Genomic DNA, 55,365 nt, shown 5'->3' with positions numbered 1-55,365 from the left:
TTTTCGGAGTTTCAGGAAGGCAGCTATGACTTCGGTTACCGCAGCGGGAGGAAACAGGCATGAGCCGTAAAAGTTCTAATGTGGGGGCTGCCATGCTGCAGCCCGGACGCCAGTCGCAGGCGGCCGGCAATATCAGCGTCATGCCGGCGGCTGAAATGCCCATGGTCCTGACGCTCGACCAGTTAAGCCCGAATCCTGATAATCCGCGAACATCACGCAATCCGCGTTATGACGATATCAAGGCTTCCATCCGTTCGCGCGGGCTGGACACCGTACCCAAAGTCACCCGTGACCCGGATGGTGAGCCCGATATGTACATCTTCAGCGACGGTGGTAATACACGTTATCAGATCCTGTCAGAACTGTGGCAGGAGACCGGAGAAGACCGTTTTTTCCGTGTCCATGTGTTGTTCAAGCCGTGGCCGGGACGGCTGCAGTGTGTTATCGGCCATCTGGCAGAGAATGAAGTGCGCGGGGAACTGAGTTTTATTGAAAAAGCGCAGGGGATCCACAAAGCCCGCTCTATATATGAAGAGCAGTTAGGAAAGCCAGTCTCTTTACGACAGTTGTCAGAGCTTCTGACCCGTGAAGGTCTGCCGGTACATAATTCAACTATCAGCCGTATGGAAGATGCACTGAAATATCTTTTTCCGTGGATCCCAGACCTGCTTGAGTCCGGGCTCGGCAGGCCTCAGATAACGGCGCTGCTGGCGCTCCGGCATGATGCTGAACGCGTGTGGGATGAGTTTTGCCTGATTTCAGACACAGGCGACAAATCCTTCAGCGACGTTTTTGGCCAGTGTTGTGGCCGTTTCAACTCACCGGAACTGTGGTCTCTTGAGATGTTTCGCGATGAATTAATTGGTGATTTACTGCATGCGCTGCCCCATCCGGAGCTGGATTATGACCGCTGGATGATGGAACTGGATCCTAAAGAACGTAACCGCAGACATCACTTCGGCGATCCAGAACCGGTGTCCATCCCTCCCGTAAACAGCCTCGTCACCGCTGACTCTGCAGGTCAGGCCACACCGGCGCAGAAGTCTGTTGAGGTCGCGCAGCCTTTCTCCAGTCCACGTCGTGAAATCTCAGGAGAGCCGGTAACGCCCGCCCCGGATAATACCCCACCTGAAAAACTGGATAAACAGCCCCCCCGGCATGAGGTTCAGCCAGATATGTACGGTGCCGCGCCGGTCATTTCAGGTGAGAGCGGGGATGTTAGCGGGCTGGTTACCCTCTCCGATGGGTACGGAGAAGAGAATGGTGGAGAAGAGGACAATGGGGAGGATGGCCTGCTTTCTCTTTTAACACCAGAACCTGAAGTTGTCCTGCAGGATGACGCGCCAGTGACTAATGACAGCATCTGGCATGTGCCGGCCCATCAGGACGATATCGAACACCTGCAGAATACCGCTTTTCGTCTGGCCTGGGAGCTGGGTGAGGTCCTTGGCTGCGAAGATGAAATTCTTCCGCAACGCGACAATGACATGTCTGCCGGTTACGTCGGGGCAGGTGAGGTGTGTTCTGAAGCCGCCGCATTTCTGCTGGGCCTGACCGGCGAAGCGCCTGCGCTGCATCCTGCGGCAGGAGTGTGTGGTCTGCCGGAGCTTTTCACCGGCGGCCCGGGTGAGGGGGAAGCACCTGCACTGACAGATGAAGATGCTCTGAAACTGCTGCGCCTGATGCGCGTTATGCGCCGTCTTCGGGAGCTGCAACGCGGTCTGACGTACGGGGAGGATAACAGTGATGAATAACTCACAGCGACAGTTGCGACTGCTGAATCTTGTCAGGAAACTGCTGAAGCTGGGCCGCAGCAACAGTAATGCCCATGAGGCAGGACTGGCCCTGCAGCGTGCCCAGAAGCTGATGGCCAGATACGGTATCAGCGAGCTTGACGCCAGTCTTACATCTGTGCGCGAGGCGTCTTCCCGCACGGCCCCTTCGGATGCTGAAAAAGTTCCGGAATGGATGGTGACCCTTGTCCGGGGCGTCTGTCATGCCTTTGGCTGCCGCGCTTATTACTCATGGCGTCAGACCTCTGCCGGGTATCGCCGTTCGGTAACCTTTTACGGATTCAGTGAAAAACCTGAGATAGCAGCCTATGCCTTTGATGTGCTGACGCGCCAGCTGAAAGATGCCACAAATTCTTATCTCAAAACCCAGAGTAAGCGGCTGAAACTGGCCACACGCCGGGCGAGAGCGGAGCAGTTCCGTGACGGCTGGGTATGTGGGGTGCGTGAGGTGATATCGGCAACTGACATCAGCAGCGAGGAGGAGCAGGTGATGAGCCACTGGCTGGAAAGCCGCAGTATGAAAACAGTCACAACCCGTGAACTGAAAGCCTGCCGCGGGGCGGATACAGCACGTTATCAGGGGTATGAAGCCGGACAAAATGCCCGTATTCATCATGGTGTCAGCGGCCGGGGTCCGGCAGCCATTGGTTACCGTCAGGATTAAGGGGGAATGATGAACAGTTTATCTCAGGCTGCCAACGGATTGCTGATGCAGCTGGTTATGGATCTCAGAAGTGGCTATCTGCGCCGCTGCGAATCGCTGGGACTGAACCGCGAGGAAATGCAGATGCTGCAGGGGCTCTCGCTCGAAGAGCTTCACTACCTTTCCGGCAGTGAGGTGTCGATCATCAGTGTGGGCATCAATCACGGCAATCTGGTGCGCATGCTGCAGCAGGCCCGGACGGAACAGAAACGACTCCAGCGTATCGATCGGGCGCTGGCGCTGGGCGGCTCCATTGAACTGATGGCCAATTACTTCGGGCTCTCCAGTACGGACGTGGCGGCCCGCCGTCGTATTGCCGGTATCGATGTCCGGCCGGGGCGCGGTAACGCACTGGGTGATGAGGAAAACGCCGCCCTGTGGCGTCAGTGGCAAAAGTCCGGCGTTGAAGATGCGGAAAGTGCTGACGGGCTGGACGTAATGATGCTGGCTGCAGAACAGATGAACGTCTCGCTGACGTCCGTCTGGCATGCCGTCCGCGGCTGGCACAAAACCCGGCAGCCTTCTCCGGCACGAACGCCGGTAAGGAAGACGGCATGAAATACAGGATGGTTGCGCCGGGCCTGCGGGCTCCCCATGGTACGCCGCCGCAATGCTGTCAGAAGGCGTTACGTCAGGTTCGCCGTTTCCGGCAGGGGGCGCGTAATTACACCCGGCTCGATGAGAAAGGCTGCGGTTACTACAAAATCGATCTCGGCCCGTTCTGGCGTTTGCTGAGTCGCAACGAAGGCCGGACATGGCTTCTTCTCAGCCACGAACGCTATAACAGCGCCATACGGAAATAGCAGCATGACAGCCTGTTTACCCTGCACCCGTACGCGGGTGCATTACTAAGCATACTGACAGTTCAGAACGGCCGTGATGGCGGCCGAAAAGGAAAAATAATGAGTCTGCCTGCAGAAAGCCTGATTGCTTATACGCTGGATAAAATGAATGCCCGCCTTGCGGCCAGACCCCGGCGGGATGATGGCAGGATACGTAACGGCCTGCTGTTTACCGGAAATGTGCATGATTCCATTCCCCGCCGGCTGTTGCTCGACACGCGGTTGTCACCACTGGACAAGATGGGCTGGATGATGATCCGGCTGTATGCACAAAATAATGAGGGGGCAGTTTTCCCCAGCTATGACGAACTGCAACTGCAGCTTGCCTCACCCGGAAAGGGGAAAGCCTCAAGGGAAACGGTAAGCCGCGTCCTGCTTATGCTACGAATAACCGGCTGGCTCAGCCTCTGTAAACGCGTGCGGGATGATAAAGGGCGGGTGCGGGGGAATATCTATGCTCAGCACGATGAGCCCCTGACGTTCAGCGATGCGGAAACGCTCGACCCCCGCTTCCTTGATACGGTGGCGGATGCCTGCCTGAGTAAAAACCGGACTATCAGCCAGACCGCCCGCGAAGTGCTCGACGATATAAAAAACGACCCCACCATGCGCCATTATCGCAGCCATCTTGCGCTGATCGAATCGCGTCTGGACCGCCCACAGACGCCCAGCCAGATGGCGAAACATCATCACCGAATACCCCGTCCCGCACCGGGTTCGGAAACCGAACTCAGTCATAAACGGCCAGGAATCATCGCTAAAAAACAGGGTTCGGATACCGAACTCAGCCCAGAAAGATACAACAATTCACTGAGTTCGGAATCCGTACTGCCAGTAAAAACAGGCAGTTATGACCGGGTTCGGAAACCGAACCATTACGTACGTAGTATCACACACAGTGTGAATAAAAATACGTACGTACCGGGTAAACCTGTGCTTCCCGACAGTTTGCATGAACTTGTGCCGGCAGAAGATATTGCCATGCTGACCGCCCAGCTGCAGGCGCTGCCTGAAGAACAGGCACAACTTGTGCTGCTCAGCCTGCAAAAGGTGATGGCACGCCAGCAGCTCAGCAACCCGGTTGGCTGGTTGCTGGCCGTAATGAAAAAGGCCCGTGAGGGCAGGTTATACGCGCCCCGTCAGGCTGATGATTCGCCTGAGAGTGCCGTGCAAAAAAATGCTCAGCGTCCTGAACAACAGCTGTGGAAGCCAGAACCACGTTCTTCTGTCCATCCTGTATCGGAAGAGAACATACGAAATTTGGTTAGAGATATTCGTAGAAAGCTAAACGATAGATAGCTACTTCTAGAACCGGAGGTTAAAAAACAACCACCGCTGCGAGTGGCAGCAGTGGTTAAAAAGCAATCGGTGCTGCGAGTGGTAGCAGTGGTTAAAAAGTAATCGGTGCTGCGAGTGGCAGCAGTGGTTAAAAAGCAAACAGTGCTGCGAGTGGCAGCGGCGGATAAAAAATGTACAGCACTGTATGGGTCTGGTTTGAGTAAAACATGAAAGGATTTTATCTTTTGATTTTTAAGCAGTTTGAGGTGTCATTCTATATAACTGACTACTTCAACGCCCTGAGCCAGCCCGCTATGAAGCCATATAAGTGAATTTCCGAGATTAGGGATCTGGTTTCTAGTTGTCCCCAAGCTCCTGCCTGAAGAGTATCACTGACTCAGGTCGAACCTGACCGGGATCTTACAGGAGATGATTTCATGACCACTGAAAATGAAACGCGAAGCGATAAACCGGGCGGACTCACATCCTCCCTGAAAATCGAGATCCACTCAAACTATGCTATCCGTCTCTGGGAAGGCCGCCCGCAGGCTCAGGCGAAGGAGGGTGTAAAGAAAGTTAAGCATGCCATCATGAGTATGCCCCAGGCTATTAAGCGCTCAGGAATTATTTATCAGGATTCCCTGGCAGATAACCCATGGGCAGATGAGGCGATGTTCAGGGTTGAAACGCTTTTGAATGAAGCTGGAGAACATATCAAAAGCCGGGTAGAAGAACTTGAGGTCATATTGAAATCAGTTCCCCCTGCTGTTTCATTTTCTGACATTGCCTCCTCGTCTCCACTTAATATAGGCGTATACAGTCGTTCTCCGCTGGGTTACAGATGTGTATGGGTACTCGTCGGATATGACCAGATGGCCCTTAAAGCATTCCAGGCGGCTCATTACGGTCTCATATCCCGCAACCGTCGCGATGAACTACTGAGCCATTGCGCTCACTTAATCAGAAAAGTATATGGTGTGCTACGCCTTTATCGAACCGTCAAGGTTAACCGTGCTGACATAGCAATCCAGACTAAAGAAGCACAACAGGCAATAGAAAAACTGGGCATGCCCGATACTGACATTCTTACTGGTAAGAAACGCTCTTCCTTTTCTCCACCTCTGAGAAAAGCCGTTCAGGAGGAGAAATAATATGATTCGCCCTGTGTTCCTCCTCACCTCCTTCTTTTTACTGAGCGGATGCGCAACAACGGACTGGGCTGCGATTAATAAACAGGTCAGCGATACCGCTGCGAACCTGACAAAAACGTTAGGCGGCAACGACAGCGGAGAAAGTGGCGGGATGCCGCTGATGAGCCCGGCGGGGCAACAGGCCATGCAGTCCGTCGATAAAACGTTCTCCGTGCCGGTCGATGTGGATACCGCGGCGGCCCGCCTGAAGCGCCATTACAAATTTATCTCCACACAGGAGCTTGAGGCACTGCGGCAGGCCGCAAATGACGGGGACTGGAAAGCGGCGGCAGAAGATGATGCGCATCCCGTCTGGGACGCCATGCCGGGCAGCTACTACAAAATGGGCTCCGACTGGAACGGACGTGATCACCTGGATATCGAAATCGAGAAAAACGGGTCCGGCAGCAGGCTCTATGTTGTCTATCGCTCATCATCATCACAGCGTCTGGCCGGGTCCGGCGTCACGAAGCTGATGAATGATGTCCGCGCTGTTGCGGCGGGTGAAAAACGCTGATGCGGGAGGCAACACATGCAACTCTTTCTGTGTGAAAAACCCTCCCAGGCAAAGGATATTGCCCGCGTGCTGGGTATCAGCAAGCGTGAGCAGGGATTTATCAGCGGCGGTAACATCGTTGTGACCTGGGCGGTCGGCCATTTACTCGAAACTGCCAGCCCTGAAGCCTATGGCGAGCAGTATGGCAGGCCATGGCGTGCCGATGTTCTGCCTGTGCTGCCTGAGGCCTGGAAAATGGTCGTTAAAGAGCAGACAAAATCGCAGTTCACCGTTATCAGTAAGCTGCTCAAAAAGGCGTCTGAAGTGGTCATCGCAACCGATGCCGACCGCGAGGGCGAGGTGATCGCTCGTGAGCTGATGGAATACTGCCGCTACAGTGGCGCGGTACGCCGGCTCTGGTTGTCAGCCCTGGATGAGGCCAGTGTGAAGGAAGCACTTAGCAGTATTCTTCCGGGGGAAAAAACAGCCCTGCTGTATGATGCCGGCAAGGGCAGGAGCCAGGCGGACTGGCTCATTGGCATGAACCTGACGCGTCTTTATACCCTTAAGGCCCGTGACTCAGGGGTGTCAGAAGTGCTGTCCGTCGGGCGGGTACAGACGCCGACGCTTGCTATGGTGGTTAACAGGGATAATGAAATCACATCCTTCGTGCCAAAGCCCTGGTGGCAGGTACATGCGCTTATTGAAAAAGAGGGCGTCCGGTTCCGGGCAGTCTGGGTGCCCGTTGAGCAGTACTGTGATGAGGAAAAGCGTTGCATCAATCCCCAGGCCGCCCGGGCGGTGGGGCAGTTGTGTCAGCAGCAGGGCAGGGCTGTGGTACTGGAGGTAACACAGAAGCGGGAAAAAACGGCGGCCCCCCTCTGTTTTGACCTGGGCACCCTTCAGCAGGTCTGCTCCCGAAAGTTCGGCATGGGCGCAAATGATGTGCTCGCCATTGCCCAATCCCTCTACGAAACCCACAAAGCGACCACCTACCCCCGGACAGATTGCGGTTTCCTTCCAACTTCGATGCAGCAGGAAATACCCGACGTTCTGGCGGCAGTGGCAAAATCCGATCCCGCTGTGGCCCCGGTACTGAATCAGCTGGACAGGAAGTTTGTCTCGCGTGTCTGGAATGACAAGAAAATCACCGCGCACCATGCCATCATTCCCACCCGACAGGCATTTGATTTGTCGCGCCTCAGCGCCGATGAGCTGAAGGTCTACCATCTGATTCGCCAGCATTATTTCGCCCAGTTCCTTCCGCTGCAGGAATCTGACGTGACGGAGGCGTCTTTCAATATCGGTGGTCAGCTGTTCCGTACACGCGGGAAAGTCGGTGTGGTGACGGGCTGGAAGTCATTGTTCCAGGCTGAAAAAGATGACGATGAAGAGGACGTCGACGGTGACAGTATGGCGCTGCCGGCGCTGGCAAAAGGGGATATTTGCGCTGTCACCGGTTCTGAGGTTAAAGATATGAAAACCAGTCCGCCTAAACCGTTCACGGAGGGGACGTTGATTGCTGCCATGAAGAACGCGGCCAGTTTCGTCAGTGACCCGAAGCTCAAGAAAGTGCTGCGTGATAACGCAGGTCTGGGCACAGAGGCGACGCGTGCGGCAGTACTCGAAACCCTCTTCAAACGACACTATCTGGAGAAAAAAGGGAAGCACATCCACTCAACGCAGATGGCCCGGGAGCTGATTGCGGCCCTGCCGGAAACGCTGACGAGCCCGGGCATGACCGCATTATGGGAGCAGGCACTGGATGATATTTCGCAGGGGAAAATGTCGCTTGCGGTCTTTATGCAAAAGCAGCTGCAGTGGACCCGTCACCTTGTCGAAAAAGGCCGCCAGGACAGTGTGAAAATCACCGCTCCCGTCACGCCCCCTTGTCCGTTATGCAAAGGGCCCACACGTAAACGCAAAGGTAAGAAAGGAGATTTTTGGGGTTGCGTGCGTTACCCAGACTGCAAAGGTATTATTAACACCAACGGGAAAAAGACCACAAAGCGCAAAAAAGCAGCATCAGGGACAAAAACAGAATCATCCGCACAGTGATGAGTTATTTCACTGTACAACCCCGGGCCGGGTTCTGCTAATGTGACTACGCTTCGATATGTACCCCTTTGCCGGAGGCAGCCAGCTTAACTTTAACGGGATTAATCTGGCAACCGGCACGACGGTCTGCCATCGCACATCTGGCAGGAACTGTAAGACGCATGCGCTCCGTGAAAATCGCGTCGGGAACGGATCCCCGGAGTAGTGAGATACATTAAGGTCTGGTACAGCCCCCACGGCGTTGCATATGCAGCGCCGTTTTCATTTCTGGTTTTATGGGTTGACACCAGGCTTGTTTGGTTTAAAAATCAACAGTGCTTACCGCTGTTTTTCACAGCCAGCTAAAGTTTCAGCAGTCTGAGAGAAACGCCTTAGGGTGACTGCCAGCTAACGTTTCACCGGTCTGAGAGAAACACCTTCGGGTGACCGGAAAATCCTCGCAGCCTGAGAGAGGATACCTTCGGGTGGTAAATCCGTTTAACCTCTGGAAACGGATATCACTGCACAGTGATTGAGGTCCTTTCAACATACCAGACTCTCAGGATTCAACCGATCCTGACCCCCGACGGGAAACCACTCCCGTCAGGGCAGATGGTTTCTCCGCCGTACCTTTTTTTACCTCCATGGAGAAAACATCATGTCTGCAAACAATACTTCTGCATCTGCAAAATCTGAGTACTTCAACCTGACTATCAAAGGCATCGGGTATCTCAGCAACATCCGCCAGGTTAACCATCAGAATGGCTCGTTCCTCAGCTGCGTAATAAATGCACTGAGTGGTCCGACTGATAATCCGGCCTACGTCCGTTTTGACATTTCTGTCGCAGGTAAAGAGGCAACCAGCCTTATCGCCCGCTGCCAGAAAGCCGTCGATGAAGACAAGAAAGTCCTGTTGGGCTTTAACCTGAGTAACCCGTCCACGGACATATTTACGCTGAACAAAGGCGACCATGCCGGCGAACAGCGCGTCAGTCTGAAAGCCCGCCTGATAAAGGTGGACTGGATCAAAATAGGCCAGGAAATGGTTTACAAGACTGAAAAATCTGACTCCGTGCCGCCGCAGAATGGCTCTGCCGCACAACAAAACTACGCAGAAAACTCATTCTGATGCGCACCTGACACACCCCGTTCGCGGGGTGTTTCTTTATTCCTTACAGGAGAAATGATTATGTCCTCACGCGGCGTTAACAAGGTTATCCTTGTCGGAAACCTCGGCCAGGATCCTGAAGTTCGTTATATTCCCAACGGCAGTGCAGTTGCCACCCTTTCTCTGGCCACGTCTGAGAGCTGGCGCGATAAGCAGTCCGGCGAACAGAAAGAAGTGACCGAATGGCACAGGGTGGTTATTTTCGGCAAGCTGGCAGAAATTGCGGGTGAATATCTGCGCAAAGGCTCCCAGGTTTACATCGAGGGTCAGCTGCGCACACGCAAATGGACCGATCAGGCCGGCCAGGAGAAATACACCACAGAGGTGGTGGTCAATATTGGTGGCACCATGCAGATGCTTGGCGGCCGCCAGTCCGGCAGCGGACAGAATACGTCTTCCCGGAATGACTGGGGGCAGCCTCAGCAACCTTCAGGACCGACTCACAGTGGCCAGGCCTCCGGCAGCAGTGCCGGTGCGCCACCGATGGACTTCGATGACGATATACCGTTCATTGGATTCGGGTATGACTGTTCCAGAGTGGCAATTCACGCCCTCTGAATTAATGGAGCTTTGACTGTTATGACTGTCTCTGACAAACTTCAGGAAGCAACTTTTTATGTTGCATCTTATGTTATCCCCGGAGCATATCTGTTCTGGCGGTTTCTTCACTTTTTGACTAACGGAGGCTTGTATGGGAGCACGTTACGATTCAGACGTTGTTGCCTGGGCCAGTGAACAGGCAGCTTTACTGCGTGCCGGAAAGCTCAGTCAGATTGATATTGAGAACATCGCCGAGGAGATTGAAGACGTGGGCAAAAGTGAAAAGCGTGAGCTGGCCAGCCGTATGGCTGTCTTACTGGCCCACCTTCTTAAATGGAAGTTTCAGCCAACCCATCGAGGTAAAAGCTGGGAGTTAACCATTAAAGGTCAGCGTGATTTGATTGTACGACGTCTGAACAAGACGCCGAGCCTGAAAAGCGCGTTTTCTGATCCTGAATGGCTTGCGGATGTGTGGTTTGACGCCCGCGCCGATGCTTCCAAAGAAACCGGCATAGGTCTGGATATCTTTCCTGAAGACAGCATCTGGACAACAGATACTATTCTCAGTAACGAGTTTTACCCGGACTGATTACTGTCTGTTTCACCGCAACGCCATCCTTTCGGGTGGCGTTTTTTTTCATCAACGGAAAATCAGTTGTTAATTGAGTGAAACCGGACCGATTCCGCACAGTGAGGGCTGTTTTATCACTGTACAGGAAAATTCCGGATGAAACGTAACACCTCTCACAACGTATTTTCACCAGGCAGGCTTGCCACTGTTCTTCCCCTGCTGCTCCTTGCGGGCTGTGTTTCCCAGCCGCAAAAGTTGCAACAGCGTGCGCCTGCCGACCCGACACCCGGCACCACCGTCACCCGCAACGTTCAGCCGGTCTCTCCGGACGAGTATGCGCGGACGCCGGAAGTGGTGCGCTACGATCGTTATCTGCTGGTCAGCACCGATCCGCAGGCGGCCCAGCGTGACCCTCTCTCCCAGATTATTGATATCCGTATCCCGTCATCCCTGCATCCTACCGTGGCGGATGCGCTGCGTTACGCCCTGCGCCAGTCCGGTTATTCCCTGTGCGCGACAGGCTCCGCCAACGGCGTGCTTTACCGCCAGGCATTGCCGGCGGTTCAGTACCAGCTGGGCCCGATGCGCCTGCGTACTGCCCTGCAGGTCCTGGCCGGTCCGGCCTGGCAGCTTGAGGTGGATGATGTACAGCGTGTGGTCTGCCACAGCCTGCGCGACGGCTACCAGCTGCCGGTCTCCCAGCTTCCGCCGCCGGTCAGCAGCTGGTCCACGCCTGCGCCGTCCGCCGTGTCACAACCGGCCATCAGCGCCCCTCAGTCAGTACCCGTTAAACCTGTCAGCGGAGGGTTTCTGAGAAAATGAGCGAACAGCAACCATTCCATACTGACCCCGCTCCGGCTCGTAAAAGATTCAGCTGGCGTCCCCGCTGCCGCCTCATCTGGGGCGCTGCCAGCGGTGTGGCGCTGGCCGGCATTCTGGCGCTGGGCTACACCGCCTTCAGTCTGGGCATATCGAACCTTGATGAACGCCTTGCACGCCTTGAATCTCAGGGCAGTACAGCGGCCACTGTTGAGACAGTCGCGGCCCTGCAGTCAGATGTGACCACGCTCAAAACCGGCCTGCAGGATACCCGGAAAAAACTTGGTGAGATGCAGCAGGAGCTGAGCGCTGCTGCGAAACAGGCCGGCAGCGACGACGCCGTGCGTCAGTCATTGCGAACCCTTCAGGACGCCCAGCAGGGGCTGGAAACCCGCCTGAGTGCGCTGACTGAGCAGCTGACAGCGCTGAAATCACAGCCGGCACCCGCACCCGCCGCACCTGTCGCCGCACCGGTCAAAAAAAACGCGCCTGCTGCAAAAAAGCCCCGTCCCGCTGACACACGTCGTGCTGCTCCGTCCCTTCGCGTGGCCCGCAATGCGCCTTTTGTGCTGACGGGCGTGGAGAAGCGGGGGGCAGAGTCCTGGGCTGCCATCGCGCCCCGGGGCTACAGCAGCCTGTCGCAGGTGGCCCTGGTCGGAGAGGGCGAAACCGTTGCCGGCTGGACGCTGGTCAGTGCCGGTTATGGTGAGGCGACGTTTCGGGTTAACGGCCGCCTGACCGTGCTCAGAGCAGAATAACGGAGCGAATGATGAAACTGAAACACACCTTTTTAGCCGCCATGCTGCTGAGTCCCCTGACCCTGGCCGCGACCACATCAGGACAGACGGATGTCAGCCGACAGGAATCAACACAACGGGCGGACTCCGCACAGCAAAACCTGCAGCAGCAGGCCGGTCAGTGGGGACTCAGTGCCGACGATTATCAGCGTTATCAGCAGCTGATGAAGGGACCCCGGGGTACCCAGTCGCCGGGTCTCGATCCGCTTTCCACCCTCGGTATCGAGGCGCAGACGCCGGCAGAGCGCCGTAAGTTTGCTGAAAAGTGGGTGAAGGAAGAGTTTGCCCGCACCCAGAAAGAGCTTGATTTCCAGCGTGAGGTGAACGCGGCCTGGCAGCGCCTGTATCCGGGCACACTGCCGGTCAATATGGGGAACGCCTCCGGCGTGGCGCACGACAGTGGCGGCCGGCTGGCACTGTTCGTCAGGTCAAAAGACTGCGCAACCTGCGACGCGAAACTGTCTGCCGTGCTGGCTGACAACCGGCCGGTGGACATCTATCTGGTCGACAGCCAGGGCAGTGATGATGCGCTTCGCAGCTGGGCGCGGGACCATCACATTCCCGTGGAAAAGGTCCGCAAGCGCCAGATCACGCTTAACCACGACGGCGGCCGGTGGATGCGCTTTGGTAACGGCCTGATGCCGGTTTTACTGCAGCAGGCGGGAGACGGTAAATGGGCAATCGCAGCATTCTGACCGGCGCGCTGGCGCTGGGCTTACTGATGGCGGCCGTCCCTGACGGCCATGCTGACCAGACGGTGCCGGAGGGTTACGTCCGCGTGGCCATGGCGCACGGCGTGCCCCCCGAAGCGCTTTACTCGGTATCACTGAGCGAGTCTTCGCGCAAACTTCCCCGCGGAATACGGCCATGGCCCTGGACCATCAATGTGGCAGGCAAAGGGTATCGCTATGAGACGCGCCTGCAGGCCTGGCAGGCGCTGCAGGTCTTTATGAAGCGTCACCCGCTTAAGCGCATCGATGTCGGTATTGCCCAGGTCAATCTGGGCTGGAACGGTCATCATTTTGCCTCGACGTGGGATGCGTTTGACCCTTACACCAACCTGAACGCCGCCGCCACCATTCTGCGTGAGTGCTGGGCGCGTAAGCCAGGCAGCTGGCTGGATGCGGCCGGCTGCTACCACCATCCCGCAGGTGGTCAGCCTGCTGCACGTTACCGCGCCATTGTGAGAGGGCATCTGGCAAAAATCAGCCCTGCACCCCGCATTTCTGCGCCGGCAGCTGAAGCGCCCCGCTCGGTTGCTGCGCTCACCCCCGATCCAGGCTTCGTCTGGACTGAACCCGGGAGATAACCCTGATGAAAACGCTGTCCTTACTGCTGTTTACCCTCCTTCCCCTGACCGGCCATGCTGAACTGAATGTGATTGCTGATCTGGGCGGTGAAGATGCTGCGCCGTATTTTGAGGCCGTTAATAAACAGCCCGGCATGCCCGGCGTCAGTGACGTACAGCCTTCACGCCAGCCGGACCACGGTGTTCCGCTGGCTGACGGGATGGCGGGTATGTTACCCGTTAACACACCTGAACTGAGCCCGGGGAATACAGCAGACCGGCCGCTGCAGTTGCCCGGCATTGGGGCGTTGTTTCTGATCGGGGATGATGCTCTGTCCCGTGAATGGCTGAAAGCCAATGCCGGCGCGCTGGCTGAACAGCATGCGGCCGGGATGATAGTCAACGTCACAGACATGGATACCGTGCGCGAGCTGCGCGAGCTGGCACCCGGTGTCAGCCTGGCCCCGGCTTCCGGCAGCGAACTGGCCCGTCGCCTGCAGATTGCGCATTATCCGGTACTCATCACCGATACCGGCCTGACGCAGCAGGTTAAGCCGTGATGAGCGCGCCAGATATCAACGGTCTGCTGATGGCGCACCCTTACGGGGCGGTCATACTGGTTGTCCTTTTCCTGGTGGTGATGGCCTTTCTGAACCTGCGTCGGCGGGAGAAAGCCAGCACCCGCCGTCACCGGCGATACCGGGCAACGGCGGGGCGGGTACTGGATAAACTGACCCGCCTGCCGGGAGACGGGCAGCGTCTGAGCTATCTGCGCAAAGTCAGTCCCTATGTCTTTGAAGAGCTGTTGCTCTCTGCCTTTGAACGCCAGGGGCTGACCGTGGTGCGCAATGCCTCCTACAGCGGTGACGGCGGCCTTGATGGTCAGGTCATCATTGACGGTGAGCACTGGCTTATCCAGGCCAAACGGTACAGTCGTGCTGTTTCCCCCGCACATGTTGAGGACTTCGACCGGCTTCTCCTGCAGTCCGGCCGCCGGGGGCTGTTTATCCACACGGGCCGTACCGGAAAAATGAGCCGCACCATTCGCACGGCGTCACCGCGTCTGCGCATCATCAGCGGGCAACGCCTGCTGGCCATTCTCGCCGGTCAGGACGTCCGGCAGTATCTCTGAGGAATCTTTTATGCACATCTTCCTGAACAGCCTGCGTTACGCGTTGTGGCTTGTGTTCTGTTTATTCCGTCATGCCGTTTTCGTGCCTGCCGCTTTCGGCGGTGTCTACCTGCTCGCCTGGCTTGTTTTCGGCCATCCGGTCAGTGACCTGAACGACCAGTTGCAGAAGGAGGCAACGGCATGGCGCACCGCGCCGCCCGGACATTACATGTGGGAGGAATGCCCGGCGCCTGATAATGCGGCTCCGCCTGATGCAAAGCCGGCAGCCTGTACCGTCACTGCCGTCTCCACAGAAACCGCGGCGAACAATTACCTGCTGTCATTGCGGGCTGTATGGATCATTTTTTTCATCCTGTCGAATGTTCTGTATGTGCTCTGGCGCTTACTGGCGGATGCCCTGCGTTACCACTCCCTTTCCTGCAGGGAAGCCGGTGCCGGGAGGGGAACGTATATCCGTATAGCCGACGGTAAAATTATAAAGGAGGCAGACGATGAGTAACCGTTACGTCATTGAGGCCCTGCTGCGTCCGGCCGTTGAGCTGAATACCGCCGTGGTATCGGGCATGGCGGCGTATGTCTGTGTGCAGGCACCCTGGGCTGTCGCTCTGGCTCCGTCTGTCAGCTATGTCACCGCAGCCGGGTTTGCGGCGCTGGCCGTCACCCGCACGCATCAGGGGATGAAGATTATTCGCTACCGCCGGAATCTCCGCCGCCTGCCGCGCTATGTCATGAGTACTAAACAGATCCCCGTCAGTCATCGTCGCCTGTTTCTAGGCCGGGGGTTCCGCTGGACGCAGAAACACACCCAGCGGCTGCAGGATACGTTGCGCCCTGAAGTGGCCCGTTACCTGCAGCCAAACCGCTTTTACCTGGGGGCGCGTCAGCTCGAAATGATGACAGAGCACCGTCTGCCCTGGCTGGGTAAGCTGCTGAGTGCCGATACGCCGCTGAACCCGGTGCGGCCATTACCACCGGTGGGCGGCAATCCGGCGCTGCACGGCATCGAGCCCGACGAAAAAGACGTCACCCTGGCTCTGGGGGAGCGCGTTGGCCATACGGTGGTGTACGGCACCACGCGCGTCGGGAAGACCCGGCTGGCAGAGCTGCTGGTCACCCAGGATATCCGGCGGGGTGAAGTCACCATCGTGTTTGATCCGAAAGGCGACGCAGACCTGATGAAACGCGTCTGGGCAGAGGCCCACCGGGCCGGACGCGGGGACAAGCTGTATATTTTTCATCTTGGCTGGCCTGAAATTTCAGCCCGTTATAATGCCGTCGGGCGTTTTGGTCGCGTGTCAGAGGTGGCGTCCCGCGTGGCCGGTCAGCTGTCGGGTGAGGGGAACAGCGCGGCATTTCGCGAATTTGCCTGGCGGTTCGTCAACATCATCGCCCGTGCGCTGGTCGCCCTGGGTGAGCGCCCTGACTACACGCTGATCATGCGCTACGTGAACAATATCGCCGATCTCTATATCCGCTATGCGGAAAAAATCATCCAGGCGCAGCTGCCGGCTCTGCAGACGCAGATTGAGAATAATCAGCAGGTGCTGGGAGAGGACGACGTGCCCCGTAACATGCAGGGTCAGCCGGATGCCTTACGTATCTGGGCCATTGAGGTTGCCCTGAGTTCAGAAGAGGGTAAAAAACTCTATGATCCCATCCTTGACGGGCTGCGGTCAGCGGTACGTTATGACCGTACTTACTTTGACAAAATCGTGGCGTCGCTGCTGCCGCTGCTGGAAAAACTGACCACCGGCAAGACCGCCGAGCTGCTGTCGCCGGATTATCAGGACATTGACGACACGCGGCCGATTTTTGACTGGGAACAGATCATCCGTAAAAAAGCCGTGGTGTATGTGGGGCTCGATGCGCTCAGTGACAGTGAAGTGGCGAGCGCGGTCGGTAACTCCATGTTCGCCGATCTGGTGAGTGTGGCCGGGCACATTTATAAACACGGTATCAATGCGGGCCTGCCGGGCGGGAAAGAAGGGAAGTCCCTGATTAACCTGCACTGCGATGAGTTTAACGAGCTGATGGGGTATGAGTTTATTCCTCTCATCAACAAAGGGGGCGGTGCCGGCATGCAGGTGACGGCCTATACCCAGACGTCTTCTGATATTGAGGCACGCATCGGGAATGCGGCCAAGACGGCCCAGGTACAGGGTAACTTTAACAACCTGATTATGCTGCGCGTCAGGGAGAACCGCACCGCCGAGTTGCTGACCACGCAGCTGCCGCAGGTGGAGATTTACACCAAAACGCTGGTCTCCGGGCACCAGGACACGGCGGATGTCAATGCAGACCAGGACTTCACCTCAAGCACCCAGGACCGCGTCGGGACGGTAAAAGTCCCACTACTGGAGCCGGCCGATATCGTGACGCTACCAAAAGGGCAGGCGTTTGCCCTGCTGGAAGGAGGGCAACTGTGGAAAATCCGCATGCCGCTGCCTGCCGGGGATGCTGATGATGTGCTGATGCCGGAAAGTATTGAGAAAATAGCGGAGGAGATGCGGCGCAGCTATCACAGCGGCGAATCCTGGTGGCGGGACGGCCCGGCCCTGAACGTGCCGGTCACAGGAGGGGCGAATGGCTGAGGTAAAACGTCCCCCACAGCAGCAGACGCTGCCGGAACGCAAGCACGGCATTCTGTATAATCTGCTCTGGGGCTGGCCATGGGCCCTGGTGGGCGTGGTGCTGTCCTCGCTGCTGCTGAGCCTGCTGATTGAATATATCGGCATCGCCTTCTTCTGGCCGGAAGCCGGGGCGGCGCACAGTGAAGCGGTCATGAACACCGAGCTGGGGTGGCTGTCCACAGAGTTCACCCGCAGCCTGCTGCTGTCTGAGCCATCGGTGACGGTTGTGCGCTGGGTTAGCACCGCGTATCAGTGGGCCTTTGTGGACAGTGGCTTCCTTGACTGGGTCCGGCAGCAGTATGCGCACCAGATGCACAGTGACAATGCAGTCACGCGGGAAATCAACAGCTGGAGCGGCTGGCTTGCCGGCTACCTGCGTGAATACCTGCTGGCCACGGTATGGATAAGCATTATCACACTGGTACGCGTCACCATCCTGGTGCTGTCCGTCCCGCTGTTTGTGCTGGTCGTGGTGGTGGCCCTGGTTGAGGGGCTGGGGCGGCGTGATCTGCGGCGTTACGGGGCGGGGTATGAAAGTTCTTTTGTCTATCACCATGCCAAGAAACTGGTCAAACCGGCAGCCGTGGTGCCCGCCATGCTGTACCTTTCCTGGCCCACTGCAGTCTACCCCAATCTGCTGTTGTTGCCGGCGGCTGTCCTGTTGGGTATCGCCGTGACCGTGACCACTGCCTCATTCAAGAAGTATCTTTAAATCAGGGCTGGACGGAGGCGTGCAAAACTTGTTTTGCGCGCCTGCCGTCAGCAGACAAGCCATGAAACCACTGTTACTGGCGCGTCAGTGTCAGTTATTAAATACCGTCAGTTCTGTCACTTTGAAGCTGTCTGGCTTGTTGGTTATGCTGTCGTAGGGTGCCTGTAGCTTCCATTGCTGACCCGGCTCCAGATTTTCAGCCATCGCTGCCGTATTTCCTATTACTGCCCCATTCTGAAGCAAGTTGAATTTGACAATTACAGTCTTCACAGGCCCACCTGACACGTTTGTTCCCGTGCCTTCAATTTGCTGCAAACCATTTGCTGCTGTGGCGAAATGCAGGTCTGAAAGTTGGACTTTGCCAGTACCGTCGGCCGCAAGAACAGGGCCGGTAATCAGTGCAGTGATTAACGTGGCCTTCAGAACAGTCTTCATCATTTTCATTTTCCCTCTGTTTACCGTTGAGTTTTCTTAATATCACAATGAACCTTTATTTACAGCTAAACCTGCCACCGGCACTGACCTGCAATTAATTTTGAAATTCCTGTTTAGGGTTTATCGCTGACCCGACGCTCCCTCTTCCGCATCCTGTCCGCACCCCTTAATCCTTCTGGAGGTGCGTATGAACTCAAATCGTCCGGCCATGCGGCGCAACCGTCGTGTCCCGGGCATCACTGGCCTGGTATTGCTGACCTTTCTGGCATCAGCTGCTGCACAGGCATCCGAGAAAGACGAGCTTGCGTCTGTTCAGCGTCAGCTGGACCAGGTTCAGGCGTCGCTTGAACGGGCCCGCGTGGCGGCTGCACAGGCCGACCCGGCTGACCGTGGCCGCTTTTTCTTTGATTACCGTCAGGCCACATCCGATCTCAACACCATCCGCAGCGGCATTGACCGCTATCTGGAGCCCTCCCGCGCGCAACCGCGTGACCCGTCTTATGTGGCCGGTAATTACCGGCGGGAGCGGCCCTGATGCCCATGACATCCGAACAAACGAACGCGTTTAAAGCCGGCTCCGGCAGTCTTGATGTGAACATCCTTCATCTGCTCTGCATCGGGGCACTGCTGGCATTTCTTTTTTTATGGGCCGCGTGGGCGCTGTCGGATGTCTGGACCGGCTGGAGTAACACCAAAGTGCGGGACGCGGCCCTGGGGCGTTTTGCCGTCCGCACCGTGCTGCTGTTGCTTGTGTGTATCTGGATGTTTGCCAGTTAACCCGATTATGAACGTTAAGTCAGGAGATGAATTCCATGCACCATTCTGAGTCTGTTGTTGCCCGCCTGCGCCGTCTCGCCAGTCGTACGCTGACCCGCGCCGGTACGCTTGCCCTCCTGGGCTGGCTCACCTGCAAACCGGCCTTTGCGGACTTGCCAAGCGTTGAAGCGCCTGAATCCGGAGGCGGAAGCGGGCTGTCCGGACAAATCAAGGGATACCTGCAGGACGGCATTGTTATCGGGGGGCTGGTCGTGGCGGCCGTTGCCTTTATCAACGTTGCCATTGCCGCCCTGCACACCTTCACCGAAGTCCGCAATGAGAAAGCCACCTGGACCAAATTCGGGGCCATTGTGGTGGTGGGTGTGGTGCTGCTGGTTGCCGTTATCTGGCTGCTCGGCAAGTCTGCCGACATTCTGTTGTAGGAGCCTGCGACGATGCAGACCATTCGTTTTTTACCTGACCGTCTCAACAGTGAGCCCGTGGTATTTCGCGGGTTTACCACCCATGAGATGGGGCTGGCAGCCCTTGCCGGCGCGGGTGCGGGTCTGCTCCTGTCACTGCCGTTTATCCCGCTTGCCGGCTGGGTTGTCGTTCCCACCGGCCTGCTGGTCATGCCGCTGCTGCTCGTCTGGTTCGGCGGCCGCTGGATGGCCAGGCTCAAGCGCGGTAAGCCCGAGAACTGGCTCTGGCAGCGACTGGAGACGAAAAAACGCCGGCTGGGGATGGGCAATCCGAAACTGATTGTGGATGCCCGGGGCTGGTCAGTGAAACGTAACAGGAGAGCCTCATGAGCCGTTTTCGCCATGCGGTAAAAGACCGCGACCAGCATATTCAGACGCTGCGCATCGCCTGCGCCGTGCTTGCCTTTTTCCTTTTATTCACCTGTGCAGGCTGGATGCTGGCACCCAGCAAGCTGACCGTGCATAACCCGCCGGATTTACGTACCGGCAGCACGCGGCCCTGGTGGGAAGTGCCGCCCCCGACGGTCTACTCCTTTGCGTTCTACATTTTTCAGCAGCTCAATGCCTGGCCGAAAAACGGCGAGGTGGATTATTCCGCCAAAATCAATGCGCTGTCGCCGTATCTGACGCCGTCCTGTCAGGATTTCCTGAAAGCGGATGCAAAGAAACGCGGTGACGCCGGGGAGCTCACCGACCGCGTGCGCGTGGTGTATGAAGTGCCTGGTCGCGGTTACCAGTCACAGAGCGTGACCGTACAGGATCGCGATCACTGGATTGCCCGCCTGGACATGGTGGCCGACGAATATTTCCATGCCGAGCCGGTCAAACGCGCCCTGGTACGTTACCCGCTTAAAGTGGTGCGCTGGGAAGGTGATGCGGAGCGCAACCCGTTCGGGCTGGCGCTGGACTGTTATGCCGGTGTGCCCCAGCGTCTGGAGGCGGCACCGCCTGCACCTAAACCGGAGAAGTCAGGAGTGTTTCAGTGATGAGTAAAAACCCCCACTACCGCGCCGGGCTGATGGCGCTGTCCTTCGCCCTGCTGCCCCTGGCAATGCTGGTATCACGTCCTGCCGGCGCAGATGAGCTGATGAAATGGGAGCGTATTCCGCTGCAGATCCCCCTGAAGGTGGGGCAGGAGCGGGTGGTCTTTGTGGACAAAAACGTCCGCGTCGGTTTTCCGCCGGCGCTTAACGGTAAACTCCGGGTGCAGAGCACCGGGGGAGCCGTCTACCTGAAAGCCGACAGCGCCTTTCCGCAGACGCGGGTGCAGCTGCAGGATGTGGAAAGCGGCGAGGTTCTGCTGTTTGATATCGCCGCCGGTGAAAAAGGGCCGACTGAGCCGGTGCGGCTGGTCTACAGCGGTGATGTCAGCACGCTGAGTCACGCCGGCGATGCGGCCGGTCAGCCAGGTGGTGCAGACCGGGCTGCTTCCGGATCAGGCTCATCTGCTCCCACCGGCAGCGATGATGGTACTCAGGCAAAGCGTAAAAAAATCCGCTACAGCGCCCCCATCCCGGTGCTGCTGACCCGATATGCCGCTCAGAGCCTTTATGCTCCGGCACGTACGGTCGAGGCGGTCCCGGGTATTCATCCGGTCAATCCTCATCTGCCCCGACGTGTCAGCACGCTGTATCCCTCTGAACCATTAACGGTCACGCCGCTGGCTGGCTGGGGTGTGGCAAACCGCAGCGTGGTGGCACTCAGGCTCACGAACACCGGCAGCCGTAAGGTCGTTCTGGATCCACGCTCGCTGCAGGGACAGTTTGTGTCCGCCACCTTCCAGCACCGCTGGGTCGGTCCGGCCGGCACGCCTGAAGACACCACCACGGTGTATGTGGTGACCGCCGGTCGTCCGGAGAGCGCATTCATTGCTGAGCCGTCTGCACTGCGTAAAGCGACCCGCACGGTAAAACAGGAGGCCCGCCATGCAGATTAAATCTAATGCCCTGGTGAAGTTTATCGTGCCGGCCGTGGTGATTGCCGGGCTGGCCGTGGGGCTCAAAAGCTGCAAAAACGAACCGGCAGAACAACCTCAGGCAAAACAAAGCGGCTCCCTGAAAAACCTCTCGCCGGATGAACTGAAGGCGCTGGGGGTGGAAGGCGACACGCCGGAGGACACCCTGCGCACGCTCATCGGCCGGCTGAACGATGTGCGTGACCGCCAGAAAACGCTGGATAAGCAGAACGCGGATTTGGTGAAAGAAAACGAACGGTTGCGCCGGCGCAATCAGGACGTTTCAGGACAGGTGAATGAGGCCGTTAATGGCCTGCGCGAGCAGTACGACAAGCGGCAGGCTCAGCTTCAGAACGAACAACTGAGCCTGACGGCGAAAATCCAGGAGCTGACTGACAAACTCAAAAAGCCTGACAGCGAGAAAAAAACGGCGGACAGCGATATCCCGCTGGGGCTGGGACTGGACGGCATGGGCAGCAGCACCGGGGGGAGCGCTTCTCAGGGCAGTGACGGCATGATGTGGGTCGCGCCGACGGACCAGAAAGAGACGGATCCGCGGGATGCGGCCAGCGGCAAAGCCTCACCTCAGTTCCCGACCTCTTTTCTGGGGGAAAATGAGCTGACCCGCCAGAAAGCCGCCTATGAGCAGAAAGTGAAGGGACGGACGAATGAAAAAGGGGCGGAAGAGAGCGCCGAGCCGGTTTACACGCTGCCGGAAAATTCCACGCTGGTCGGCAGCCGCGCCATGACGGCACTGCTTGGCCGGGTGCCCATCAACGGCACCGTGACCGATCCTTATCCGTTCAAGGTGCTTATCGGTAAGGATAACCTGACGGCGAACGGCATCGAGTTACCGGACGTCGAAGGGGCGATTGTTTCGGGGACGGCCAGCGGCGACTGGACGCTGTCCTGCGTGCGCGGGCAGGTTAACAGCGTCACCTTTGTTTTTTCCGACGGTACGGTGCGCACCCTCCCCAGACCCGACACCAGTAACAACGCCGGCGGGCAAAATAATAACGCTCAGGCTAAACAGGATACCGGCACCAGTGGCGGTATCGGTTGGATTTCGGATGAAAACGGGATCCCGTGCATTGGCGGCGAACGTAAGTCCAACGCCTCCACCTACCTGCCCACCATCTTTGGCCTGTCGGCTGCCGGTGCGGCGGGTGAAGCGATGAGCCAGGGGCAGTACACGACGCAGAACAACGTGAATGGCATTTCCGCCACCATGACCGGCGACGCCGGACAGGCGGCGCTGGGGAAAGCCATTTCCGGCGGCATGTCTGAAACCACCGACTGGATCAAACAGCGTTACGGGATGACGTTTGATGCCATTTATGTGCCGCCCGGTGCCCGTCTCGCCGTGCATATCACCCGTCAGCTGGCCATTGATTATGAAGATAAGGGCCGTAAGGTGCGCTACGACTTCACCCTGCCGGGTGGCGTCAGTGACAATGGCGGACTGGACTGAGTACACGGCCATGGCGGGACAGATAACGTTTTTCCCTCTTTCATCCGTGTGCTGGATGTTCAGCGACGGGGCAGGCTGGCATATTGACGTGATCCCTGCGTCTTCTGCGGTTCTGTTGCTGCGACCCGTCGCGCTGTTGCCTGCCGGCGCACCTTTACTGCGCTGGCGCAATGGCCAGCTTTTACTGGATATCGGCAGGTTCTCCCTGCCGCTCAGTGCCCGGGAGTGTGCCGTTTCGTGGCGCAGCCCGAAAATCCCGCGCCGGCTTTACTGCCCGCGTATGACATTACGGGAGCTGGGGCACCTGCTGAATGTCAGTGCGTTCGTTTTTATCTGCGGCGGTTACGATCCGGCCGCCTCACAAAGGAGATACCGGTAATGTACAGAACGGTTTTCATTCTGGCCCTGAGCTGTGTAATGCTCAGCGGCTGCTCAACCTCCAAAGAGGAAATGCTGCCGGCGGGCGATAACACCATGCTTGAACTGTGGAACGGGGCGGACGGTGGCGGCAGTACTTCCCGCCAGTCTGCGGCGGCCCGCGACACGCTGCGACGCCCGCTGACGGGCAGCGAAACGCAGGCGGACGCGCAGGCCGACCGCAGCTACAGCCGTACTCAGGAAAGCGAAATCACCCAGCAGTTTCCCCGGCTGCCCAACCCCGACATGGTGATGTACCTGTATCCCCATCTGGCAGACGGTAACACGCCGGTGCCGGGTTACAGCACTGTGTTCCCGTTCTACAGCCAGACGCAGTATGCCATGCCTGGCGAGCGCACGGAGGCCCTGTAATGCTTTCACTGTTTACGCGTAATAAATCCACCGACCGGCAGACGCCGGTTGATGACGGCCAGTCCGTTCAGGCAGATGAAACCCTGACCGCGGCCGTGAAGGGCCGGCAACCTCTGAAGCGCCCCGGGAAAATGACGCGCCAGGATGAGGAGAAGGTTTATCACGCCAATCCGTCCATCATTGACTTTTTGCCCTGGGCAGAATTTCTCGATGAAGAGCAGTGTCTCCTGCTTGATGACGGCGTGTCGGTGGGGGCCGTTTATGATGTGACACCGGTGGCGACCGAAGGGCGAACCGAAGAGCGCCTGGAGCAGATCCGGGACTCGGTTGAGGATGCACTTCAGGACAGCTTTGATGAACATGACGTGAATCCCTGGGTCGTGCAGTTCTTCTGCCAGGACGAGGACGACACTGACGCGTACCTGGACAGGCTGCGCGGGTATGTCAAACCACATGCACAGCGCACGGCGTTTACCGACGCCTGGCTGGGTGAAATGGAGCGCCATATCCGCAGTATCTCCCGGCCTGAGGGACTTTTTACTGACTCGCTGATTACCGGCCAGCCGTGGCGCGGGCAGCAGCGCCGCACCCGGATGGTTGTTTATCGCTGGCTTGGTAAAAGCCGGGATCCGATGCCGCCGGTGGCGATGCTCAATCAGGTGTGTGACCGGGTCGTTAATGCCCTGGGCGGGGCGGGGATCCGCTGCACCCGGCAGAACGGCCTGCAGGTGCATGGCTGGCTGCTGCGGCTGTTCAATCCGTCACCGGACTGGGTGGAGAAAACCACGCTCTATCGGCAGGCTGCTTACGCAGACCCGCGCGAGACACCTGAAGGCACCGTGCCGGTCAGCAATGATTTTGCCGAAACCCTGTGGTTCACGCCGCCGGTTTCAGACCCGGAAAACGGCGTGTGGTGGATTGACAACAAGCCGCACTGCGCGGTGGCGGTGGAAAAACTGCGTACACCGCCGGAGCCGGGCACCCTGACCGGCGAGAAAAGCCGGGGTGAAAAGAAAATTAATGCCCTGATGGATATGTTTCCGGAAGGGACCATGGTGTGCATGACCGTGGTGGTACAGCCCCAGGACCGGCTTGAAGAGCAGTTTAACCGGCTGTCGAAAAATGCGGTCGGTGAGAATACCGAGTCGGGCCGCGTCCGCCAGGATGTGAAGACGGTCAAAGAGTATCTGGGCAACCGGCACAAGCTGTACCGGGCGGGGATCACCTTCCTGCTGCGCGGCGACGACATGACCAGCCTGAAGCGCAAGCGGCTGGAGCTGTCCACCGTATTGCTAGGGGCCGGTCTGCAGCCGGTACGGCCGGAGTTTGAAGAAGGTCCGCTGAACAGCTGGCTGCGGGCGCTGCCGATGTGCTTTAACCCGGACAGCGACAAAAAACACTGGTATACCCGTCTGACATGGGTTCAGCACCTGGCAGGACTTTTGCCGGTAACCGGGCGGGAAACCGGCACGGGGCATCCCGGCTTCAGCTTTTTCAACCGCGGCGGGGATACCCTTACATTCGATCCGCTCAACAAGCTCGACCGCACCCAGAACGCGCATCTGCTGTTGTTCGGCCCGACCGGGGCGGGCAAGTCGGCCACGCTGTGTGCCGCGCTCTCCCAGCTGATGGCCGTCCATCGTCCGCGGCTGTTTATTGCGGAGGCCGGCAACTCGTTCGGCCTGCTGGCCGACTTCTTTGACAGCCTCGGGCTGACGGTGAATAAAATCAGCGTCAAACCCGGAAGCGGCGTCAGTCTGCCGCCGTTTGCTGATGCTCACAAACTGGTGGAAGAAGGCCTGGCCGCCCAGGCCGTGGATGAGAGCGACCTGCCTGATATCGACACGGACGACGATGGCGAGGATGACAAGCGTGACGTTCTCGGTGAAATGGAAATCTCCGCGCGCATGATGATCACCGGCGGCGACCCGAAAGAAGAGGCTGACCTTAAGCGTGCCGACAGGGCGATGATACGTGAGGCGCTGCTGATGGCGGCACATGCCACGTATAAGGAAGGGCGGCAGATGCTGCCGTCTGACCTGCAGAAGGCGCTGTACGACATTGCCTCTGACAACGATGAGGGCGTCATCAATGTCCGCAATGCTCAGCGCAAGGCGAAAGCGGCGGAAATGGCGGAATCCCTGGGCATGTTCACTCAGGCCGGGAGCTTTGAAGCGGAGCTGTTCAACCGCGAAGGGGAGCTGTGGCCGGAAGCGGACGTGACGCTGGTCGACCTGGGGCATCTGGCGCGTGAGGGTTACGAGGCGCAGATGGCCCTGACCATGGTCTCGATGACCAACATGATCAACAACATCGCGGAGCGTGACCAGTTCCTGGGCCGGGATATTGTCTTCACGGTGGATGAGGCGCATATCGTGACGGTCAACCCGCTGCTGTCGCCCTACATGACGAAGGTGGTCAAGATGTGGCGTAAGCTCGGTGCCTGGCTGTGGCTGGCCACCCAGAACCTTAAAGACTACCCGGATATTGCCGAAAAAATGCTGAACATGGCGGAATGGTGGATTTGTCTGACCATGCCCCCGGAGGAGGTCAAAGATATCAGCCGTTTCCGCGCGCTCACGCCGGAGCAGGAATCGGTGCTGCTTTCCGCCAGTAAACTGTCGGGGTGTTATACGGAAGGCGTGGTGCTGGCGAAACGGATCGAAGCGCTGTTTCGTGCCGTGCCGCCCAGTCTCTTCCTGGCACTGGGCATGACGGAAAAAGAAGAGAAAGCCGAACGCCGGGCGCTGATGAATGAATTTCACTGCAGCGAACTCGAGGCGGCAAAACGCGTCGCGCAGAATCTGGACCGTCTGCGCGGTCTGACGGATAAACAACAGGAGCCTGCCACGGTATGATGACACTGAAGTACCCTGAACCCGCCATTCATGAGCACAGTGGCGGTGCGCTTTTCACCCTGTCGCCTCAGGGGGAGCCCGGCGTGCTCCCGGCGACACATCAGCATCTGGTGAGGCTGCGGGCGATGCTCAGGCAGCGCCTGACCGGGCCGGTCAAAATGACGTGTCACCCGCACCGGGTGGGACTCAGCAGCAGCGTGGCCATCTATCTTGAGGGAAAGCTGAAGCAGGCGGTGAATATTCTTATCACCGTGACGGGACAGACGAGCTGGCCGCAGGAAGAGGAGTATGCGCATCCGCGCTGGTATATCACGGTGCCGGATTCGGCTGACCTGGTGTATCTGATGCTGTGGATTAACGGGCTTGACGTATAACTACAGACTTGCCTTCACCAGGGGCATGATTACAAAAAGAAAATAACAATATTGCATACCGGCCCTCAGGGCCGGTTTTTTGCTAAGTAACGTCATAAAATTGACTACGAGGTCAAGAAGATTTCCTTCGCATAACCTTCTTAACGCATTCACTTATAAATCCTTTTTGCTGATGGGAAATATCCATGAACATTGATTCACCTTCCATTTTGAAAGGTAAAACTCCTCCCTCGTATGCAAACCCTGTTTTGTTTAGAGGATAAAATAGCGCAATCCTATACTCTGCTTCATGAGAAAATATATTTGGTTTAAAAAAAACAAGTTCTTCAGGAGTGAAGCTGTCTGGTGCCGTTCCTGGATGATAATAGATCACATCTTTCCCTTTAATTTCAGTACCCGGGAATCTGTGGTCTAAAAGAGAAAGTCTTTCTTGGAGGAGATCAACGTCGAATGCGATGCAGATATCAGCTTTAAAAGCAGCATAGAGTTCTGGCTCATCTTGCCGATTACTCAAACATATACAATAACAATGACGAGGCGATAGCGTAAACATGGGATCTGCAGTCATATCGTCAGGGTTAAGGGTGCGCCCATTAATTTTTATAGCAACTTGATAACGATCCGGAGTGAAAATTTTTTCCATTTCATTATCGCGCATTTTTTCGTTTTCCATGCGTGAATAATGCGTCAGGTCACACAGTCGTATCGGAGCTTCGTCGCGGATAACGGGGCCAAGAATCTTCTCCTTTCCATACAGATACCTGATATTCATCATCACCTCTGGCAATTTAGTTGAATGATTACAGATTAGTACTTTATGCCGGGTTTAACCGTCTGTAGTTATATCATTAGCTAAATGGTTGTGATCATTTCCTACTGCAAAAGCTACAGATTCGCTGATTAATTTTTTTGTTCGGGTATAGAATTTAATGCGGCTTTTTTGAACGGCCACGGGCACGCTGTCAGGCGATTCAGTCTGACGGAGCCCCGATTCATGAAACTGACCTCACTTGTTTTCCTGCCGGCTCTGCTGCCGGCATCCGTACTGGCCGGCACGGTCGTCTTCACCGACAGTCAGCATCTGCCGGCAAATCTGCCGCCGGACGTGCCGGTGGTACTTCTTGATGGTCCTGACCAACTGCAGGCCGAGATGTTCGGGGAACTGCCTGCAGACCCGCAGCAGGCCGAAGCACAGGTCAGGCAGGTTATGGCATCATCTGCCTGGCAACAAAAACAGCTGCAGCTGAATGATTCCTATCGCCAGGTGGTCCGGGCCTGGGAACTGGGCATTAAAAAAGTGCCGGCCGTGGTGTTTGATGACCGCGATGTGGTGTACGGCACCACGGATGTTGACGTGGCCACTTCCCTGCGTAACCGGGGGGGTGGTCAGTGAATACAAAACCTTCCCGCATCAGAACCACAGTGTGCTCGCTGGCGGTTGCCACGGTACTGGGTACGGCAACCGCGCCGGCAGCTGTTGCAGCACTTAACACGGCGCAGATTATTGCCAGCGCCGTATCGCAAAACTGTATCAGCTGGCGTGTCAGTGGCATCTGTTACTGGCTGTTCTGCACCCCCTTTGGCTGCAAGGTGCGCACGTCGGTCAAAGTCACCCACTTCATTCCTCAGGCAGTCGTTTCGACCTATGTCGCGCCGGGCGGCAACCCGTGGCAGGAAATGGCGTTTGTCAGCCAGACCGCCGGCGGGCTGGAAAGTGCCGTGACCAGCGGGCTTTCCGGTGTTTCTGCCGGAGGAGCCAATCCGGCAGACATGAAAAATCCCGGCCAGCGCAAGTCCGCCGTGCGTTTCAAGTATGCCGATGCGATTGGCCACCCGGCCACCTCCCTGATTGGCGGCAGTATTCCGGGCTATTCCTGTGATACCGCAGCCACCCCGTTAATGCCTTACTTCCTGAGTACGCTGGATTCGGCGGCCTGGCGCACGGGCGTACCGGAGTCCCTGTATCCGGAAGCGCTTGTGCCCGGCCAGCGGGAAATCGGCAGTCAGGCAGCAGCCAATATGTGGGGCAACATCTATCCCCGTTCGGGGTTTATCAGCCAGACCGATGATGACAAAGCCTCTGCCGTGGTGGCGCAGCGTGTGGCAGACATTATCACCCGCGCCGGGCAGCCCCATGTTTATCAGGTGCTCCAGGGCAGCCATCATGACGGGTACTGGCCACCGGGCGAAGTCACGGAAAACACCGGCACGCGCAATCACAAATGGCAGCGGCTGGCTCCCCACATGACTCAGTCATGTGCCGTCTTCCCGGACGGGAGCTATACCGCCGCGAGCGATAACAATGAAGCCTTTGCGTTCTGGCAGCCCTACAGCTGCTGCAAAAAGCGCGGGCAGAAATTTTTGGGCAGCACTGATATCTGATGAGGAAAACCGTGAAAAAAACACCTTCATTTTCAGCCGTTCGCTTAAGCCTGCTGCTGACCGGCTCACTGCTGACTGTCCTCCCGGGCGCGCACGCGGCCGATGATGACAATACCATCCTGGGCATGTCCCTGCCGCAGGTGAACAACAGCGCCATCGGTTACGGCAAGTCCGTCGATGGTGCGGTGTCGGACAAACTGTTCTACACCCTCGGCGGCGGCTCGGTCATTTCCCAGCCGGCCACGCGCGGCAATATGCAGAAGCTGGGGCTGAATACCGGCTGGAGCAGTGACCTGATGTGCGGCAATTTTGATCTGAAAACCACAGTCGGCAACCAGCTCAACGGCGTCACATCAGGCTTTAAAAACCTGATGGGCGACGTGATTCAGGGGGCCACCGGCGCGGTGGCCAGTCTGCCGGCGATGGTCATTCAGCGGGCTAACCCCGGTCTGTATGACATGCTCACCAACGGCGTGCTTCAGGCCAATGTGTCATTCGACAAGGCGCAACTCAACTGCCAGAACATGGCGAAAAAAATGATGGACTTCAGCGACAGCAGTAACTGGACGCAGCAGGCCATGATGGATGAGTACAAATCCATCGTAAACAGCGGTGATGCTGACGCAGTTCGTGTTGATGACGCAGGTCGCAAGGCCAGCGGCGCGTCAGGTAGTAACTGGGTTGGCGGCCAAAAACGTGGGGGGGCGGGGCAGCCCGCGATACGTGTCACCCATGACCTTGTCGCTGCCGGCTACAACATGATGAACGGTCTGCCCGTCACGTCTGATTCGACCGTGGGCGAAAGCAGCTGTAACGGTGGCGCATGCTCTAAATTCGGCAGCGCGGAAGAGGCGGCGGCCATGACCGTGAAGGTGCTGGGCGATCGCTCGATGCGCACCTGTGCCAACGCGAGTGAATGTACCAGCGGTGATGCGGATGACCAGCCCGGTACGACCGTTGCCGGCACCGGTTTTGCCCCACTGCTGGAAGAGGCAACCAAAGCCAACGCTGAGCAGCTGGTCAGGCTCGTCAACGGTACGGAAAAGCCCACGGCCGCGAATCTGGCGAAGCTGAAAACTGGCGGACTGCCGGTGACGGCCGGCGTGATTAAAGCCCTGCAGCGTGATCCGGATAACGCGGCCCTAACCGCCCGCCTTGCAGGCGAACTGGCCATGTCTGACACGGTGGAAACGGCGCTGCTGATGCGTCGCATGATGGTTACCGGTATGTCGGAGCCGAATGCCGCTGCCCAGCCAAAGGCCATTGATACCGCCGGCCAGCGCATTGAGGCGCTGGATCGGGAAATCGCGGCGCTGAAAAACGAGATGGAGATGAAGCGCGAACTGTCACGTAATTCTGTGCTGACCATTATCGACAGGGAGAATCAGCGCGTCGAAACCAACCCGCAGACCCAGTCCGATGACAATACCGACAGTCGCTTCAACCAGATGGCAGCGCCGCAGTCGGCTGAATGAGGGAATAAGGATGCGTAATAAAACGACTGTCAGGAAAGTCTTGACCCGTGCCGGCTTCTTCCTCGCCTGTATGGCGCTGTTCATGGTGGTCTCACTGATGATGGCTGACACCGCCATGAAACATCCGACTGAAGCTGCTGCATTCCGGAGCTGGATGCAGTCGACGCGTTACGGCTGGCTGATGTGGCGACTGGCGCTGTATGCGCTTGTTGCCTGGGGCCTCTGGAAAATCCGGCATGCGCCGGGTTTTCGGGAGGCATACCGGCGGCCGCTGCTGCGCATCAGTGTGGTCAGTGTGCTTTTTATCGCGTTGTGTGAGTACGCGATGTTTACCGGTCCGGGAGCCTGACGATGACAACAAACAGCTATCTTGAGTATTTTCTCACGCTGCTCGGCTGGGTGATCAATAACGGCCTGTGGAATGTCCTGCTGAGCACCGGGCTTTTTGTCCTGCCGCTGGCGTTTAAGGTGGTGGGGATCTGGCTCAAAGTCCGTGAAGAGGGGGAGGATGAAGGCAACAAGGGGATGCTGTCGCTGCCTCGTATCGAGAACGCGCTGTATGCCGGATTCCTGGTGATGATTGCCTGCTGCGTACCGCTGATTAATGTCAGCCTCAGTACGATGCAGTACGACACAACCCGGGCAAAGAGCTGTGGTGTGTGGACGCCAAAAGCGCCGGATGAAAGCGGGTATGCCGGCGTGGTCACCAGTCTCAACGACCAGACGGCCGCAGCACCGGTGTGGTGGGTGCTGATTCATAAACTCTCGAAAGGGGTAACCCAGGCGGCCGTGGCGACCATTCCCTGCCGCCCTGACATGCGGCAGATCCGCTTTGAAGTGCAGCATACGCGTATCGACAACAAAGCGCTGGCGCAGGAACTGCAGGACTTCACCAACGACTGCTATTCGGTTGCGCTGTATCTGTGGAAGCAACAGGATCAGGGCCAGACAAAGGACAAAACTACGCTGCGTGATATCGAATGGATTGGCAGCAGTACATTCCTGAGCCGGTACTATCCTTCGTTGCAGTCCAAACTGCCCCGGGCTGCGTTCCCATGGTCTGACAGCCGGGACAGTGGCCGGCCCAATACCGGAAGAGGAGGCTATCCCACCTGCAGCGAGTGGTGGAGCAGTACGGACACAGGACTGAAAGCGCGGGTGAAAGATCAGGCCGACCCCGATATGTGGCTGCGTATCTCGGCCGCAATGAAAATGTCAGGCTTTAACGACAGTGACTATCAGGAAGCCGTCATCCGTCGTCTGGTAAGCCCGGAAAGCCTGACTGTCTCACAGAATGGTCACGTGTATGCCGGCTATGGCGGCAATGCCGATTTTACCCTGGATAATGCCGCGGCGCGCGTGGCCTCCATTGGCGGTACGGCCCTCGGCAGTCTGGCCGCGTTCCCGGCGTTCGATGCGATGCGACAGGCGCTGCCAATGGTGCAGGCCATCCTGCTGATGGCAATATATGTCATGCTGCCGCTGATCCTGGCATTTGCGGCCTACGAATTCAAAACCGTTATTACGCTGACCTTTGTGATGTTTGCTCTTAACTTCCTGACATTCTGGTGGGAACTGGCGCGCTGGCTCGACAGCTGGCTGTTAACCGCGTTGTACAGTTCGGATACACACAGTCGGTTCAATATGGCGGGACTGCAGAACAGCTCAGATGACCTTATTATGAATCTGGTTATGGGCACTATGTTTCTGGTACTTCCTGCTGTTTGGTTAGGGGCATTATCATGGGCAGGAGTTACCATCGGGAATGCTTTAAGCTCAGCATATCAGCAAGGAACAGCAAAAGCTGAAAGCTCTGGAGGTAAGTTGGGAGAGGCTGGAGCTAATGCTGTTGCAAATAAAGCTATGAAGTAAGCGTAAATTGTCACAAATGAGTAAGGGGGAGCCCTTACTCATCCTCGTTAACCATACGCCCTGCAGCGTCGTACCATCCCCATCCATGCTGGCCATCACGATATTTTCCATAACCTGGCTGCTCTTCCATAAAGTTCTCACATGGTGCATTTTCACTTTCGGAGAGATGTTTTCTATGAGGTGAGAGCACGGCACTAATGAGAAACAATGATCCAAAAGTGAGGATTACAAAACATGCAATGGGTATCATTGGGATATGCCCACACCAAGACGGTAGACGATGAGTAGCCGCCCACGACACACACCGTTTATCCCAGTTTAATAGAGTAGTTCTGGCTCGTTTCCATATACCCGCAAAACGGACGCCACGATTCCAGGCGCGTTTCTCTTGAGACTGATACATCACCCCCTCCGAATTACGTGAATTCTAAAGGGACTATAGCGGAATTTTTGTGCAATTACGAACATCCATGATACCTGACTGAGAACACTAATTAATTCTTTAAAACTCATCAGGTTACTTTTTTCCAAATAGTTACAGCTTGTCATCGTTGAAAATGCATTATTATACTGTATTTATAAACAGTATAATTTGAGGGGGGCGAGTTATGCCAATTCCTTTAGAACAGACGATGTGTTGGGATAAAAGTTCGCAGAAAAATTCAGCAAACACACCGGTTTTGATGATGGCGGCGATAGCCAGACTTACAGGTAGCAATCCATCACTGGCATGTGTTCCTTTGTTTGGCGATGGGGTTTCATGTGGTTTCCCTTCTCCCGCTCAGGATTATGTTGAAAAGCGTCTTTCCCTGGATGACCTTTGTATCCGCTATCCAGAAAGTACTTACCTGGTGCGAGCAGAAGGGGATTCGATGCGTAACGCCGGTATCAGAGATGGAGATTTATTAATAGTTGAATGTATTCGTGAGGCCAAGCACGGTGATATTGTCATTGCAGCTGTAAATGGAGAGTTTACCTGTAAACGACTGCAGTTGTTGCCTTCTCCAGCCCTGTTGCCAGCTAATCCCGCATATTCAGCTATACCCCTGACTGACGACATCGAAACCGTTGTCTTCGGTGTGGTACGCCATCTTGTGCATTCATTCAAGTTTAGGGGCGCTTAGCAGTGTTCGCCCTAGTCGATGTTAACTCATTTTACGCTTCCTGCGAGACAGTTTTCAGACCAGATCTCCGTGGCAAACCTGTGGTGGTGCTGTCTAATAACGATGGCTGCATAATAGCCCGTTCCTCAGCAGCAAAATCACTTGGGTTAAAAATGGGCGATCCCTGGTTCAAGGTTGGTCGTGAGGCTGAGAAAAAGGGTGTTGTAGCATTTTCAAGTAATTACAGCTTATAGTAAGTTAAATGGAATGCAACATCTTCGGTATAAACTTTAATCAGTTGTTATGAACTGAAAGGGGAAGGCCGTGAACACTTCCATGCATTCCGCATCTGCTCTTCTGCTGACTGAGCAGTGGCTTACAATTCTTTCGAATTTAGGAAGAGCCAGCGCAACTATTAAAGCCTATCGAAGTGCCCTGACGCATTTTTTTGCCTTCTGTGAAATACACGACATTGCTCCTGAAAGAGCTTCCTTTGAAGACATTGCAGGATATATCCGACCTCAGCTCCCTGATATGCCGTCGTCCGTTGCAAGCGCCACGCTCCAGTTGCGCCTTTCAGCTCTTCGTCTCTGGTATGACTTTCTGGTTTATCAGGATATTTGCAGTCTCAACCCGTTACCCCGTTCGGGTTTGCCTGGTGCCATTTATACCGGACGCGGCCTGACCCCACGTATCAACCGACTCCCCGTTATTCCCGATGACGGGGAGTGGCTCAGGTTCCTGAAACACGTTTCTGCAGCGCCTCTGCGTGACCGACTGATGCTTGCTCTGGCTTATTATGGGGCGCTCCGACGTACTGAAGTGACGGCTCTGAGGCTTGAGGACATTAACCTGGCTCATCGCCTGATACGCATCCGGGCAGAAACGACGAAAAACAGACGGGAAAGAATGGTCTGCTATAGCGCCGACGTTGCGCCGGTACTGGCAAACCATTTTCAAAAGCTACGGCTGGAAGGCTGGTCAGGCGGTGCTTTGTTCCGTTCCGTCTCTGACCGTAATTACGGCGCTCCTCTCTCTTTCTGGAGCTGGAGTAAAACCGTACGGAAATGGGCGGCAAAGACTGATCAGCCAGACATCACCACGCATACTTTTCGTCACCTCCGGCTGACGCATCTGGCACGGGCCGGATGGAAACTGCATGAACTGGCTACTTATGCAGGGCACAGGGACCCACGTACAACACAAATTTATATTCATCTGTCGGGAACGGATATGGCTGCCCGCATGGCTGCTGCCGTCGCTGAAACCGACCGTAAGATTGCAGGGCTTATCTTTCAGGCGGGAGCCGTGTGATGAAAGCAGAAACAGGAATTCATAAAATTTATGTCCCCTTCAGGCGTTCAGATTATCAGCTGAATAATGTGTTAAGCATTGAAGAGCTTGAGGCATTAAGCACAGGGCACAAACGTATCTCTGCTTTGAGCAAGCAAGGTCCGCTGTCATCTTTACTGCGGCCACTTCAGGATATTGCCGCCCGCAGCGGTACGAGTGACAGACTCGTCAGGATTATCATTCCTGTCGTGCTGGCGGAAATACACCGGACAAGGAAACCCTGCTGGCTGTGGGATTCGGAAAAGTGGCTGACGTTGTGCCTGCAGCACCGTTCCGGCAGGCCCCTTATTGCGGCATTTGCCTTCCATCTTGGCCCGTTTCCCTCACCGTTCGACCTGCCGCATCATGGTGCTCCGTCGTTGTACGCCTGTGCCATCTATGGCCGGGACATTTTCATTCAGGAACTCAACCGGCTGACTGATACGCTTGTCTCGCTGGGATACAAACGACAGAACCAGAAAAACGCCCTGTCAGCCCTGCTGGGCATACTGATGATGATGAACAATAATCCTGAGCTTGAAAGCTTCACAACTGAACTCCTGTGGCGCGCGCAGAATTATCACGATCGGGGAATCGCACGAACAGTAGGCAGAGTTTCACATGCGCTGGCCGCAATGGGCATCCTCAAAAGTGCCGTACGTATGCGCAATTACCGTGAGTGGCACGAAAAACCCACAGAAAATATTGCCACAGAGTGGGTAACGTGGTGCCGGCGCTGGAGAGAAACGTCGGTGCTTCGGCCCCGGTCCAGAGAGAGCCAGTACAGCTTTATCCTCCGCTGCGGTCTGTGGCTCGCCCGCGAGCATCCGGAAATTCGCTCGCCGTCCGACTGGACAATGGAGATCTGCGCCAGCTTCATTGCTGCAATCGGAAGAATGAAGGTTGATGAACTTTCACTGGGTACAGAACGTGGGGTGCGCCGCTCTCCACGTTCCGGAGAGCCCATGCTGCCAAATTCCCGTGCCGGTTTCGTGTATGCCGTTCGTCGTTTTATGTTTGACTACGAACTCTGGGAATGGGGACGTCTGAAATTCAGTCCGGCCCGCCATCTCTCCACACCTGATACACCGCTCTTTCGTCAGGGCGTCAATCCGCGTGTTATTGATGATCCTGTATGGCTGAAACTGGTCTGGGCAAGCCTGAATCTGCGTCAGGAAGATTTGCTCAGTGAAATTCACTACCCCCTCTCTATGCTGCAGGCTATGGCAGTCATCTGGACGCATGCAGGGCTGCGTCAGAATGAGCTGATGCGCCTGACCGCTGGCTGCATCATTCCACAATCGGAAGATATTAACCGGGACGACGGCAGTACCATTCCTGCCGGGACTCTTTGCTATCTGAACGTGCCGGCCGGCAAGACATCTAAAGCCTTTGTTAAGCCGGTTTCTGCAGTGGTGAAAAAGTATGTCGATATCTGGCTGGCAGAACGACCAGAAGAACAGGCAGCTCTGACGGATGAACGCACCGGTGAAAAAGTCCGTTTTCTGTTTCAGTACCGGGGCAAACCGGTGGGAAGAGACATAATAAACCGCACCGTTATTCCGGTTCTCTGTGCCCGGGCAGGAGTGCCTGAGGAAGACAGCCGGGGCCCCATTACCAGCCACAGGGGACGCGCATCGGCCGTAACTGCCCTGGCCAGTGTTCCTCAGGGCATGTCTTTATACGAGCTGATGCAGTGGTCAGGACACTCTTCGCCGCAATCCACCATGCATTATATTCGAATACGCCCGACGCAGCTTGCTGCCTCTTTTGTTAAAGCTGACCGGGTAGCGCACATGATAAGCGTGCTGATTGATCATGACCCCGCAGCAACCAGCCTCACGGGACCTGCGACATATTATGATCTGGGCGACTCTTTCTGTACTAATCCCTTCTGGAGCAGTTGCCCGCACCGTATGGCATGCATCGGATGTGATTTTAATCTGCCAAAGAGAAGTGCAAGAGGACTGTTACTGGAAAGTAAGGCATCGGTAAAACATTATCTTGAAGAAGTGCCACTGACGCCCGATGAGAAAGAAGTAATAGAAGGTGATGTGGAAAAACTGAACGCCGCTCTTATGAAAACAGATATCCCACGTATTCTGTAGCAGGCCCTGACCGGAATTCACTTTATGTGTGTGAAGGACGGCGTAGTAAGGAGCTGCTACGCCGTAACGAAAGTAATAAAAAAGAGCTTATTTACTGAGCCATACTTCCATCTGCCGTATTTCTTCTTTCTAGGCGCTGATAATGCTTTCAGCCATCTTCCGCATTGCCGGTGATTTACCATAACGGAGTTCCGTTTCGGCCATGGCAATGGCTCCTTTGTGATGTTCAATCATGCTCCTGGCAAATGCCCTGTCTGCATCCGGGTCCTGTACGGCCTTTATCATTCCTTCGTGCATATTATTCATGCCGTCCATATAGGCCTCAGAAGACGGTGACATTCCGGCATGGTTTCCGTGTACTGCCTGCGCAGCCGTTGCCGGAAACACGACTGCGAGCATCAGCAATAAAATCATGTTACGCGGTTTCATACTCTCTTCCTTTATCGGAGTGCAGATTAGCGGCTATTTTCAGGTGCCTGTCTTTACCGGAAGAGCAGCCAGACAGGTTACTTACGCAACAGGCGCAGACCGTTTGCCACGACAAGCAGGCTTGCCCCCACATCCGCGAATACGGCCATCCACATGGTCCCCATACCTGCAATGGTCAGGGCCAGGAACACTGCCTTGATCCCAATAGCCATAACGATATTCTGAACCAGAATGTTATACGTCTGCCGGGAGAGTCGGACAAAAGCCGGAATTTTACGCAAATCATCATCCATGAGGGCCACATCGGCAGTCTCGATGGCGGTATCCGTGCCCATTGCACCCATGGCAAAGCCGATATCGGCGCGGGCCAGCGCCGGTGCATCATTGATGCCGTCGCCCACCATGCCGGTCGTGCCCTGCGCCGTAAATGTTTCTACAGCACGCAGTTTATCTTCCGGCAGTTGATCCCCCCGCGCCTCATCGATACCAACCTGACCGGCAATGGCCTGCGCAGTGTGCGCATTGTCTCCGGTCAGCATGAGCGTTTTAACACCCAGACTATGCAACTGACTTATCGCCTCGCGGCTGCTTTCCTTCACCGTATCAGCCACCGCAAACAGCCCTAGCACCTGATGAGTGTCACAGAGCATGATGACCGTTTTACCCCCGGTCTCCAGTTCCGTTAGTGCAGCCCTGACCGCTTCCGGACAGCGCACCGTTTCTTCAGCCAGCCTCAGATTGCCCAGACTGTAGGTTTGACCGTTGATGACGCCGCGCACGCCGCGGCCTGGCAGAGCCTCAAAGTTTTCCACTTCATAACGCTGAATGCCATCTGATGCCGCCGATACAGCCTGCGAAACCGGATGATCGGAGTAACCTGCCAGGCTCACAGCCAGACTGCGCCCCTCATCTTCTGCCACCCCGGTATAGATAATCGCATCCGTCTGTACCGGCTTACCGTGCGTCAGGGTGCCGGTCTTGTCGAGCGCCAGCCACTTCAGCTTTCGGCCTTCTTCAAGATAAACGCCGCCCTTGATCAATATCCCCCGGCGGGCTGCTGCCGTCAGGCCACTGACAATGGTCACTGGCGTGGAAATGACCAGCGCACAGGGGCAGGCGATAACCAGCATCACCAGCGCCTTGTAAATCCACTCCTGCCAGCTTTCACCTGCAATCAGCGGTGGGAGAACGGCAACTGCGACGGCAATAGCAAACACCACAGGGGTATAAATTTGTGCAAAGCGATCAACAAAGCGCTGCGTAGGGGCTTTTGCCCCCTGCGCTTCCTCCACGGCATGAATGATACGCGCCAGCGTGGTATTTCCGGCAGCGGCCGTTACACGGTACTCAAAGCCACCGGAGCCGTTGACCGTCCCGGCGAAGACCGGGTCACCTTCCCCTTTATCCACCGGCAGACTTTCGCCGGTAATAGGTGCCTGATTAATGGCGGTCCTGCCCCGGACCACCGTGCCGTCGAGAGCGATACGCTCGCCCGGTTTTACCCTGACCACGCTGTTAAGGGATACAGACCTGGCCTCAGTTTCTTTCCAGGAGCCGTCCGGTTGCTGAACCGTGGCCGTTTCAGGCGTCAGCTTCATCAGAGAGCCGATGGCATTGCGGGCGCGATCAAGAGATTTCGCTTCAATCAGTTCCGCAATCGTGAACAGCACCATTACCATGGCGGCTTCAGGCCACTGTCCGAGCGCCAGCGCCCCGGTGACGGCAATACTCATCAGGGCGTTGATATTCAGGTTGCCGTTGCGAAGAGCAATCCAGCCTTTTTTGTACGTGGACAGGCCACAGGCCGCAACGGCAGCCAGAGCAAGAGCCGCTTCCAGCCATTCCGGCATGCCCGCCCAGTGCATGGCTTCGGCGGCGATTGCCGCCACACCGGCAAGCGCGAGCGGCCACCAGTGTTTTTTCTTTTCCTCAGTGACCGCGTGCCGGCCATTACTGTCAGGAAGTTCAGGTTCAAAGCCCAGAGAACGAATGGCGGCCAGAACCGGCTCCAGCGTATCCGGTGCGTGAACCACCGTCAGTACACGCTGCATAAGATTGAAATCCAGTTCCTTGACGGCTGACATGCCGTCCAGCTTTTTACGGATCATGCCCTCTTCAACCGGGCAGTCCATCTGCATGATCCTGATACTGGTACGCACCCCGTCAGCGGTCACCTGCTGCGTCTGCAGCTCACCGAATGTGACAGGGGCAGGCGAGCAGCAGGAACCGCCGGTATTTTCCGCCTCACGGCCTGAGCAGCAGCTGCCTTCAGGCTGCATTGCTTTATCAATCGGTTCCGGGTCAAAACCCAGCGAGCGCACCGCCTGCAGAACCGGTTCCAGCGCCTGCGGTGTATGGGTCACGGTAAGCACCCTCTGTATCAGATTGAATTCAAGATTGCTGACGGCAGGTAATTTTGCCAGTTTTTTTCGGAGGAGCGTCTCCTCCGTCGGGCAGTCCATCTGCATGATGCGCAGACGCGTCTGAACGTCATCGTTGCGGGGAAGCTCTGCAACCGGTTCGGACATCTGGCTCAGGCCGTCCGTTGAGCAGCAGCTCCCGGTGCTGCAACAGGCCGGTGTGGTCTGAGTCGTTTTTGGTGGCATTTTCCCTGAAGCCTCAGTCGGGGCAGTGGCGGTATTTTTAACAGACGCCTCCTCTCCGGTTGCGGCTGATCCACATTTTTTATTACTGCAGCAGTCACTCATTTTTTTATCCCGTTCATAACGTATACTGGCATTAAAGACCCTGATGTAACTACAGGGTCAAGCTCAGAAGAGGTGTGATATGAAAATTGGTGAACTGGCCCGCCAGGCGGGATGTCCTGTAGAGACGGTACGTTATTATGAGCGAGAGGGGCTTCTGCAGGCCGCATTGCGGGACCAGACTAATAACTACCGCCATTACGATAGCGCACATCTCGAAAGGCTTATGTTTATCCGGCGCTGCCGGGCGCTCGATATGACCCATGAAGAAATCCGGGTGTTGCTGCAGGCGCGCAGCCAGCCAGACGCAGACTGCGGTACGGTTAATGCCCTGATAAATGAACATCTGAACCACGTTCAGGCCCGTATTCGTGAACTAAATATGCTGGAAAAACAACTATTTGAGCTCCACAGCCACTGCAATGCCAACCGGGCAACACGGGACTGCGGTATTCTGCGCGAACTGGAGCAGGCAGAAGAGCCTGAGGATATCGTGCCGGTTATCACTGCAGGTCATCTGGCCGGAAGCCACTCTTACTGATGCTGCTTTCTGCCATAAGTAGAACGGTTCACTAAAGAAACAGGCTTTTTTTGTGATGTTACTTCGTCATGCCCGACCATTAAGGCAGCTGAAAGTGTGCTGCCGTTAAAATCTGTGTGATATCGTTTAACCGCTATTCCCTCATTAAGCTGTACTGAAAAGCCTGTAAGCACGTCAAAACATATATGAATTTATAAATATAAAGTTGACCTTTCGTCTGCAGCAGACGAGACTTGTTGCTGTCCGCCACGAAGGAGAAATTATGCCGTCACTGCTGCCCCTGCAACTTTTTAAGAATCTTTCTGACGAAACCCGGCTCAGCCTGGTGCTGTTGTTGCGCGAAAAAGGGGAGCTTTGCGTCTGCGAGCTTGTATCTATCCTGAAAGAAACACAGCCAAAAATATCGCGGCACCTGGCCCTGCTCAGAGAGAGTGGACTGCTTATCGACAGGCGCGACGGCAAGTGGATCCATTACCGGTTATCGCCACACATGCCTGCGTGGGCAGCAGCGGTCATTGAGCAGGCATATCTGTGTCAGCGGGATGAAATTCTTCATCTCAGTCAGCAGGCTGAGCGTGATAACGCAACCACCAACGGCAAAGCTGTCTGCATGTAAAAATTTTATCTAAACACATTCGATTAAACGCATATATTTACAGGGTACAGTTAGCAGCCCGCTTCAACGGGCAGTTATAATTAAGAAGGAGAGGGTATGTTTCTGGCGGGTGCGATTTTTATTCTGACGCTGGTACTGGTTATCTGGCAGCCGAAAGGACTCAGTATTGGCTGGAGTGCCGTTATCGGCGCCGCGCTGGCGCTGCTGACCGGCGTAGTACAAATCGGGGATATTCCGGTGGTCTGGCAGATTGTCTGGAACGCCACGGCCACGTTTATTGCGGTCATCATTATCAGCCTGCTGCTCGATGAGTCCGGCTTTTTTGAATGGGCCGCGCTGCACGTTTCCCGCTGGGGAGGCGGCAGGGGCCGGCTGCTGTTCACGTATATCGTTCTGCTGGGTGCGGCAGTGGCGGCGCTGTTTGCCAATGACGGAGCCGCGCTAATTCTGACGCCGATCGTTATCGCCATGCTGCTGGCGCTGGGCTTCAGCCCCGGGGCCACGCTGGCGTTTGTGATGGCGGCCGGGTTTATCGCCGATACCTCCAGCCTGCCGCTCATCGTGTCAAACCTGGTCAACATCGTCACGGCAGACTTCTTTAAACTGGGTTTCAGCGAGTATGCCTCGGTGATGGTGCCGGTGAATATCGCGTCCGTGGCCGCCACGCTGGTGATGCTGCACCTGTTTTTCCGCAGGGACATCCCGGACACTTACGACCTGGCGAAGCTGAAGGCGCCGCGTGAGGCCATTCGCGATGCGCGTACCTTTAAAACCGGCTGGATTGTTCTCATCCTGCTGCTGATCGGCTTCTTTGCCCTCGAACCACTCGGCGTGCCGGTCAGCCTTGTGGCCGCGGTGGCGGCGTTTATTCTCTGGCTGGTAGCCCGGAAAGGCAATGTGATTGATACCGGAAAGGTACTGAAAGGTGCGCCCTGGCAGATCGTTATCTTCTCGCTGGGCATGTACCTGGTGGTATACGGACTACGCAATGCCGGGCTAACTGATTACCTTTCTGCCGCCCTGAACCGGTTTGCCGAGCATGGCGTCTGGGGCGCAACGCTCGGCACCGGCTTTCTGACGGCGGCGCTTTCATCAGTCATGAACAACATGCCTACCGTGCTGGTTGGCGCGCTCTCCATTGACGGCAGCACCGCTCAGGGCGTGGTGAAGGAGGCGATGATTTACGCCAACATCATCGGCTGCGACCTCGGTCCGAAAATCACCCCTATCGGTAGCCTCGCTACCCTGCTGTGGCTGCACGTCCTGGCACAGAAAAACATAACCGTCAGCTGGGGCTACTACTTCCGCGTGGGCATCGTGATGACCCTGCCGGTACTGTTTGTGACGCTGGCTGCGCTGGCCCTGCGCCTGTCTGTTTAACCTTAACCCCGGAGCTGTGCCTGTGCAGCGCCTTTATGGAGTAACGCTCATGACTGACATTACCATTTATCACAATCCGGCCTGCGGGACGTCCCGCAATACCCTGGCGCTTATCCGCAACAGCGGCACCGAGCCCACGGTGATTCTGTATCTGGAAACACCGCCGTCGCGCGACGAGCTGAAAAAGCTGATTACGGACATGGACATTAGCGTGCGTGCCCTGCTGCGTAAAAATACCGATCCCTACGAGCAGCTCGGCCTGGCTGAAGACCGGTTCAGCGATGAAGAACTGCTCGATGCGATGCTGGCTCATCCGATCCTCATTAATCGTCCGGTGGTGGTGACGCCGCTGGGAACGAAGCTCTGCCGCCCCTCCGAAGTGGTTCTGGGCATACTGCCGGACCCGCAGAAGGGAGCGTTTACCAAAGAGGACGGCGAAGCAGTCATTGATGAGCAAGGGAATCGCGTCAGCCACTGATGTTTCCCTTGGCTGTGACAGGGAAAATGTGAAAAAGCCGGCAGATGCCGGCTTTTTTATATGCTGCGCTGGTTTACCCGCTCAGAGAGCTGCGCAGCACTCTCCTTCCTTTCGCTGTAGCGGTCGGTGAGATAACCACTACGACCGCGCGTCAGCAGGGTGAACTTCATCAGTTCCTCCATGACGTCCACTATGCGGTCATAATACGGAGAAGGCTTCATGCGGCCGTCCTCATCAAACTCGGCCCAGGCTTTTGCAACGGATGACTGGTTCGGGATAGTGATCATCCGCATCCAGCGCCCAAGAATACGCATCTGGTTTACGGCGTTGAAAGACTGTGAGCCTCCGCTGACCTGCATGACAGCAAGGGTTTTCCCCTGCGAGGGCCGGACCGCCCCGGACGTCAGCGGTATCCAGTCAATCTGCGTCTTCATGATGCCGGTCATGGCACCGTGACGCTCAGGAGAGCACCAGACCATCCCTTCAGACCAGAGCACTAGCTGGCGCAGCTCTGCGACCTTCGGATGCGTCTCAGGTACATCATCCGGCAGCGGCAGGCCGGACGGATTGAATAACTTCACCTCCGCGCCCATGGCCGTCAGCAGCCGTGCGGCCTCTTCCGTGGTGAGTCGGCTGTAAGAGCGCTCCCGAAGCGAACCGTAGAGCATCAGTATGCGGGGCGGATGCGCCACCTCTTCGGCCTTTAATTTCTCTTCCGAAAGGGGCGTATCCAGGAGTGTCAGATCGATATTGTTCAGGGCATCATTCACGTTATTCACAATGGAGTCTCTTTATGGGAAATCTCGGTAGACAGGCTGCAGCTACTGCCACCGGCGCAGCACTCTTCAGTGAGAAAAGCCATCAGCTGCTCAAGCTGCGCATAGCAAGGTCTGCAGAACAAGGTACGACTCTGCCGTTCCTGGCTTATGAGTCCAGCGGACATCAGCGCTGAAAGATGATGGCTGAGCGTGGAGGCAGGAATCTCAAGGTGCTTCTGCAGTTCGCCAACCGGCAGGCCTTCATGACCAGCCCTGACCAGCTCCCGGTATATGCGGAGACGTGTCGGGTGGCCCAGTTCTCGAAGTGCGTTTGCTGCGGTGTGTAAATCCATGCGGCCTCCTTTAACTATATTTCCAGAATAATAGAAATATGGAAGCCGTCAAACATTTTTTTCGTGAAGGGTAGATGCTCCATGGTCCCGGTTCTGCACAACAGAGCCAGAATGACGCTGCCAGAGGACCACAGAAATCGCCGTAATGATCAGGGTCAGGATGAAGGAAAAAAGCAGCGTGCCGGGTATACCGTAGCGCTCCAGCAGTATGGCATACGCAGACGGAGCCAGTGCCGCGAGAAAAAATGCCGGCGACAACAGTATTCCTGTTTTGCGGGCGTACTGCTGCGGATCAAACAGCACAAGAGGAAGTACGGCCTTCACGATCGTATTCAGTCCGTTTACGGCCCCATAGCCCAGAACGAAAAAGGCTGTAGCCACAGGAGTAATGCTGCCTGCAAGGCCGGTCAGAAAACAGAGGGGAAGCAGGATACCGGTTATAAGGTTCAGGCGTATCGCGGAGATTCGTGCACCTGAAACTACACCCAGCAGACGGGCACCTAACTGCCCCACTCCCCACAGCATGCCAGCCAGAGCAGGCACGCCATAAGAGGCCAGTATCCGGGGAAAATGTGTGGACACGCCGGTGGAGACAAAGCTTATCAACGCTATCAGAGTGGCATACCACAGGCCGCTGATGAGTGCTTTTGTGTCCTCTGATGTTGCTGTTGCGTCAGCCGAATGGCCGGATCGCCCTGTTACGGGAAGTTTTACCCGACTGCCTGCCGGAACGGCAGTTAAAAAAAACAGGCTCAGCAGGCCCGCACAGCCATAAATGATGACGGCATGCCGCCAGTCGGTGACGTGAAGAAGCGCTGCGCCAGCAGGCCAGAAAGCGGCCGACGCGAGACCGCCCAGCAGGGTGACCAGAGAGATTGCCTTGCGAGCCTCTGCGCCTGCGGTTTCCACAAGCATGGCAAAAGCGGCGTCATACAGAGCAAGCCGCATGCCCGCGCCTGTCAGGATCCAGACGGCATCCCACGCTAATGTTGAATAGGTAAACGCCATCAGAAAACACCCGATGGTTATAGCCAAAGTTCCCGCCATCATCAGGGTGCGTCCACCGGTACGGGCCATTACGGGACCGATAAGCGGTGAAACCAGCCCCATAACGAGCATGGCAACGCTCAGGCCGGAGAATGTCTCACCGGAAGACCAGCCTGTTTCCGCCATGATGGCGGCTCCGAAGACACCCGGCATGTAGAACGTAATACCCCAGTTGATAAGCTGCGTCATGCCGATGCAGAAAATGGTGCGGCCTGTCAGATATCCTTGTGTCATTCTGTACTTTCCGGAAGCGTAGCGTCGCCATGCCCGAGCGTACGCTGCAGGATAACCGTATCGAGCCAGCGCCCATGCTTGAATCCTACAGACCTGAGGGTGCCAGTGATGCTGAAGCCTGCAGCGCGGTGAAGAGCAAGGGAGGCAGTATTTTCACTGTTCCCCACCACCGCTACAAGTTGCCGAAAACCACGGGCTTCTGCCCATCCTACTGCACGGGATAGCAGCATTTTTCCAATGCCCCGCCCCTGATACGTGGCATCAACATATACAGAGTCTTCCAGAGTAAAGCGATAGGCGCACCGTTCCCGGTATAGAGACAAATAGCAGTATCCTCGAACAATTCCTCCGTCAACCGCCACCAACCAGGGCAGTCCTGCTGCATGTACCTTTTTCAGCCGGGCTGCCATTTCAGCCTCACCCGGCGGTTCGGTTTCAAAAGTGGCGGTGCCGTGTAATACGTGATAAGCATAAATCTGTTGTATAGCGGGAATATGTCGTTCATCTGCTTCGGTTATTTCCATCAGTACAGCTCCCTTTCAGATCAGAAACAGAGACTAACCCGGATGAATCATTTCAGACAGGCAGCAGGGCTTATCAGCGTTATGAGGAAAACTTTGGCATGGCAACACTGAACCTCGATCATCTGGCTACCTTCAGGCTGGTCATCAGCCGGGGCAGTTTCTCGGGGGCGGCAGAAGTACTTGGCTTGTCGCAACCGGCAGTGAGCCTGCAGATAAGACAGCTGGAGCAGACGCTTAAGGTCAGGCTTATTGAGCGAACCAGCCGGGGAGTAAGACCAACGACTGCCGGTTTGACTCTCGCTGAACACTGCATGAAAATTGATGCGGTGGTAAGCGGAGCGGTTGAAGCGGTTTCCCTGCATTCAGACGAAATAACCGGCACCGTTACTGTCGGCACAGGCGCAACAGCCTGTATCCATCTGCTACCTCACTTACTGCAGCAACTTCGACAGACCCATCCCCTGCTGAAGGTGGATGTACGCACAGGCAATACTTCAGATATTGTACGGGGAGTGGAGGAAAACCGTATAGATATTGGTCTGGTAACGCTGCCGGCAGCCGGTAAATGCCTGAGTGTCAGCCCGCTGGGTACGGATGAGTTTGTTGTAATCATGGAAAAGGACACCTCGGAGCAGAGTGCAAAACCGCTGTCTCCTGATACCCTTTTGCCACTGCCGCTGATTGTATTTGAACCCGGAAGTGCCACACGCGATCTGATTGACGGATGGTTCAGCGATGCAGGGCATACTGTCAGCCCGGTTATGGAGCTTGGCAGTATTGAAGCCATTAAAAGGATGGTTCGTTCCGGCCTGGGTTACAGCATCGTTCCCCGTATGTCCGTTGCAAGTCATGAAGAAAGGCAGGGTCTCAGTCTTTACTCAGTAACGCCATCGCTTCACCGGACTCTGGGGACAGTGATGCGGGAGGATCGGATTGTCAGCAGGGGCATAAGTGAAGTACTGAACAGACTAAGTAAGATCTTTCCTGAATCAAAATAAATTTTTAACATGCCCTGACACAGAAAGTCCTGATAGCTGCTTGTTTTACGAGCTGTCGTTCCGCTATAAATTCAAATAAATCAATAGTCCATTATTTTAATGATATTTGTGTCGCCCCACGCTTCTTGCTTCGTTCGTAAAGTCAGACAATACTACTGTAAATACGTACAGCATTTTGACAGGGATTTTTGCTATGTTTCACGCCTTTGAGTTGATGCACCCGGCGGATAATCCGCCGCCCAGCTACAGGCCCCTTTTCCTGGAACGCGTACCCTGCGGTTTTCCCTCTCCTTGCCAGGACTATGCGGAGCAGGAACTCGACTTAAACGAATATCTAATAGCCCACAGGGCAAGCACCTTTTTCCTGCGCGCACAGGGCAACAGCATGCAGGATATAGGACTTTACGACGGCGATCTGCTGATAGTCGATCGGGCACTCAGGCCTGAGCACGGCGACGTGGTTATCGCTGTACTGTACGGCGAATTTACGGTCAAGCGCCTTCTTATTACCCAGAAAGGGCCGGTATTGCAGCCGATGAATCCCGCCTATCCTGTTATTATCCCAGACCCGGATACCCTGGAAATTTTCGGCGTAGTGGCGCACTTCGTGCACACTCCGCGCCGGAGAAACTGATATGTGCGGGTTATCTACACACGGCGGAGATCATGATGTCCATGTTCGGCCTGGCTGACGTTAATTCATTCTATGCCAGCTGCGAGACGCTGTTCCGCCCGGACCTGCGTGGCAGACCTGTGCTAGTGCTCAGCAACAACGACGGATGCGTCATTGCACGCTCCGCTGGCGCAAAAGCGCTTGGCATCAAAATGGGTGCGCCATGGTTTGAGGTAAAAACACAGGATTATCCGGAAAAGGTGCACGTGTTCAGCTCCAATTACGCGCTTTATCACAGCCTCAGCCAGAGAGTAATGACCGCGCTTGAAGAGATAACGCCACGCGTCGAGCAGTACAGCATTGATGAGATGTTTCTGGATCTCACCGGTATTGACGGCTGTGAGAACTTCGAAACTTTTGGCCGTCGCCTGCGTGCGCATGTCTTTACCACAACGGGTCTCACCGTCGGTATCGGCATGGGGCCGACCAAAACACTGGCAAAATCGGCCCAGTGGGCGGGCAAGGAGTGGAAGCAGTTTCGCGGCGTACTGGCGCTTACGCCAGGTAATCCGAAACGTACTGAAACCCTGCTGGCTAACCAGCCCGTTGAGGAAATATGGGGCGTGGGACGGCGTATCGGTAAACGACTCAACCTTATGGGCATCGAAACTGCTCTGCAGCTATCACGCGCGCGTCCGAAGTTCATTCGCGATAACTTTTCCGTGGTGCTGGAGCGCACCGTACGCGAGCTGAACGGTGAATCATGTATTCCGCTCGAAGAGCTGCCACCGGCAAAACAGCAGATTGTCTGTAGCCGCAGCTTCGGCGAGCGAATTACCTCAAAAGTCGCTATGCAGCAGGCGCTGTGTCAGTACGCTGCGCGCGCAGCGGAAAAACTGCGCGGGGAACGTCAGTACTGTCGCAACATCGGTGTGTTTATCCGGACGTCGCCACACGCAAACGGTGAGGTTTTTTACGGGAACAGCGCTGGTGAGAAACTGACGCTGCCAACACAGGACACGCGTGACATTATTGAATCTGCGATGCGATCACTTGACCGTATCTGGCTTGAGGGTCGAAGGTACATGAAAGCAGGTATCATGCTTGATAACTTCACTCCAAACGGTGTAAGCCAGCTCAATCTGTTTGAAGATAACCAGCCGCGGGCCAATAGCGCACAGCTGATGAAGGTACTGGATGATATCAACCAGTCCGGAATGGGAAATGTATGGTTTGCGGGCCAGGGCATTAATACCGAATGGAAAATGAAACGTGAAATGCTAAGCCCTGCTTGGACCACGCGCTGGTCTGACATACCTAAAGCGCGCGTGCTTTGAGTCGGTTACTAATTAAGCTGTTGAAATTGTATTCCACATAAATGCTGATATGTCAGACAGAGTGATGACTATTTTGCAGTTACTGACTCCGCGTGTGGAAATTTACAGTATCGATGAAGCTTTTTGTGATCTTACGGGTATGCGTAATCTGTTATCGCTTGAGGTGTTTGGCCATCAGATACGTGATCAGATTAAGCGAAGAACACATCTGACTGTGGGAGTGGGAATAGGCCCTACAAAAACGCTCGCCAAACTGGCTCAGTATGCAAGTAAGCGCTGGCCCGCAACGCGAGGTGTGGTAGATCTCAGTGACAGACAGCGTCAGCGTAAGTTAATGGCTTTAGTACCAGTTGAGGAGGTCTGGGGTATAGGACGGCGGCTGGGTAAAAAATTACAGTTTATGGGCATTAACAATGCACTTCAGCTGGCTGAGCTGTCGCCTTCATTCATTCGTAAACAGTTCTCAGTAGTTGTTGAGCGCACGGTCAGAGAGCTGAACGGTATTCCTTGCCTCGGTTTAGAAGAATTTACTGCCCCAAAAGAACAAATCATATGCTCCCGATCTTTTGGAGAAAAACCGTCGGACGAAGTCAGCCTGCATCAGGCCATTTGCGCTCATGCTGAACGTGCAGCAGAAAAACTCCGTGCAGAGCATCAATTTTGTAAACGGGTAGCAGTTTTCATCAGTACCAGCCCTTTCTCAGAAAATGAGGTGTTTTATAAGAATCAGGCGGTAACAGAGCTTGCTGTACCCGCTCAGGATTCACGGGATATCATTAACGCGGCTATAAAGGCATTTGATACGATATTTGTACCAGGGCACCGTTATCATCGTGCTGGCGTGATGCTCACTGATTTCCGAAGCGCTGCCGTATCTCAATTGACCCTTTTTGATGACTTTCAGCCTCATCGTAACAGCGAAGAGCTGATGACATTAATAGACAGCATTAACCATTCAGGCAAAGGCTCTGTTTGGTTTGCAGGGCAAGGTATTAAAGATGCATCTATGGGCTGGAAGATGCGCAGAGAAAGGCTTTCCCCCGCCTTCACGACTAAGCTAAGTGATATAATTAAAGTGAAGTGAGCTTCCTTTTTACGCCCAGCCATTTGGTATACCTCATCATTGACTTTCATTATACAATACGGCAGGGTTTTACAGTCTGTTACAATGTGACGGAATAGTAAGTCGTACTAAAGCTGTTATTTTCACGGTAAAAATAGGGAGAAAAAAGGAATATGAAGGGTCTATATACTATTTTAATACTACCTGTTCTCGTAACAGCTTGTAGTATGAATGATATAGCAACTACAAACCAGAAAATCAGTGATGGTGCCTCAGGAATAATGAATTCCCTGAGAGGTAACTCCTCAGGAAATGATGAGCAGCGTATGAAAGTATCTCCTTCAGAAAAAAAAGAATCGACCTCTAAAAGTTATACTGTACCAGTAGATGTTGATACTGCAGCAGCAAGAATTAAAAGGAAGTTTAAGTTTATCTCTAATGATGAACTGAGATCAATTAGAGAAAAAAATAACGATGGCGAATGGACTGCCAGCGCAATTACCGATAGTAATCAGGAATGGGATGCGATGACTGGAAGTTATTATAAAATGGGCTCAGATTGGGGCGACTATGATGATCACCTAACTATTGAGCTAGAAAAAAATGGGTCAGGTAGTCGTATTCATATAACGTACAGTTCTTCTTCAAAGCAAAGACTCGCAAGTAGCGGCTTGCAGGATTTAATGCAAAATATTAAGAATGTAGCTGAAGGGAAGTAACTAATTATTAAGGGTGTGGATATTGCTATATCCGCACTCATAAATCTATAAGGAGTAAGTGTGTTTAATCTCTTGTCCTATTTCCATAATAAATATAAAGGCCGAATTATAGAGTGTGACGAAACTCTGGATTACAGAGCCAACTTTGAGCATGCATTAAAATTTACAAAAGGGCTGGGCTTTAATGAAGGTTCAATAACGGATTTGAAGGATGGTGAATTGGATTATCATAATATGATGGCAAAAGTGTGTCATGAAGCAGAAGTGGATAGCTTCTCTTTTTCAGCAGGGCAATGTCTCAAGTGGTGTCATTTCCTTCAGCCATATTTTGAATCCGCACTTGGCTGTAAAATTTGGACGACAGTCGGTCAATTATGGAAGGGAGATAAATGGCTTTATAATCCCACATATGATGAATTTGAAAAATGGTCCAACAAGGGATTTCAGCCCGAAGATTTTTCTGAGACGCCTGCTCTAAATCTTCATGCCTGGTATACAACAGATACTGGTCATTTGATTGATATTTCATATCTGAGTACTCTTTCAAATGTATTTCCTGATTGCCATGAATATACTGGAGGTGTGCTGGTAGGTAAGCCAAATGATATTTTTCCTGGCTATCAATACGTACCTATAGTCGTTGGGCAAGGTATAGTAGAAAAAATTCAAAGCAAATCTTTTATACCTTTTCTTGCTAATGACGTTGAGGATCTAATGTCTGTTGGAATGGTGATATATGCAGACCCTAACAATGAATAATATAAGAAAGTTGACGATCATCTGAGGCGTTGCTAACATCACCAGTGCATTAGAAGTCGCTACGGCGACCATCCAAAACCCCTGTAACCTGAGAGGGGTGCCTTCGGGCGGTTACCAGCCAATGCTTCAGCGGTCTGAGAGAAGCGCCTTCGGGTGACTGCCAGCTAATGTCCCACATACCTGAGAGGGACGCCTTATGGCGGTAAACCCGTTTAACCTTTGAAAACGGGGGCCACTAATGTGGATAAGGTCACCGACCAAAAACTGGCCGGCTAACGCCTCAATGATTCACATCTTCCTGCTGTTGAATTGTCATTAAAGGAGCTGAATCAGGCTCTGATCTTTCACTACGTTATGATTCTTGCCAGGGATACGCCCTGAGTTTCGTACGACTTTTGCATCGACGGATAAGGCCATTTGGCACATTTGGCCGCTTACGGAGTTGCATTAGGAGCACGAAGCTGCGCGGCGTCACTTGTGAAGTGGCGAAGACACTACCAAGTGACGCGCGCAGCGCATAACGTCTCAACCCACGTACGACGTGGTTTTCAACGTTTTACTACCATCTGACCAACATGTAGTCCGTGTTAGTACGGTATTAAACTCACTTTTACATCAACGTAAGCACGACGGAAGGCCGTCTGAACGTTCAATTATCAGTAAGGAGGAAATCGACTCGGTATCGATGGCGACACTACGAACAGTAGTGTTGGAGGCAGCTTGACGTAAGTCAGCTCTGCATAAGCAGCAAACAGATCAGAGATCTGGGGTGCCTCGCAAGAACTCAACAATTCGCCGCCCCGATGCACAGATACCAGTTGAGACGCAGGAAGCGCAAAAGCAACCGTGTCGTCGGGGATGAATTACTGGGGTACAGATCCGTCCGCTTATTTACAAGCCGAGGGACGTGTATCCCTGTGGAGATATAGGAATGTCCAGATTCAGTAAACAGCTGTGCAAACAACTTGTCACACTTGCTCGTCAGGGAAGGGGAAGTTATAAAACTGTGGCTGACCGCTCAAGAATTGCAGAACGTTTTTCTGAACGTCTGTCTGAACTGAATATTCAGATTAGGGACGTAAAACATATCAAAACTTCCCATATTGAAAAATATATTGAGAGCAGGAAGGCAGACAGTTTGTCTCTCAGGACGTTACAGAATGAGATGTCTGCTATCCGCTCTGTTTTATTATCAGCAGGAAGAAATAAACTGGCCGATCCCAATCATACCAGCCTGAGTAATCAGGCCCTGGGAATTTCTGGTGCTAACCGGGATGGCACTAAACTTCCTATTACAGATGAAAAACTTAATGCGGTTGTGAATTTTGCGCTTAAAAAAGATGAAGGTGTTGCGCTCGCGGTACAACTTTCAAGATACCTTGGATTGAGAACAGAAGAAACCGTGCAGTCCGCAAAGTCGTTAAAAACATGGAAGCAGTCATTGATTAACAATAATGAGCGTGTCCGTGTTGTTTTCGGGACTAAAGGCGGGCGGCCGAGAGAAACAACAGTTTTCAATCGTGAAAAAGTTTTATCAATTCTTGATAAGGCAATTCATTATGTCAGTGAACATAACGGAAAACTGATTGATAAACCTTCTCTGCATACTGCAATAGATCGTTACCGAAATATTGTACGAGAGGCAGGGATGAATGGTAAAAATGCCCCGCATAGTTTGCGTTACGCTTATTCACGTGATGCTGTAAATCATCATATTAAAAATGGAATGAGCCGCGACGAAGCTGAAGCATTAGTATCGATGGATTTGGGGCATGGAGATGGCCGTGGTCGTTATATTAAACAAGTTTATTTTCGCGGTGAAACAGAATAAGTTGTTTCTTTACTGAATTTTCAGGACGTAGCGCCACAGCTCATTCAGGGCTGTGGCTTTTCTAAATTTCAATCCGTATCTTTACATGCTCGAATAACTGTCATGCGTGAAACGCCGGCGAGCCTTGCCGTTTCATTTATTGATTTTCCGTTTTTCTTGCGAAGCGTTCTAATTAACTCATGTTTTTCCTTATCTGCTAGCCTCCCCCTGTATTTCCCTTTTTCCTTGGCGGCTGTAATTCCTTCCATCTGCCTTCTGCGACGATCTTCATAATCTTTACGGGCGATAGCAGCTAACATGTCCAGCATCATATTATTCACTGCCCGGAGCATACTATGAGTAAAGTCATAAGCTGATGGTGTGGACAGGGCAATGTGACTTGTAGGCAAATCAAGGCTTATTATTGAAAGCGATTTCTCATTAATCATCTTTTTTAAAGATTCCCAGCCATTATCATCCAGGCGTGAAAGCCGATCTACTTGTTCTATAAGTATCGCATCCCCTGGCTCTGTATCCTGAAGCAGTCTCATCAGTTCCGGTCGGTGCAATGCTGCGCCTGAAGCATTTTCAACATACCAGCCAGCAATGCGATGATTGTGTTGTTGAGCAAAGTCCTTGAGCCTCGATTTTGCACGCAGTGCATCCTGTTCCTGAGTTGAAGCACGAAGATATCCAAATATAAACAAAGTTCCTCCGGCAGTAACATTAAAATAGTCACATTCCAATCGGTATCATTTAAGTGGTAACTTATTTATATTCTACCAATAAACTGGATAGTATTTAATAGGTATACCCATTTGATACCCAGGTTGACATAATCACTATTTGCTCTGAAAATAGACAGGCTTACTTGTTGCTACATGCAACCAGCTAATGCTCCGGCAGTCTGAGAGGAGCGCCTTCGGGTGACTAGCAGCTAACGTTTCACCGGTCTGAGAGAAACACCTTCGGGTGACCGGAAAATCCTCGCAGCCTGAGAGAGGATACCTTCGGGTGGTAAATCCGTTTAACCTCTGGAAACGGATATTGAATCGCCATGGGTTTAACAGACACCTCAGAGTCATTTAAGATGGCTTAAAGAGAGGTGCCCATGAGCGGTAAGCGTTATCCCGAAGAGTTTAAAACTGAAGCAGTCAAACAGGTTGTTGATCGCGGTTATTCTGTTGCCAGCGTTGCAACACGTCTCGATATCACCACCCACAGCCTTTATGCCTGGATAAAGAAGTACGGTCCGGATTCTTCCACTAATAAAGAACAGTCAGATGCTCAGGCCGAGATCCGCCGTCTCCAGAAAGAGCTGAAACGGGTTACCGACGAACGGGACATATTAAAAAAAGCTGCGGCGTACTTCGCAAAGCTGTCCGACTGAGGTACGCCTTTATCCGTGACAACTCCTGTTGCTGGCCTGTTCGCCTGCTCTGTCGGGTGCTGGATGTTCATCCCAGTGGTTTTTACGCCTGGCTTCAGCAGCCGCATTCACAACGCCATCAGGCAGACCTGAGACTGACAGGACAGATTAAACAGTTCTGGCTGGAATTGGGATGCGTCTATGGTTATCGCAAAATCCATCTGGATCTGCGTGACAGCGGGCAA

General features: G+C 54.8%; 60 protein-coding genes and 2 pseudogenes (1 of these 62 only partly in view). 53 read left to right on the top strand and 9 right to left on the bottom strand.

All coding sequences use genetic code 11. The annotated features are described in order from the left end of the window. From dnaB-PI to RTX96_RS07000, 21 genes are all read left to right on the top strand, one after another. Nucleotides 1-63: the 3' portion of an SPI-7-type island replicative DNA helicase gene (dnaB-PI, locus tag RTX96_RS07100; protein ID WP_006777718.1), read on the top strand. The gene continues 1,308 nt to the left of window position 1, outside the view; only the last 63 of its 1,371 coding nucleotides appear in the window; its start codon lies beyond the left edge, outside the window; it ends in the stop codon at nt 61-63. Further along, nucleotides 60-1,754 (top strand): ParB family protein, encoded by a 1,695-nt coding sequence (locus RTX96_RS07095; protein WP_006777719.1) that lies wholly within the window; start codon nt 60-62, stop codon nt 1,752-1,754. The genes dnaB-PI and RTX96_RS07095 overlap by 4 nt, the downstream gene beginning before the upstream one ends. Further along, nucleotides 1,747-2,457, top strand: a complete 711-nt coding sequence (locus tag RTX96_RS07090; RefSeq protein ID WP_006777721.1) for a DUF2786 domain-containing protein — start codon at nt 1,747-1,749, stop codon at nt 2,455-2,457. Before RTX96_RS07095 ends, RTX96_RS07090 begins: the two co-directional genes overlap by 8 nt. Nucleotides 2,458-2,463: 6 nt before the next feature. After that, complete coding sequence (locus RTX96_RS07085) at nt 2,464-3,054, top strand: DUF2857 domain-containing protein (RefSeq protein ID WP_006777722.1); 591 nt, start codon at nt 2,464-2,466, stop codon at nt 3,052-3,054. After that, complete coding sequence (locus tag RTX96_RS07080; protein ID WP_004115572.1) at nt 3,051-3,299, top strand: hypothetical protein; 249 nt, start codon at nt 3,051-3,053, stop codon at nt 3,297-3,299. Before RTX96_RS07085 ends, RTX96_RS07080 begins: the two co-directional genes overlap by 4 nt. A gap of 99 nt (nt 3,300-3,398) precedes the next feature. Next, on the top strand, nt 3,399-4,637 hold the full coding sequence (locus RTX96_RS07075; RefSeq protein WP_006777723.1) for an STY4528 family pathogenicity island replication protein: 1,239 nt from the start codon (nt 3,399-3,401) through the stop codon (nt 4,635-4,637). 416 nt (nt 4,638-5,053) lie between these two features. Continuing rightward, complete coding sequence (locus RTX96_RS07070; RefSeq protein WP_010615557.1) at nt 5,054-5,767, top strand: PFL_4669 family integrating conjugative element protein; 714 nt, start codon at nt 5,054-5,056, stop codon at nt 5,765-5,767. 1 nt (nt 5,768) lies between these two features. Beyond that, nucleotides 5,769-6,323, top strand: a complete 555-nt coding sequence (locus RTX96_RS07065; protein ID WP_006777724.1) for a hypothetical protein — start codon at nt 5,769-5,771, stop codon at nt 6,321-6,323. A 15-nt stretch (nt 6,324-6,338) separates the two neighbouring features. Then, nucleotides 6,339-8,360 carry a DNA topoisomerase III gene (locus RTX96_RS07060; RefSeq protein ID WP_006777725.1) on the top strand — a complete coding sequence of 674 codons (2,022 nt, stop codon included), beginning with the start codon at nt 6,339-6,341 and terminating at the stop codon, nt 8,358-8,360. Between the two features lie 637 nt (nt 8,361-8,997). After that, entirely contained in the window at nt 8,998-9,468 is a 471-nt protein-coding gene (locus tag RTX96_RS07055; protein ID WP_006785950.1) for an STY4534 family ICE replication protein, read from the top strand. A 60-nt stretch (nt 9,469-9,528) separates the two neighbouring features. Beyond that, entirely contained in the window at nt 9,529-10,065 is a 537-nt protein-coding gene (locus tag RTX96_RS07050) for a single-stranded DNA-binding protein (RefSeq protein ID WP_006785953.1), read from the top strand. 133 nt (nt 10,066-10,198) lie between these two features. After that, nucleotides 10,199-10,636, top strand: a complete 438-nt coding sequence (locus RTX96_RS07045) for a DUF29 domain-containing protein (RefSeq protein ID WP_006785955.1) — start codon at nt 10,199-10,201, stop codon at nt 10,634-10,636. Nucleotides 10,637-10,774: 138 nt separating this feature from the next. Then, nucleotides 10,775-11,440 carry a PilL N-terminal domain-containing protein gene (locus tag RTX96_RS07040; protein ID WP_006785957.1) on the top strand — a complete coding sequence of 222 codons (666 nt, stop codon included), beginning with the start codon at nt 10,775-10,777 and terminating at the stop codon, nt 11,438-11,440. Then, entirely contained in the window at nt 11,437-12,195 is a 759-nt protein-coding gene (locus tag RTX96_RS07035) for a hypothetical protein (RefSeq protein WP_020899224.1), read from the top strand. Before RTX96_RS07040 ends, RTX96_RS07035 begins: the two co-directional genes overlap by 4 nt. A gap of 11 nt (nt 12,196-12,206) precedes the next feature. Then, nucleotides 12,207-12,929, top strand: a complete 723-nt coding sequence (locus RTX96_RS07030) for a TIGR03759 family integrating conjugative element protein (protein ID WP_006785960.1) — start codon at nt 12,207-12,209, stop codon at nt 12,927-12,929. Next, on the top strand, nt 12,908-13,543 hold the full coding sequence (locus RTX96_RS07025) for a transglycosylase SLT domain-containing protein (RefSeq protein WP_006785961.1): 636 nt from the start codon (nt 12,908-12,910) through the stop codon (nt 13,541-13,543). The genes RTX96_RS07030 and RTX96_RS07025 overlap by 22 nt, the downstream gene beginning before the upstream one ends. A 5-nt stretch (nt 13,544-13,548) precedes the next feature. Further along, nucleotides 13,549-14,082, top strand: a complete 534-nt coding sequence (locus RTX96_RS07020) for an integrating conjugative element protein (protein ID WP_006785962.1) — start codon at nt 13,549-13,551, stop codon at nt 14,080-14,082. Beyond that, nucleotides 14,082-14,654, top strand: a complete 573-nt coding sequence (locus RTX96_RS07015) for a restriction endonuclease (RefSeq protein WP_006785963.1) — start codon at nt 14,082-14,084, stop codon at nt 14,652-14,654. Before RTX96_RS07020 ends, RTX96_RS07015 begins: the two co-directional genes overlap by 1 nt. Before the next feature lie 10 nt (nt 14,655-14,664). Beyond that, nucleotides 14,665-15,153 carry a hypothetical protein gene (locus tag RTX96_RS07010; RefSeq protein WP_006785964.1) on the top strand — a complete coding sequence of 163 codons (489 nt, stop codon included), beginning with the start codon at nt 14,665-14,667 and terminating at the stop codon, nt 15,151-15,153. Then, complete coding sequence (gene traD, locus RTX96_RS07005; RefSeq protein WP_006785965.1) at nt 15,146-17,245, top strand: type IV conjugative transfer system coupling protein TraD; 2,100 nt, start codon at nt 15,146-15,148, stop codon at nt 17,243-17,245. Before RTX96_RS07010 ends, traD begins: the two co-directional genes overlap by 8 nt. Next, a complete protein-coding gene (locus RTX96_RS07000) occupies nt 17,238-17,996 on the top strand; it encodes a TIGR03747 family integrating conjugative element membrane protein (RefSeq protein ID WP_006785966.1) in 759 nt (252 codons plus the stop codon). Before traD ends, RTX96_RS07000 begins: the two co-directional genes overlap by 8 nt. A gap of 90 nt (nt 17,997-18,086) precedes the next feature. Here the strand turns inward: RTX96_RS07000 and RTX96_RS06995 are convergent, their stop codons facing one another. Continuing rightward, nucleotides 18,087-18,434, bottom strand: coding sequence for an FxLYD domain-containing protein (locus tag RTX96_RS06995; RefSeq protein WP_016808262.1), 348 nt, complete (start codon nt 18,432-18,434; stop codon nt 18,087-18,089). A gap of 184 nt (nt 18,435-18,618) precedes the next feature. Here RTX96_RS06995 and RTX96_RS06990 point away from each other — a divergent pair, with 184 nt between their 5' ends. The 11 genes from RTX96_RS06990 to RTX96_RS06940 are packed head-to-tail and all read left to right on the top strand — an operon-like array spanning nt 18,619 to nt 27,115. Next, entirely contained in the window at nt 18,619-18,966 is a 348-nt protein-coding gene (locus tag RTX96_RS06990) for an RAQPRD family integrative conjugative element protein (RefSeq protein ID WP_006785967.1), read from the top strand. Then, nucleotides 18,966-19,208: a TIGR03758 family integrating conjugative element protein gene (locus RTX96_RS06985; RefSeq protein ID WP_003029734.1), complete on the top strand. Its 243-nt coding sequence runs from the start codon at nt 18,966-18,968 to the stop codon at nt 19,206-19,208. The genes RTX96_RS06990 and RTX96_RS06985 overlap by 1 nt, the downstream gene beginning before the upstream one ends. A gap of 35 nt (nt 19,209-19,243) precedes the next feature. Beyond that, on the top strand, nt 19,244-19,630 hold the full coding sequence (locus RTX96_RS06980) for a TIGR03745 family integrating conjugative element membrane protein (protein WP_006785968.1): 387 nt from the start codon (nt 19,244-19,246) through the stop codon (nt 19,628-19,630). Between the two features lie 12 nt (nt 19,631-19,642). Continuing rightward, nucleotides 19,643-19,999, top strand: coding sequence for a TIGR03750 family conjugal transfer protein (locus RTX96_RS06975; protein ID WP_004115534.1), 357 nt, complete (start codon nt 19,643-19,645; stop codon nt 19,997-19,999). Beyond that, nucleotides 19,996-20,655, top strand: coding sequence for a PFL_4703 family integrating conjugative element protein (locus tag RTX96_RS06970; protein WP_312670616.1), 660 nt, complete (start codon nt 19,996-19,998; stop codon nt 20,653-20,655). Before RTX96_RS06975 ends, RTX96_RS06970 begins: the two co-directional genes overlap by 4 nt. Then, nucleotides 20,655-21,605, top strand: coding sequence for a TIGR03749 family integrating conjugative element protein (locus RTX96_RS06965; protein ID WP_006785972.1), 951 nt, complete (start codon nt 20,655-20,657; stop codon nt 21,603-21,605). Before RTX96_RS06970 ends, RTX96_RS06965 begins: the two co-directional genes overlap by 1 nt. Then, nucleotides 21,595-23,094, top strand: a complete 1,500-nt coding sequence (locus RTX96_RS06960) for a TIGR03752 family integrating conjugative element protein (protein WP_006785974.1) — start codon at nt 21,595-21,597, stop codon at nt 23,092-23,094. The genes RTX96_RS06965 and RTX96_RS06960 overlap by 11 nt, the downstream gene beginning before the upstream one ends. Next, entirely contained in the window at nt 23,078-23,473 is a 396-nt protein-coding gene (locus RTX96_RS06955) for a hypothetical protein (RefSeq protein ID WP_020899223.1), read from the top strand. Before RTX96_RS06960 ends, RTX96_RS06955 begins: the two co-directional genes overlap by 17 nt. Then, nucleotides 23,473-23,883, top strand: a complete 411-nt coding sequence (locus RTX96_RS06950; RefSeq protein ID WP_006785978.1) for a TIGR03751 family conjugal transfer lipoprotein — start codon at nt 23,473-23,475, stop codon at nt 23,881-23,883. Before RTX96_RS06955 ends, RTX96_RS06950 begins: the two co-directional genes overlap by 1 nt. After that, nucleotides 23,883-26,741 carry a conjugative transfer ATPase gene (locus RTX96_RS06945; protein ID WP_023202704.1) on the top strand — a complete coding sequence of 953 codons (2,859 nt, stop codon included), beginning with the start codon at nt 23,883-23,885 and terminating at the stop codon, nt 26,739-26,741. The genes RTX96_RS06950 and RTX96_RS06945 overlap by 1 nt, the downstream gene beginning before the upstream one ends. Continuing rightward, nucleotides 26,738-27,115 (top strand): hypothetical protein, encoded by a 378-nt coding sequence (locus tag RTX96_RS06940; RefSeq protein WP_004115528.1) that lies wholly within the window; start codon nt 26,738-26,740, stop codon nt 27,113-27,115. The genes RTX96_RS06945 and RTX96_RS06940 overlap by 4 nt, the downstream gene beginning before the upstream one ends. A 112-nt stretch (nt 27,116-27,227) precedes the next feature. On the opposite strand, the gene RTX96_RS06935 is transcribed toward RTX96_RS06940, so the two are convergent. Next, the gene (locus tag RTX96_RS06935; protein WP_223151192.1) at nt 27,228-27,773 is read right to left on the bottom strand and encodes a hypothetical protein; all 546 of its coding nucleotides are present in this window, start codon (nt 27,771-27,773) and stop codon (nt 27,228-27,230) included. Between the two features lie 336 nt (nt 27,774-28,109). Between RTX96_RS06935 and RTX96_RS06930 the strand changes: the two genes are divergently transcribed. The 9 genes and pseudogenes from RTX96_RS06930 (at nt 28,110) to RTX96_RS06890 (ending at nt 37,387) form a co-directional block, all read left to right on the top strand. Further along, a complete protein-coding gene (locus RTX96_RS06930) occupies nt 28,110-28,508 on the top strand; it encodes a TIGR03757 family integrating conjugative element protein (RefSeq protein WP_006785980.1) in 399 nt (132 codons plus the stop codon). Continuing rightward, nucleotides 28,505-29,497, top strand: coding sequence for a TIGR03756 family integrating conjugative element protein (locus RTX96_RS06925; RefSeq protein WP_020899220.1), 993 nt, complete (start codon nt 28,505-28,507; stop codon nt 29,495-29,497). Before RTX96_RS06930 ends, RTX96_RS06925 begins: the two co-directional genes overlap by 4 nt. Next, complete coding sequence (locus RTX96_RS06920) at nt 29,497-30,972, top strand: integrating conjugative element protein (RefSeq protein WP_020899219.1); 1,476 nt, start codon at nt 29,497-29,499, stop codon at nt 30,970-30,972. The genes RTX96_RS06925 and RTX96_RS06920 overlap by 1 nt, the downstream gene beginning before the upstream one ends. 10 nt (nt 30,973-30,982) lie before the next feature. After that, a complete protein-coding gene (locus RTX96_RS06915; RefSeq protein WP_020899218.1) occupies nt 30,983-31,321 on the top strand; it encodes a hypothetical protein in 339 nt (112 codons plus the stop codon). A gap of 2 nt (nt 31,322-31,323) precedes the next feature. Continuing rightward, nucleotides 31,324-32,844 (top strand): conjugal transfer protein TraG N-terminal domain-containing protein, encoded by a 1,521-nt coding sequence (locus RTX96_RS06910; protein ID WP_006785984.1) that lies wholly within the window; start codon nt 31,324-31,326, stop codon nt 32,842-32,844. Nucleotides 32,845-33,530: 686 nt separating this feature from the next. Then, the gene (gene umuD, locus RTX96_RS06905) at nt 33,531-33,968 is read left to right on the top strand and encodes a translesion error-prone DNA polymerase V autoproteolytic subunit (protein WP_029376740.1); all 438 of its coding nucleotides are present in this window, start codon (nt 33,531-33,533) and stop codon (nt 33,966-33,968) included. A 2-nt stretch (nt 33,969-33,970) separates the two neighbouring features. Next, nucleotides 33,971-34,198, top strand: a pseudogene (locus RTX96_RS06900) (DNA polymerase V subunit UmuC); the annotation flags it as partial. A gap of 85 nt (nt 34,199-34,283) precedes the next feature. After that, nucleotides 34,284-35,261: a site-specific integrase gene (locus RTX96_RS06895; protein WP_312670712.1), complete on the top strand. Its 978-nt coding sequence runs from the start codon at nt 34,284-34,286 to the stop codon at nt 35,259-35,261. Then, nucleotides 35,261-37,387: a tyrosine-type recombinase/integrase gene (locus RTX96_RS06890; protein ID WP_006785987.1), complete on the top strand. Its 2,127-nt coding sequence runs from the start codon at nt 35,261-35,263 to the stop codon at nt 37,385-37,387. The genes RTX96_RS06895 and RTX96_RS06890 overlap by 1 nt, the downstream gene beginning before the upstream one ends. A 129-nt stretch (nt 37,388-37,516) precedes the next feature. Here the strand turns inward: RTX96_RS06890 and RTX96_RS06885 are convergent, their stop codons facing one another. Both RTX96_RS06885 and RTX96_RS06880 read right to left on the bottom strand, forming a co-directional pair. Then, nucleotides 37,517-37,816, bottom strand: a complete 300-nt coding sequence (locus RTX96_RS06885; RefSeq protein WP_006785988.1) for a DUF305 domain-containing protein — start codon at nt 37,814-37,816, stop codon at nt 37,517-37,519. 77 nt (nt 37,817-37,893) lie between these two features. Then, nucleotides 37,894-40,344 carry a heavy metal translocating P-type ATPase gene (locus RTX96_RS06880; protein WP_006785989.1) on the bottom strand — a complete coding sequence of 817 codons (2,451 nt, stop codon included), beginning with the start codon at nt 40,342-40,344 and terminating at the stop codon, nt 37,894-37,896. Nucleotides 40,345-40,603: 259 nt separating this feature from the next. On the opposite strand from RTX96_RS06880, the gene cadR reads away from it, so the two are divergent. The 4 genes from cadR (at nt 40,604) to arsC (ending at nt 43,536) form a co-directional block, all read left to right on the top strand. Then, nucleotides 40,604-41,062: a Cd(II)/Pb(II)-responsive transcriptional regulator gene (gene cadR / locus RTX96_RS06875; RefSeq protein WP_006785990.1), complete on the top strand. Its 459-nt coding sequence runs from the start codon at nt 40,604-40,606 to the stop codon at nt 41,060-41,062. Nucleotides 41,063-41,324: 262 nt separating this feature from the next. After that, entirely contained in the window at nt 41,325-41,678 is a 354-nt protein-coding gene (locus tag RTX96_RS06870; RefSeq protein WP_006785991.1) for a metalloregulator ArsR/SmtB family transcription factor, read from the top strand. A gap of 96 nt (nt 41,679-41,774) precedes the next feature. Then, a complete protein-coding gene (locus tag RTX96_RS06865; protein ID WP_006785992.1) occupies nt 41,775-43,058 on the top strand; it encodes an arsenic transporter in 1,284 nt (427 codons plus the stop codon). Nucleotides 43,059-43,107: 49 nt separating this feature from the next. Beyond that, nucleotides 43,108-43,536 (top strand): glutaredoxin-dependent arsenate reductase, encoded by a 429-nt coding sequence (arsC, locus tag RTX96_RS06860; RefSeq protein ID WP_006785993.1) that lies wholly within the window; start codon nt 43,108-43,110, stop codon nt 43,534-43,536. Nucleotides 43,537-43,592: 56 nt separating this feature from the next. On the opposite strand, the gene arsH is transcribed toward arsC, so the two are convergent. Genes arsH through RTX96_RS06840 form a run of 4 tightly spaced genes read right to left on the bottom strand, consistent with a single transcriptional unit; the run spans nt 43,593 to nt 46,452 of the window. Beyond that, nucleotides 43,593-44,315 carry an arsenical resistance protein ArsH gene (gene arsH / locus RTX96_RS06855; RefSeq protein WP_006785995.1) on the bottom strand — a complete coding sequence of 241 codons (723 nt, stop codon included), beginning with the start codon at nt 44,313-44,315 and terminating at the stop codon, nt 43,593-43,595. Then, entirely contained in the window at nt 44,312-44,647 is a 336-nt protein-coding gene (locus RTX96_RS06850) for an ArsR/SmtB family transcription factor (protein ID WP_006785996.1), read from the bottom strand. Before RTX96_RS06850 ends, arsH begins: the two co-directional genes overlap by 4 nt. 48 nt (nt 44,648-44,695) lie before the next feature. Beyond that, nucleotides 44,696-45,928, bottom strand: a complete 1,233-nt coding sequence (locus tag RTX96_RS06845; RefSeq protein WP_006785998.1) for an MFS transporter — start codon at nt 45,926-45,928, stop codon at nt 44,696-44,698. Continuing rightward, the gene (locus tag RTX96_RS06840) at nt 45,925-46,452 is read right to left on the bottom strand and encodes a GNAT family N-acetyltransferase (protein WP_020899215.1); all 528 of its coding nucleotides are present in this window, start codon (nt 46,450-46,452) and stop codon (nt 45,925-45,927) included. The genes RTX96_RS06845 and RTX96_RS06840 overlap by 4 nt, the downstream gene beginning before the upstream one ends. A 98-nt stretch (nt 46,453-46,550) precedes the next feature. On the opposite strand from RTX96_RS06840, the gene RTX96_RS06835 reads away from it, so the two are divergent. The 7 genes from RTX96_RS06835 (at nt 46,551) to RTX96_RS06805 (ending at nt 53,772) form a co-directional block, all read left to right on the top strand. Next, a complete protein-coding gene (locus RTX96_RS06835; RefSeq protein ID WP_006786000.1) occupies nt 46,551-47,450 on the top strand; it encodes a LysR family transcriptional regulator in 900 nt (299 codons plus the stop codon). 193 nt (nt 47,451-47,643) lie between these two features. Next, nucleotides 47,644-48,084 carry a translesion error-prone DNA polymerase V autoproteolytic subunit gene (umuD, locus tag RTX96_RS06830; RefSeq protein ID WP_006786002.1) on the top strand — a complete coding sequence of 147 codons (441 nt, stop codon included), beginning with the start codon at nt 47,644-47,646 and terminating at the stop codon, nt 48,082-48,084. 41 nt (nt 48,085-48,125) lie between these two features. Beyond that, complete coding sequence (gene umuC / locus RTX96_RS06825) at nt 48,126-49,400, top strand: translesion error-prone DNA polymerase V subunit UmuC (protein WP_023202697.1); 1,275 nt, start codon at nt 48,126-48,128, stop codon at nt 49,398-49,400. Nucleotides 49,401-49,425: 25 nt separating this feature from the next. Then, nucleotides 49,426-50,484, top strand: a complete 1,059-nt coding sequence (gene umuC, locus RTX96_RS06820) for a translesion error-prone DNA polymerase V subunit UmuC (RefSeq protein ID WP_308302662.1) — start codon at nt 49,426-49,428, stop codon at nt 50,482-50,484. A gap of 152 nt (nt 50,485-50,636) precedes the next feature. Beyond that, a complete protein-coding gene (locus RTX96_RS06815) occupies nt 50,637-51,182 on the top strand; it encodes a hypothetical protein (protein ID WP_020899213.1) in 546 nt (181 codons plus the stop codon). A gap of 60 nt (nt 51,183-51,242) precedes the next feature. Further along, complete coding sequence (locus tag RTX96_RS06810; RefSeq protein WP_020899212.1) at nt 51,243-51,941, top strand: hypothetical protein; 699 nt, start codon at nt 51,243-51,245, stop codon at nt 51,939-51,941. Nucleotides 51,942-52,872: 931 nt separating this feature from the next. Continuing rightward, on the top strand, nt 52,873-53,772 hold the full coding sequence (locus RTX96_RS06805; protein ID WP_006786007.1) for an integrase domain-containing protein: 900 nt from the start codon (nt 52,873-52,875) through the stop codon (nt 53,770-53,772). 68 nt (nt 53,773-53,840) lie between these two features. Here RTX96_RS06805 and RTX96_RS06800 read toward each other — a convergent pair whose 3' ends face one another. After that, nucleotides 53,841-54,458, bottom strand: a complete 618-nt coding sequence (locus RTX96_RS06800) for a recombinase family protein (protein WP_020899211.1) — start codon at nt 54,456-54,458, stop codon at nt 53,841-53,843. A 404-nt stretch (nt 54,459-54,862) separates the two neighbouring features. Here RTX96_RS06800 and RTX96_RS06795 point away from each other — a divergent pair. Continuing rightward, nucleotides 54,863-55,365: pseudogene (locus tag RTX96_RS06795) on the top strand (transposase); the annotation flags it as partial.

It is taken from the genome of Pseudescherichia sp., assembly GCF_032052675.1.
GTDB lineage: Bacteria > Pseudomonadota > Gammaproteobacteria > Enterobacterales > Enterobacteriaceae > Pseudescherichia.
This window is presented reverse-complemented; position numbering and strand designations above follow the sequence as displayed.

What these genes read in the sequence shown, in the direction of transcription:
- RTX96_RS07095 (WP_006777719.1), top strand. Translation starts at nt 60, where the DNA reads ATGAGCCGTAAAAGTTCTAATGTGGGGGCTGCCATGCTGCAGCCCGGA.
- RTX96_RS07090 (WP_006777721.1), top strand. Translation starts at nt 1,747, where the DNA reads ATGAATAACTCACAGCGACAGTTGCGACTGCTGAATCTTGTCAGGAAA.
- RTX96_RS07085 (WP_006777722.1), top strand. Translation starts at nt 2,464, where the DNA reads ATGATGAACAGTTTATCTCAGGCTGCCAACGGATTGCTGATGCAGCTG.
- RTX96_RS07080 (WP_004115572.1), top strand. Translation starts at nt 3,051, where the DNA reads ATGAAATACAGGATGGTTGCGCCGGGCCTGCGGGCTCCCCATGGTACG.
- RTX96_RS07075 (WP_006777723.1), top strand. Translation starts at nt 3,399, where the DNA reads ATGAGTCTGCCTGCAGAAAGCCTGATTGCTTATACGCTGGATAAAATG.
- RTX96_RS07070 (WP_010615557.1), top strand. Translation starts at nt 5,054, where the DNA reads ATGACCACTGAAAATGAAACGCGAAGCGATAAACCGGGCGGACTCACA.
- RTX96_RS07065 (WP_006777724.1), top strand. Translation starts at nt 5,769, where the DNA reads ATGATTCGCCCTGTGTTCCTCCTCACCTCCTTCTTTTTACTGAGCGGA.
- RTX96_RS07060 (WP_006777725.1), top strand. Translation starts at nt 6,339, where the DNA reads ATGCAACTCTTTCTGTGTGAAAAACCCTCCCAGGCAAAGGATATTGCC.
- RTX96_RS07055 (WP_006785950.1), top strand. Translation starts at nt 8,998, where the DNA reads ATGTCTGCAAACAATACTTCTGCATCTGCAAAATCTGAGTACTTCAAC.
- RTX96_RS07050 (WP_006785953.1), top strand. Translation starts at nt 9,529, where the DNA reads ATGTCCTCACGCGGCGTTAACAAGGTTATCCTTGTCGGAAACCTCGGC.
- RTX96_RS07045 (WP_006785955.1), top strand. Translation starts at nt 10,199, where the DNA reads ATGGGAGCACGTTACGATTCAGACGTTGTTGCCTGGGCCAGTGAACAG.
- RTX96_RS07040 (WP_006785957.1), top strand. Translation starts at nt 10,775, where the DNA reads ATGAAACGTAACACCTCTCACAACGTATTTTCACCAGGCAGGCTTGCC.
- RTX96_RS07035 (WP_020899224.1), top strand. Translation starts at nt 11,437, where the DNA reads ATGAGCGAACAGCAACCATTCCATACTGACCCCGCTCCGGCTCGTAAA.
- RTX96_RS07030 (WP_006785960.1), top strand. Translation starts at nt 12,207, where the DNA reads ATGAAACTGAAACACACCTTTTTAGCCGCCATGCTGCTGAGTCCCCTG.
- RTX96_RS07025 (WP_006785961.1), top strand. Translation starts at nt 12,908, where the DNA reads ATGGGCAATCGCAGCATTCTGACCGGCGCGCTGGCGCTGGGCTTACTG.
- RTX96_RS07020 (WP_006785962.1), top strand. Translation starts at nt 13,549, where the DNA reads ATGAAAACGCTGTCCTTACTGCTGTTTACCCTCCTTCCCCTGACCGGC.
- RTX96_RS07015 (WP_006785963.1), top strand. Translation starts at nt 14,082, where the DNA reads ATGAGCGCGCCAGATATCAACGGTCTGCTGATGGCGCACCCTTACGGG.
- RTX96_RS07010 (WP_006785964.1), top strand. Translation starts at nt 14,665, where the DNA reads ATGCACATCTTCCTGAACAGCCTGCGTTACGCGTTGTGGCTTGTGTTC.
- traD (WP_006785965.1), top strand. Translation starts at nt 15,146, where the DNA reads ATGAGTAACCGTTACGTCATTGAGGCCCTGCTGCGTCCGGCCGTTGAG.
- RTX96_RS07000 (WP_006785966.1), top strand. Translation starts at nt 17,238, where the DNA reads ATGGCTGAGGTAAAACGTCCCCCACAGCAGCAGACGCTGCCGGAACGC.
- RTX96_RS06995 (WP_016808262.1), bottom strand. Translation starts at nt 18,434, where the DNA reads ATGATGAAGACTGTTCTGAAGGCCACGTTAATCACTGCACTGATTACC.
- RTX96_RS06990 (WP_006785967.1), top strand. Translation starts at nt 18,619, where the DNA reads ATGAACTCAAATCGTCCGGCCATGCGGCGCAACCGTCGTGTCCCGGGC.
- RTX96_RS06985 (WP_003029734.1), top strand. Translation starts at nt 18,966, where the DNA reads ATGCCCATGACATCCGAACAAACGAACGCGTTTAAAGCCGGCTCCGGC.
- RTX96_RS06980 (WP_006785968.1), top strand. Translation starts at nt 19,244, where the DNA reads ATGCACCATTCTGAGTCTGTTGTTGCCCGCCTGCGCCGTCTCGCCAGT.
- RTX96_RS06975 (WP_004115534.1), top strand. Translation starts at nt 19,643, where the DNA reads ATGCAGACCATTCGTTTTTTACCTGACCGTCTCAACAGTGAGCCCGTG.
- RTX96_RS06970 (WP_312670616.1), top strand. Translation starts at nt 19,996, where the DNA reads ATGAGCCGTTTTCGCCATGCGGTAAAAGACCGCGACCAGCATATTCAG.
- RTX96_RS06965 (WP_006785972.1), top strand. Translation starts at nt 20,655, where the DNA reads ATGAGTAAAAACCCCCACTACCGCGCCGGGCTGATGGCGCTGTCCTTC.
- RTX96_RS06960 (WP_006785974.1), top strand. Translation starts at nt 21,595, where the DNA reads ATGCAGATTAAATCTAATGCCCTGGTGAAGTTTATCGTGCCGGCCGTG.
- RTX96_RS06955 (WP_020899223.1), top strand. Translation starts at nt 23,078, where the DNA reads ATGGCGGACTGGACTGAGTACACGGCCATGGCGGGACAGATAACGTTT.
- RTX96_RS06950 (WP_006785978.1), top strand. Translation starts at nt 23,473, where the DNA reads ATGTACAGAACGGTTTTCATTCTGGCCCTGAGCTGTGTAATGCTCAGC.
- RTX96_RS06945 (WP_023202704.1), top strand. Translation starts at nt 23,883, where the DNA reads ATGCTTTCACTGTTTACGCGTAATAAATCCACCGACCGGCAGACGCCG.
- RTX96_RS06940 (WP_004115528.1), top strand. Translation starts at nt 26,738, where the DNA reads ATGATGACACTGAAGTACCCTGAACCCGCCATTCATGAGCACAGTGGC.
- RTX96_RS06935 (WP_223151192.1), bottom strand. Translation starts at nt 27,773, where the DNA reads ATGCGCGATAATGAAATGGAAAAAATTTTCACTCCGGATCGTTATCAA.
- RTX96_RS06930 (WP_006785980.1), top strand. Translation starts at nt 28,110, where the DNA reads ATGAAACTGACCTCACTTGTTTTCCTGCCGGCTCTGCTGCCGGCATCC.
- RTX96_RS06920 (WP_020899219.1), top strand. Translation starts at nt 29,497, where the DNA reads ATGAGGAAAACCGTGAAAAAAACACCTTCATTTTCAGCCGTTCGCTTA.
- RTX96_RS06915 (WP_020899218.1), top strand. Translation starts at nt 30,983, where the DNA reads ATGCGTAATAAAACGACTGTCAGGAAAGTCTTGACCCGTGCCGGCTTC.
- RTX96_RS06910 (WP_006785984.1), top strand. Translation starts at nt 31,324, where the DNA reads ATGACAACAAACAGCTATCTTGAGTATTTTCTCACGCTGCTCGGCTGG.
- umuD (WP_029376740.1), top strand. Translation starts at nt 33,531, where the DNA reads ATGGCGGCGATAGCCAGACTTACAGGTAGCAATCCATCACTGGCATGT.
- RTX96_RS06895 (WP_312670712.1), top strand. Translation starts at nt 34,284, where the DNA reads ATGCATTCCGCATCTGCTCTTCTGCTGACTGAGCAGTGGCTTACAATT.
- RTX96_RS06890 (WP_006785987.1), top strand. Translation starts at nt 35,261, where the DNA reads ATGAAAGCAGAAACAGGAATTCATAAAATTTATGTCCCCTTCAGGCGT.
- RTX96_RS06885 (WP_006785988.1), bottom strand. Translation starts at nt 37,816, where the DNA reads ATGAAACCGCGTAACATGATTTTATTGCTGATGCTCGCAGTCGTGTTT.
- RTX96_RS06880 (WP_006785989.1), bottom strand. Translation starts at nt 40,344, where the DNA reads ATGTCCGAACCGGTTGCAGAGCTTCCCCGCAACGATGACGTTCAGACG.
- cadR (WP_006785990.1), top strand. Translation starts at nt 40,604, where the DNA reads ATGAAAATTGGTGAACTGGCCCGCCAGGCGGGATGTCCTGTAGAGACG.
- RTX96_RS06870 (WP_006785991.1), top strand. Translation starts at nt 41,325, where the DNA reads ATGCCGTCACTGCTGCCCCTGCAACTTTTTAAGAATCTTTCTGACGAA.
- RTX96_RS06865 (WP_006785992.1), top strand. Translation starts at nt 41,775, where the DNA reads ATGTTTCTGGCGGGTGCGATTTTTATTCTGACGCTGGTACTGGTTATC.
- arsC (WP_006785993.1), top strand. Translation starts at nt 43,108, where the DNA reads ATGACTGACATTACCATTTATCACAATCCGGCCTGCGGGACGTCCCGC.
- RTX96_RS06850 (WP_006785996.1), bottom strand. Translation starts at nt 44,647, where the DNA reads ATGGATTTACACACCGCAGCAAACGCACTTCGAGAACTGGGCCACCCG.
- RTX96_RS06845 (WP_006785998.1), bottom strand. Translation starts at nt 45,928, where the DNA reads ATGACACAAGGATATCTGACAGGCCGCACCATTTTCTGCATCGGCATG.
- RTX96_RS06840 (WP_020899215.1), bottom strand. Translation starts at nt 46,452, where the DNA reads ATGGAAATAACCGAAGCAGATGAACGACATATTCCCGCTATACAACAG.
- RTX96_RS06835 (WP_006786000.1), top strand. Translation starts at nt 46,551, where the DNA reads ATGGCAACACTGAACCTCGATCATCTGGCTACCTTCAGGCTGGTCATC.
- umuD (WP_006786002.1), top strand. Translation starts at nt 47,644, where the DNA reads ATGTTTCACGCCTTTGAGTTGATGCACCCGGCGGATAATCCGCCGCCC.
- umuC (WP_023202697.1), top strand. Translation starts at nt 48,126, where the DNA reads ATGTTCGGCCTGGCTGACGTTAATTCATTCTATGCCAGCTGCGAGACG.
- RTX96_RS06815 (WP_020899213.1), top strand. Translation starts at nt 50,637, where the DNA reads ATGAAGGGTCTATATACTATTTTAATACTACCTGTTCTCGTAACAGCT.
- RTX96_RS06805 (WP_006786007.1), top strand. Translation starts at nt 52,873, where the DNA reads ATGTCCAGATTCAGTAAACAGCTGTGCAAACAACTTGTCACACTTGCT.